Origin of the sequence: Buttiauxella sp. 3AFRM03 (assembly GCF_003675305.1) — a bacterium.
Classification (GTDB): Bacteria; Pseudomonadota; Gammaproteobacteria; order Enterobacterales; family Enterobacteriaceae; genus Buttiauxella; species Buttiauxella ferragutiae.
On record NZ_CP033076.1, the window covers coordinates 227,235 to 284,905 of the forward strand.

The window sequence follows — 57,671 nt, forward strand, 5'->3', positions numbered from 1 at the left end:
GCGCGCTTTTTTCTGGTTCAGGACAGCCTGCACTTCTTGCGGCAGGCGATGCCACACTTCGTCCGCGCCATACGGTGTGTTGAGCAGGAAAATACCACCCGGTTTCAGGCGCTCGGTCATCTGATATTTGTCGATAAACTGCAACTGGTGGCAGCCAACAAAATCTGCTTTATCAATCAGGTAGGTCGAGTTAATCGGCTGCTCGCTGACGCGCAGGTGAGAAACGGTCAGGCCGCCTGCTTTTTTCGAGTCATAGACGAAATAACCCTGGGTGAAGAACGGCGTCGAGTTACCGATGATTTTGATATTGTTTTTGGTAGCTGACACGCTGCCGTCGCTGCCCAGCCCGTAAAACAGCGCTTCAAGTTTGGCACGGTTCGGCAGGGTGTTTTCCGGCAACGGTAACGACAAATTGGTGACATCGTCGTAAATACCGACCGTAAAGCGTGGGCGCGGTTTGGCTTGGGTCAGTTCGTTAAATACCGCTAGCACGCAATCCGGGCCAAACTCTTTGGACGAAAGGCCGTAACGCCCGCCAATCACGCGAGGCAGCGTTTCACGCTCGCCACGGTTAAAGGCTTCGGCAAGGGAAGTCATCACGTCAAGATACAGCGGTTCGGCCAGTGCGCCGGGTTCTTTGGTGCGGTCGAGCACTGCAATCTGGCGTGCGCTTTCTGGCAATACTTCCAGCAAATGGTCGGCGGAGAAGGGGCGGAACAGGCGAACTTTCAGCACACCCACTTTTTCGCCGCGCGTCAGCAGTTCATCAACCACTTCCTCGCAGGTGCCAATAGCTGAACCCATCAGGATAATGACGCGTTCGGCTTGCGGGTGGCCGTAATATTCAAACGGGCGATACTGGCGACCCGTGGCGGCGGCAAAGCTGTCCATCGCTTGTTCGACGTGTTGGTAAACCGCGTCGTACCACAAATTACTGGCTTCGCGGGACTGGAAATAAGTGTCCGGGTTGGCGGAGGTCCCACGGATAACCGGATGTTCAGGATTGAGCGCACGGGCGCGGTGTTCATCAATCTCTTTTTGCGGCAGCAGTTCCAGGATGGTGCTGTCAGCCAGCGGGACGATTTTGTTGATTTCATGCGAGGTGCGGAAACCATCGAAGAAATGAATAAAAGGCACCCGGCTTTTCAGTGTGGCGATATGCGAAATCAATGCGAAGTCTTGCGCTTCTTGCACGCTGCTGGCACATAACATCGCGCAACCGGTCTGGCGAATCGCCATCACATCCGAGTGATCGCCAAAGATAGACAGCGCATGGGTTGCAATGGTGCGGGCCGCCACATGCAGTACAAACGGCGTTAATTGTCCGGCCAGTTTGTAGAGTGTCGGGATCATCAGCAGTAAACCCTGCGATGAAGTAAATGAGGTGGAAAGGGCACCTGTTTGCAGCGCGCCGTGAACCGCGGCAATCGCTCCCGCTTCGGACTGCATTTCTACCACGCGAGGGATATCTCCCCAGATGTTTTTCCTGCCATCTCCAGACCAGGCATCAGCAAGTTCCGCCATAGTTGAGCTGGGAGTTATCGGGTAGATGGCAATTACTTCACTGGCGCGAAACGCCACAGAAGCGACTGCACCATTGCCGTCAATTGTGATCATGGGACACCCTTACATTGCGCAACAAAATAAACATGAATAGACCCGCATGCCTGCGCGAGTCGAAGAATAATCATTTAATTCTAGCAAACCCCACAGAAGGTGATTTTCGCTTTTGTGTCCTGTGTTGAGCTTTGATTGAGGTCGTGAAAAGGATAGATGGCGGTGTTTTGCGCAATTAAGTGATCTACTTTGCAAAATCACACACTTTTTATGGCTTTGTGGCCTCGACGGAACACAGCGGCAGCCTTATGCTTCTTAGGTTTTGCAACATTCAGGAGAGAAGAGTCATGCGAGCTGCGTTTTTAGCCGGTTGTGCCGCGCTGTTATTATCAACCTCATTGTTGTCGGCATGCAGTAGTGAACCACCTCAACAAGCCACCGCGGCTCACGTACCGCCGGGTATGCGCGCAGCGATGTCCAGCCAGGGGCAAGCAAGTTGTGCAATGATTGGTGGTTCGCTGAGCGTTGCTCGTCAGCTAGATGGAACGGCAATCGGGATGTGCGCAATGCCGAACGGCAAACGCTGTAGTGAAAACGCGCTTGCCGCCGGAACGTGTGGGGCTTATTAGTCGAATCAGTTGACCAGATCGGCCAGTTTATAAACTAAAGTATGCTGGCTGGTTTTGAGCGTGAGCTGTTGTGGCGCTAAAGCGACTTTTGCGCCGCTGGTCAGCATGTCGTTAATCATGTGATCAAGCTCGTTTAGCTGTGGCTCAGCACACATCATCATGGTCATTCCCAGACCTTTCGCTTTCAGCGTATTGTCTTCAAGTGTGGCCTGGCCCATAAAGCGGTTACACATCGCACCCGAGATATGCATCTTTTCACCGAAACTCAGTTCTGGCATGCGTTGCACGCCGGTCAGCGGTTTGCCGTCTACGGTTTGTAGCACATAACGGTGATGTTGCAGGTCTTGCGCCGTCACAGTGGATTTATCGCCAGATTGCGCACAACCTGCCAATACCATCGCAGCCAGAGCTAATGAAGCTAGTTTTTTCATTTCTTGTCCTTAAGTTATTCTGTTCATCAATGAGTTGGATGCGACTATATCAAAATCACATCTTATTTTTATAAGGATATTCTTAAAGCCACCCTCATTCCGGCCTCCTCCCTGAGGGAGAAGGGGTAAACGGTTTTATTCCCTCTCCTGAGGGAGCTGTCTCTTATACACATCTTTGAGAGACGGTTCCTGCCGATTCGGAGACGGTTCCGTTCACCAGGCGAAAGTGTATTGATGTCGCCACGGAACCGGTGAACGGAAAACCTGCGAGGCTAACAGATCTTACCCTGACAAAATTGCCAGGGTGAGGGCATTAATACTAAAACTTAGTTCACCTGATTAACACAAGGCTCGCCGTTTTCTAACTGACGCAGGTTTTCCAGAGTTGTTTCGGAAATACTGGTTAATGCTTCTGCCGTCAGGAATGCCTGGTGGCCGGTAAACAGCACGTTATGGCAGGCTGACAGGCGACGGAACAAATCGTCCTGAATCACATCGTTAGATTTGTCTTCAAAGAACAAATCGCGCTCGTTCTCATACACATCCATCCCTAACGCACCAATTTTCTGATTTTTAAGGGCATCGATAGCCGCCTGCGAATCAATCAAACCACCACGACTGGTGTTGATCACCATTACGCCGTTTTTCATCTGTTCAAACGATGCACGGTTTAGCAAATGGTAGTTTTCTGGTGTCATTGGGCAGTGCAGAGAGATAACGTCAGACTGCGCAAACAGGGTTGGCAAATCGACATATTCCACGCCCAACTCAAGAGCTGCCGCACTTGGATACGGATCAAACGCCAGCAGGCGCATACCAAAGCCTTTCAATATTTTCAGCGCGGCAAGGCCAATCTTACCGGTACCAATCACCCCCGCCGTTTTGCCGAACATAGTGAAGCCGGTCAGTCCTTCTAGAGAAAAGTTCGCATCACGGGTACGTTGATAAGCGCGGTGGATACGGCGGTTCAGGCACATCATCATACCGACCGCATGTTCAGCGACCGCTTCTGGAGAGTAGGCTGGCACGCGTACCACAGGCAAACCGAGTTCTTTAGCCGCGTCGAGATCGACGTTGTTAAAACCGGCACAACGCAGCGCGATAAATTTCACACCCTGCTTTTTGAGCTCTTCCAGCACCGGGCGGCTGGCATCGTCGTTCACGAAGATACAGACACCGTCACAACCAAGAGCAGTTTTGGCTGTCTTTTCGGTTAGTAGGAAGTCATAAAATTCAAGTTCAAAGCCATATTCAGTGTTAACCTGCTCCAGATACTTTTTATCGTACTGTTTTGTGCTATAAACTGCCAGTTTCATGAGACTTATCTCCAGAATGATATTGCTGTAAAATTACCATGCTTAAAATAATCATACAAATTTTAAACTATATTTTTAGGCACGAAATTCTGCTGCTAACTCAAGGTTAGCTACGCTTAAACCAGGCTTGACCTTCACGCCCGGGCTGAATCATGTAAGAATCATCGTATTTACCGAATCGCCGGGTACAAAATTGTCGCTTAATCAGGATCTTAATCGCCCATGAAGGGTAAATATAAAGCCATTATTGCGTTGCTGCTGGTTATCATCTTACTGTTGCTAACGCTCACGATGACTATCGCTAATTGGCTGCCCACGCTTGCCGGAATCTGGCTGCCGCAAGGGACTCGCATCGCCCTGGAGGCCAGCCCAAAATTTAAACGTGGCGCAATTATTGTTCCTGATTTGCGTTACCTTGCCGGGGACTGCGTACTGGCGACAATTAAAGACGCCTCCTTGAGCCATCCGCAGCGCTGGCGCATCCACCTTGATACGCTCAATCTTAATGTCGATTGCCTGAGTAAAATACCACTCGACCAGTCGGGACCGGCAGCACCGCGTTCGCTTGCCGAATGGCAATCATTGCTTCCCGAAAGCCTTATCACTATAGATAAGGTCAACATTACCCCGTTTCAACAGTTCTCTGGCGCCTTACGCCTGACTCTCTCACCGCAGCAGCAATCTATTCATTATGCTGGCGCTTCCTTAAGTGTAGATGCGCAACTGAACGGCCCGCTATTAGAGTTACAAAAGTTAAAGGTTCAGGCGATAGCGGGGATGGAGCCGCTTGAATTGGCTGGCCAAATAACGTTACCACCGCTTACCGACAGCTTGCCGGAAGAAGGTCATCTCGAGACAAAACTGCGTATTCCACAAGAACCTGAGCTGGTTGATGTCGCGCTGGGCTGGAAGGCCGAAGAAGGGGCTTTAACCGTGACAAAACCAGGTGCGACTGAACCTTTGGTTACACTGCCCTGGACTGTCAGCGATAAAATTTTTGAAGTAAACGGCGGACAGTGGTTCTGGCCATATACCGGTGTTCCATTGCGCGGAGGCATTGCGCTACGGGTGGATAACTGGAAACAAGGGTTCGAAAACGCTGTCGTCAGTGGCCGGATGAATGTCGTTACCCAGGGGCTGGCGGGTAAAGCCAACGCGGTGCTCAATATTGGCCCAGGTAAACTGAGTCTGGAAGACAGTGCATTGCCGGTGCAGTTAACCGGTGAAGCCAAACAGAATGGAATGGTGTTTTATGCGGTGTTGCCGGGGGAAATTAGCGGGGCGATTGCTGACCCTAAACTCCTGTTCCGGCCTGGCGCGCTGTTGCGTTCACGCGGGCGAGTTATCGACTCTATTGATGTCGATGAAATTCGCTGGCCTTTGGCGGGCGTTAGCGTCTCGCAACAAGGTGTTGACGGGCGTTTGCAGGCGATCGTACGTGCGCATGAGAATGAGACGGGTAACTTCGTGCTACATCTTGATGGCAAAGCCGACAACTTTTTACCGGATGCAGGTTTGTGGCGCTGGAAATATTGGGGTAATGGCGAATTCACACCGATGCAGGCGCGCTGGGATGTGCGTGGCTATGGGGAATGGCGCGATAGTGTGATTGAGTTAACGTCGCTATCGACCGGTTTTGACAAACTTGAGTATGGCTCAATGCTTGTTAGCGAGCCGCGCCTGAAACTCGACAAACCGTTGCACTGGCAACGAGATGAAACCGCACCCTCATTTGATGGTGCGTTCACGTTAAATGCCGGGAAAACTACCTTCAGTGGTGGAAGCACGTTGCCTCCGTCGGCATTAACCTTCAGCGTCAGCGGCGTTGACCCATCATCGTTCCAATATAAAGGAGACCTGCATGCCGGAGATATAGGTCCGGTACGGGTCAATGGTCGTTGGGATGGGGAACGCCTGCGCGGAAATGCCTGGTGGCCGCAACAAGTCCTGACCGTATTCCAGCCGCTGATCCCAGATGACTGGAAAATGGTCTTAAAGGACGGCACGTTGTATTCACAGATCGCTTTTTCCGCGGCACCGGGTCAGGGATTTGAAGCAGGTGGGCATGGCGTAGTTAAAAATGGCAGCGTCTGGATGCCGGATAACCAGATTAATGGCGTTGATTTTGTGCTGCCATTCCGTTTTGGTGACAGTACCTGGCAGTTGGGAACGGACGGGCCGGTCACTCTGCGCATTGCCGAAATCAAAAACCAGTTCACTACCACCAATATTACTGCGGATCTTGAAGGCTGGTATCCGTGGAGTGACGCACAACCGCTGATACTCAGTAACGTAAATGTTGATATTTTGGGTGGAAAAATGCGTGTGCAGCAGTTGCGTTTACCACAACGGGACGCCGCCTTGCTACGCTTAGAAAATATCTCTTCAAGTGAATTGATTACTGCGGTCAATCCCAAACAATTCACCATGTCTGGCCGGGTAAACGGCGCTCTGCCGCTGTGGCTTAATCATCCACAATGGATAATTAAAGATGGCTGGCTGATGAACCCAGGGCCGCTGACATTACGACTGGATAAAGACATGGCGGATGCCATTGTTGAGAATAATATTGCCGCAGGTGTTGCTGTTAACTGGTTGCGATATATGGAAATTTCTCATTCCTGGACCCATATTAATTTAGATAACCTTGGGGTATTAACTTTGCAGGCGAATGTGCAAGGCATTAGCCAGGTTGAAGGGAAAAGGAACGCAGTACGGCTGAATTACAGCCATCAGGAAAACCTCTTTACGCTTTGGCGCAGCCTGCGTTTTGGGGATAATTTGCAAACCTGGCTTGAGCAACATACCGCGCTACCGGATGTGCGTTGTCAGACACGCGATAAAGCTTGTGAGGAAACACAATGAAAATCGTCATCGCTTCACTCCTGGCGACAGGGATTGCCACATTAACGGGTTGCACTCCGCGCATAGAAGTGGCGGCGCCCAAAGAACCTATCACCATTAATATGAACGTTAAAATTGAGCATGAAATTCATATTAAAGTGGATAAAGACGTGGAAACGTTGCTTAAAAACCGCAGCGATTTGTTCGGCACGGAGTGAGCGTCATGAAAAATATCGTTAAAGGCGTTTTGTTGGCGAGCATGATGTTTAGCAGCCAGGTGTTGGCGTTAACCTTGTCCGAAGCTCGCCAGCAAGGGCGTGTAGGGGAGACACTCAGCGGCTTTATTGCACCAATCAAACAGGACAAAGAGACGCTGGAGTTAGTGAAAACCATTAACGAAGCGCGTTCAGAAAATTATCAGAAACTGGCGGATAGCAATAATATTTCGGCCAATCAGGTTGCGGAACTGGCCGGGCAAAAGCTGGTGGCGCGGGCACAGCCGGGTGAGTATGTGCGCGGTATTAACGGGCAGTGGATGAAAAAGTAGCGCTCCACTACACTCAATTGGCAGCAATTCTGTATGCGTGAAATAGCCAGGGACGATTCATCCACTCAACTATTCCATACTGCCGGTATCGAATGGGGAACAATTGATGAAAAAGATTATTTTGGCAGTCGCGTTGTCTCTGGTTAGCACGGCGGTGTTTGCTCAATTAACGTCAACCTCTGGCATCAATGCTAGTTCAGGTAGTTCATCCAACACATCCAGCCAGCAAACGTCGACAGTTCAGGGCACCATCGATTTACTGGGGAGTGATACTGTCGCCGGTATTGGCACCAGCGATACGCTGGCAGGGCCAGGTAGCAGTGACTCGCAGACTTCCAATCCGGTATCTTCGCCAATGCCCGCCTTTGGGCATACGGGCAATCTCAGACAACCGGGTTCCATCCGTCACTAATACCCTTCAAACTTTAAGCTACATGTGCATTAGCAATACCCGGCGGAGCCTCGCTCCGTTGGGGTGAGGTAGAAGCGCTTAAATATAAATGCGTTAACAACCGATTAAACTCATTGATGTACTTTCTTTTTATTCTGTTTACTCCTTTCTCTAATCTTCTTTTAAAGCTGATATCACGTCAGAACAAACTTAGACCATGAAAAGTGTAACTTTGCCTGTCAAACCGCCTGAAAAATCCCATTAATACCCGTCAAAATTTGTGTACGAAGTGATATAAACTGCTGAAAATCTATTTTTAATCCAATTTAACACCTGAATATTGTTTTTTTTCAGCATGAGAATCCGGTCGACGTTCGTTGCATCGTTTTTCATCACAATGACAAACCAGAAACATTCGGAAATTGGAAAAATAAATTATTGAGCACAGAGCAAAAAGAACCTATATTGGCCGCGATTTTTATAGGGTCCTTAGTTTTTCTAATTCATTTAATCAGCTGCGAAATTAATGATTTAGCAGTTGTAGGAGAGATATGATGACGGATAAAGTCCGTATTGACAGTTTAGGTACGAATTCATTAAACGGAAACAATGAAACCTATTTAGCCAGACAGGCTGAATTTGAATCGAATGTTAGGAGTTATCCACGTAAATTGCCTTTTGCAATTGCGAAGGCCAACGGTGTTTGGATCACTGATGTTGAGAATAATCAATATCTTGATTGCCTTGCAGGGGCAGGTACGCTTGCTCTTGGACATAACCACCCTGACGTGCTGCAAAGCATCCAAAATGTCATTACTAGCGGCTTGCCGTTACATACACTGGATCTGACAACGCCGTTGAAAGACCAGTTCTCTGAATATCTTCTCTCTTTATTGCCTGGACAGGGTAAAGAGTATTGCCTGCAATTCACCGGCCCATCCGGTGCGGACGCGGTTGAAGCAGCGCTGAAACTGGCTAAGAAAGTGACCGGTCGTGCAGGCATCATCAGCTTCTCCGGCGGCTATCACGGCATGACCCACGGCGCACTTTCCGTGACAGGTAATCTGTCTCCGAAAGAAGCCGTCGACGGCATGATGCCTGAAGTTCAGTTTATGCCTTATCCGCATCAGTACCGCTGCCCATTGGGTATTGGCGGTGAAGCTGGCGTTAAAGCATTAACCTATTACTTCGAAAACCTGATCAACGACGTTGAGAGTGGCGTGCGCAAACCTGCGGCAGTCATTCTGGAAGCGGTTCAGGGGGAAGGCGGCGTGAACCCGGCTCCTGCTGAGTGGTTGCAGCGCATTCGCAAAGTCACCAAAGAACACGGCATTCTGCTGATCATCGATGAAGTGCAGGCTGGTTTCTGCCGTACCGGCAAACTGTTTGCCTACGAACATGCTGGCATTGAGCCAGACATCATCGTGATGTCTAAAGCAGTCGGTGGTGGTTTGCCATTGGCAGTGCTGGGCATTAAGAAAGAGTTTGACGCATGGTCACCTGGCCACCACACCGGTACTTTCCGTGGTAACCAACTGGCGATGGCTACCGGCCTGACAACGCTTAAGCATCTGACTGAAAACAAGATTGCTGACAAAGTGGCCGCACAGGGCGAGTGGCTGAAAGGCCATCTGGCAAGCATGCAAAAACGTTACCCGGTCATTGGCCAGGTGCGTGGTCTGGGTCTGATGATCGGTATTGAGATCGTTAAACCAAACGAAGCTAAAGACCATATGGGTTGCTACCCGTCTGACCCAGAATTGTCCGCATTGCTGCAGAAAAACTGCTTCAAAGCTGGGTTGATTCTGGAGCGCGGTGGCCGTAACGGTTGCGTGCTGCGTCTGCTGCCATCCCTGCTTATTACTAACGATGAGCTGGCTATTTTCCTCGATAAGTTTGAGCAGGCGCTGTTAGCGTCCGGCATCAAACCTGTCTGAGTGGAGCGAATGACCACGATGTCTGATTTAAACCCGATTCTGGCAGGCTCAGCGCAAAGCACTGAAGCCTACCAGCAGGCGATTGCACAGAGCAGCGCGGCTGTTGTGCAGTGGCTGCAGCAACCTGAGATGTATCAGGGCAAAAGCGTTACTGAACTGCGTGAGCGCATTCAACTGGATTTTAATCCGCAGGGCCTGGGCAACCAGGCTGCGATTGAACGTGCTATCGAGTTCTTTTTAAAAGACAGCCTGTCGGTGCATCACCCACAGTGTGTTGCGCATCTGCACTGCCCAAGTCTGGTTATCAGCCAGGCGGCTGAAGTGCTGATCAACGCCACCAACCAGAGTATGGATTCCTGGGACCAAAGCCCGTCAGCGACCATCATCGAGATGAAGCTGATTGAGTGGCTGCGTGCTCAAGTCGGTTATCAGGCAGGCGACGCGGGTGTGTTCACCAGCGGCGGCACCCAAAGTAACCTGATGGGCCTGATGCTGGCGCGTGATGCGTTCTTTGCTCGCCAGGGTCACTCTATTCAGCAGGATGGGCTGGTCGGTGATCTGAGAAAGATTAAAGTCATGTGTTCTGAAAATGCCCATTTCTCAGTGCAAAAGAACATGGCTTTGATGGGCCTCGGTTACCAGTCTGTAACGTTAGTTAAAACTGACGAATTCGCGCGTATGGATCTCAACGATCTGCGTGAAAAAGTGGCGCAAGCTCAGGCTAACGGTGAGCAGATTCTGGCGATTGTTGCTACTGCAGGTACCACCGATGCAGGCGCAATCGACCCGCTACGTGAGATTGCCGCACTGGCTGCACAGCACCAGATTTGGGTGCACGTTGATGCAGCGTGGGGCGGGGCATTGCTGATGTCCGAGCAGTATCGTGACTATCTGGACGGTATTGAATTAGTGGACTCCATTACCCTGGACTTCCATAAACAATTCTTCCAGACCATCAGTTGCGGTGCGTTCTTGCTCAAAGAAGCCCGTCACTATGAACTGATGCGCTACCAGGCGGCTTATTTGAACTCTGAGTTTGATGAAGCGGCTGGCGTACCAAATCTGGTGTCTAAATCTTTGCAGACCACACGTCGTTTCGATGCACTGAAACTTTGGATGGGCCTGGAAGCGTTGGGTCAGAAGCAATATGCTGCGATCATTGATCATGGCGTTACGCTTGCTCAGCAAGTTGCGCAGTACGTGACTGAACAACCTTCGCTGGAGTTGGTGATGAAACCACAACTGGCGAGCGTCTTGTTCCGTTTCCGTCCTGAACAAATGGCCAACAGCAGCGATGCAGCTATCGCGCTGCTGAACCAGCAGATTGGTGATGCGTTGTTAGAATCTGGTCGCGCCAACGTGGGTGTGACTGAGCATAACGGTGTTACCTGTCTGAAAATGACGTTGCTGAACCCAACTGTTACGCTGGAGGATATTAAACTCCTGCTGGCGTTAGTCGAAAAGACAGCACATCAGTTGCTGGAAAAATAAGTCATTTTGAATGGGCGGCTTAATACCGCCCATTTAATATTTACCCCACCTAATACCAATCTTTCTGTATATATAACTCTTTTTATATTCATTTAAATTATCATTTCTTTTTTCATTAATACTAACATCTTGATTAAATTCAATTATTTTTATTAAATAACACTAATTGCAAAAGAAAATCCAGGCAGTTAGTATTACTTAAAATTAATTGAAGGCATGTTAAGCATTGCTCCACTCTTAGTGGCCTACGCTTGTCTACGTTTCATGGATGAAAACGTTATGATTATTCTGACGACAATTACGATATATATTTTACGCTTATGCTATCCACAATATGACTGGAATGGTCTGCGAAGCCGTATTTTCTTTTGGTGGATAATGAACTGTCTTTTCGCATTTGCGTTTCTTTATACGCAATGGTTTGGATTAACATTTCTCATCTCCTCTTTCTTATTAATATTTATGTTCTTGTAAGTTTCGTCATATCGTTCAGCGATATTGCTCATATTCAATTGTTTCACGCACCGTAATGAGTGCCTGACGAAGATTAACTTCGCTGACTGAACCCAATGCTAACCGAATGGCATGGGGGATATTTTGTGAAGTGCTAAAAGGTTCTGCAGTGGAAATTGAAATATTTTTGTCCATCAACCTGCGTACCACGCTTTCTGCGCGTACTTCTTCTGGCAGCGGGAGCCAAATAAAGTAAGATACCGGATGGCTGATATACGGGAGTGGGGCAAGCAATTCACGAGCCAGGCTCTGGCGCTTTTGGGCATCCGCTCGCTTCAGCGATTCCAGCCTGCTGACCGTTCCTTCCTTAATCCAGCCGCAAACAATACTTGTCATCAGCGATGGCGTGTTCCAGGTGGTTGCACGTATTGCGCGCTCCAGGCTGGCACGATAGCGGGAAGGGCAAACAACAACGCCTACACGCAGACCCGTTGCCACATTTTTGGAAAAACCGGTGATATAAATTGTCCGCTCTGGCGCGAAACAGGCCAATGGTCGCGGTGGATGGCTGACCAGATAAGCGTAGGCGGCATCTTCTAGCATCAGAAGATCATACTCTCTGGCAATGGTTGCTAACTGCTGGCGCTGAACATCATTGAGAACCCACCCCAACGGATTATGCAGCGTGGGCATGGTATAAATCGCGCGCACACGTCTGCGTTGACACAATTTCTTTAGCACATTCAGGTCAGGCCCATTTGCAGATACGGGAATCGCTTCCAGCTCAAGGTGAAAGGTTGCCGCCAGTGTTTTAAAGCCTGGATATGTCAGCGCATCGACAGCAACAACATCTCCGGGTTTGAAACACCCCATGACGCTGACCGCCAGGCCATGCTGGGCCCCATTAACAATCAGAACATCAGCGGCGTCAGGAGTCATTCCACTCTCTGCAAGATGTGTTGCTATTGCTTCGCGATCGCTGAGTCGGCCCGCATGTGGCTGGTAACGTAGCATAGCTTCGAGATCACCAGAACTCGTGAGCTTGCGCAGCGCATCGCGCAGCAGTTCAGTCTGTTCGGGCAGAGCGGGATAGTTAAAATTGAGATCTAGCATATCCGTGGCGATGGCTTGCTGATCAATGCCATGTCCCGTTGGCAGAGAGATCTCCCTGACAAAAGTCCCACGCCCTGTCTCGCCGCTCACCAGCCCGATGGATTCCAGTTCTGCATAAACCCGTGTCGCCGTAGCGAGTGATATGTGCTTTTCAGCTGATAACCCCCGATGTGTAGGCAGCCGCGTTCCTGCCGGTAATGTGCCGGAACGAATCGCGGCTGCGTATTCATCAACCAATGTTTTATACCGAGCTTTCATTGAATGTATTCATGACAATATTTTGATTGTCATGGATTGTGGCGATTATCATTCACTCTGTCTATGAAACAAGAAGCATTGTTTCTCTATTCTTCTGACAAAATGAGGATAATCGTGGGTCATTCAGCAGTAAGTAAATCGGGGTCAGAATCATTTTCAGGGTGGCTACACGGTCTGATTGGCGTGATTATTTTTAGCGGTTCTCTCCCGGCCACGCGCCTGGCCGTGATGGATATCAATCCTTTTTTCCTGACCTTTCTCAGAGCTTCTATCGCTGGCATGCTGGCGCTAATCTTGATTTTGATCTGCCGGGAAAAGCGTCCTCATTCATCGCAGATTTTCTCGTTAATGGTTGTCGCATTTGGCGTGGTTATCGGCTTTCCACTGCTGACAGCCATGGCGCTTCAGTATGTGACATCCGCTCACTCCATCGTATTTCTCGGGCTTTTGCCGCTGTCTACGGCCATCTTTGGGGTTATTCGTGGTCATGAACGGCCATCACTGGCATTTTGGGTGTTTTCCATATTGGGAAGCCTGATGGTGGTAGGCTTTGCCCTTTATCAGAATTTGTCCGTGTCGATAGCGGGTAATTTATTAATGCTGGCGTCAGTGCTGGTCTGCGGTCTGGGTTATGCAGAAGGGGCGACGCTTTCAAGGGCGCTAGGCGGTTGGCAAGTGATTAGCTGGGCCTTAGTTATCTCGCTTCCCTTCATGTTAGTAGCTTCGTTCATGACGATGCCAGACACGTTCAGCGATATTGGTGTTCAGGCCTGGATGGGGCTCGGTTACGTGTCACTTTTTAGTATGTTGATTGGTTTTATCTTTTGGTACAAAGGACTCGCCATCGGCGGTATTGCGGCAGTCGGACAGCTACAATTGCTACAACCCTTCTTTGGCCTGGCGCTTTCGGCGACACTGCTCCATGAAACAGTGAGTTTGCAAATGGTGGCGGTGACTTTCGGAGTAATTTGTTGCGTCATCGGCTCGCGTAAGTTCGCACGATAATCGGCGCAACTGTGTAAAAGGAATAAAGATGTTTAAGGGGCTTTGTGCTTTCCCGCTTACGCCGCTGATAGCTGGCGAAATAGACGAAAGAACTTTCGTTTCATTGATATCGAACCTGGCTGAAGCCAGGGTGGATTCGATTGGCGCACTGGGTTCTACCGGAAGTTATGCCTATTTGACTCGCGCGCAGCGTTTACGGGGCACGCAACTTGCCGTTACTGCGGCAAATGGTATTCCGGTAATGACCAGTATTGGTGCTGTACGTGTAGAAGAAGTACTGAATCTTGCCGATGACGCACAACAAGCGGGCGTGAGTGGTGTTCTTCTGGCTCCGTTATCTTATCAGCCACTTGGTGGCGATGAAGTTTACGAATTGTATAGCCGCGTAGTCCGCGAATTGTCGGTTCCACTGTGTGTGTATGACAACCCGGCGACGACCGGTTTTTCGTTTAGTGATGAACTACTTTCAGCTATTGCGGGCCTGCCAGGGGTAAACTCGGTGAAACTCGGCAGTTTGCCGGCTGAACGTGAAGAAGCCCGCGTGCGAATCGCGGCACTGCGCAGCAAAATTCCTGCCCACGTGACGATTGGGATTAGCGGGGATGCTCAGTCTGCTCGTGGTTTGCTTGCGGGATGTGACGTCTGGTATTCCGTTCTGGCGGGTTTATTTCCACAGTATTCGCGCATACTTACCCGAGCCGCTCAAGCCGGGGATGAGGAAAAAGTGAATCAGCTTGATGGTGCACTTGAAGCGTTATGGGTATTTTATCGACGTTATGGAAGCCTGCGGGTTATTGCTACGGTTGCCGAACTACTGGGTAGAGTTCAAACGCCATGTCTGCCTTTCCCGTTACGAACAATACAGGGTGGAGAACGGGAACTGTTGCAGCAGAAATTGAATCTGTTGAATTTGTATTAATAAAAACGGCAAACATTATGTTTGCCGTTTTTTCACGTAGGGTGGGTAAGCGTTAGCGCCACCCACCATTTGCATCAAAAACTATGCAGTTACGATGCTATCAATTGCCGCTTTTGCGTCAGATTGCGCTTTGCTCGCCACTTCCGGACCGTAAGCAATCCCTTCAGCGAACACATAGTTCACATCGGTAATCCCGATGAAGCCGAGGAAGATGTTCAGATACGGTACCAGCAGATCGGTTGGGGTATCTTTATGAATACCGCCACGGCTGGTCAGAATCACAGCACGCTTACCGGTAACCAAGCCTTCTGGGCCTTTTTCGGTGTAACGGAAAGTCACGCCAGCACGCGCCACCAGGTCGAAATAGTTCTTCAACTGTGTTGGAATGTTGAAGTTGTACATTGGCGCGTTGATAACAATCACATCGTGAGCTTTCAGCTCAGCAATCAGTTCGTCAGACAGCGCCAGCGCTTCTTGCTGACGTGGAGACAGTGGGGCGTCGCTTGGACGCAGTGCGCCAACCAGCTCGCCATCCAGTACAGGGATTGGGTTTGCAGCCAAATCACGCACGGTGATCTCATCTGCGCTATGCTCTTCACTCCATTGTTCAACAAAATAGTCGGACAGTTGATTTGACTGAGAGTAACCTGCCAGGATACTGGACTTCAGGACTAATACTTTGCTCATGGGTGATTCCTTTATTGTGTTCATTCGGACAGATTGCCCGTTCGCTGAGGGTTACTTTATTCACAATCCGATTGCAGTGATAGCGCAATATATCGAACTCTATGTTCGATTTTATTGAACAAGGCGTCAAAAGGCGTGATGTGCTAATCTAGCGCCAATTAACGATAAAGACTTACCAGGCAGTGCGCTGCCCAGATGACTACGCAATGGAAAACATAAAACCCTCACTGTCCTCATTATTCTCTCGCCTCGACGGCTTAATGCTTCGCGACAGACAACGCTTCTCTCGCCGAATACATGGCGCGAAGAAGGTGAAAAATCCTGAATCGCAGCAGGCGGTGTTAGAGGCACTGGCCCAGGAAATCGAAGCGGCAGCCGGTAAGGTTCTGCTGCGCGCAGCCTCGCGACCGAAAATCACCTACCCAGAAAACCTGCCTGTCAGCCAAAAGAAACAGGACATTTACGATGCCATTCGTGACCATCAGGTGGTTATCGTGGCGGGTGAAACTGGCTCAGGTAAAACCACGCAGTTGCCAAAAATCTGCATGGAACTGGGGCGCGGGTTAACAGGGCTGATTGGTCACACGCAGCCGCGCCGTCTGGCGGCACGAACCGTTGCCAACCGTATTGCCGAAGAGCTGCAAACCGAGCCCGGTGGTTGTGTAGGCTATAAGGTGCGTTTCACCGATCACGTCAGTGAAAACACCATGGTCAAACTGATGACCGACGGCATCTTGCTGGCGGAAATTCAGCAAGACCGACTGCTGATGCAGTACGACACCATCATCATTGATGAAGCGCACGAACGCAGTCTGAACATTGATTTCCTGTTGGGTTATTTGCGTGAACTACTGCCGCGTCGCCCCGATCTGAAAATCATTATTACCTCGGCGACCATCGATCCTGAACGCTTCTCGCGCCATTTCAATAATGCGCCAATCATCGAAGTGTCTGGCCGCACCTATCCGGTTGAAGTGCGCTATCGCCCGATTGTTGAAGAAGCTGACGATACCGATCGCGACCAGCTACAAGCCATTTTTGACGCGGTGGACGAACTCGGTCATGAAAGTGCCGGCGATATACTGATCTTCATGAGTGGTGAGCGCGAAATTCGTGACACCGCTGATGCATTAAACAAGCTGAACTTACCGCATACCGAAGTGCTGCCGCTGTATGCACGCCTGTCGAACAGCGAACAAAACCGTGTGTTCCAGTCGCACGTCGGGCGGCGCATTGTGCTGGCGACCAACGTGGCTGAAACCTCGCTGACCGTGCCGGGAATCAAATACGTTATCGACCCCGGTACCGCGCGAATCAGCCGCTACAGCTACCGCACCAAAGTGCAGCGTTTGCCGATTGAGCCGGTTTCGCAGGCGTCAGCCAACCAGCGTAAAGGCCGTTGCGGGCGTGTATCCGATGGGATTTGTATTCGCCTCTATTCTGAGGATGACTTCCTGTCACGCCCGGAATTTACCGACCCGGAAATTCTGCGTACCAACCTGGCATCCGTTATCTTGCAGATGACGGCACTCGGCCTGGGCGATATTGCCGCATTCCCGTTCGTTGAAGCACCGGATAAACGCAATATTCAGGATGGCGTGCGCCTGCTTGAAGAGCTGGGTGCGATTACCAGCGACGAAGAACATAGCGTCTATAAATTAACGCCTTCGGGCCGCCAGCTTGCTCAGCTCCCTGTTGACCCACGCCTGGCGCGTATGGTGCTTGAAGCGCAGAAATTTGGTTGTGTGCGCGAAGTGATGATTATCACCGCCGGGCTGTCCATTCAGGACCCGCGTGAACGCCCGATGGACAAACAGCAAGCGTCCGATGAAAAACATCGTCGCTTCCATGACAAAGAGTCTGACTTCCTCGCGTATGTCAATTTGTGGAACTACCTTGGCGAGCAGCAAAAAGAGCTATCGTCGAACCAGTTCCGCCGCCAGTGCAAACTTGACTACCTCAACTATTTGCGTGTGCGTGAATGGCAAGATATCTACACCCAATTGCGCCAGGTGGTGAAAGAACTTGGCTTACCGATTAACAGCGAACCCGCTGATTTCCGTTCGGTTCACTGCGCATTGCTGACCGGTTTGCTTTCCCATATCGGCCAGAAAGACGCCGATAAACAGGAATACACCGGGGCGCGTAACGCCCGTTTCTCCATCTTCCCTGGCTCCGGTTTATTTAAGAAACCGCCAAAATGGACGATGGTCGCTGAACTGGTGGAAACCAGCCGCCTGTGGGGGCGCATTGCCGCCCGCATCGACCCGGAATGGGTGGAACCGTTGGCGCAGCACTTATTAAAACGCTCATACAGCGAACCGCACTGGGAGAAATCGCAGGGCGCGGTAATGGCGACAGAAAAAGTCACGCTGTACGGTTTGCCGATTGTTGCTGCGCGCGGCGTCAATTACAGCCAGATTGACCCAGCGTTATGCCGCGAGTTGTTTATTCGCCATGCGCTGGTGGAGGGCGACTGGCAAACTCGCCATGCCTTCTTCCGCGACAACCTCAAATTGCGCAATGAAATTGAAGAGCTGGAACATAAATCCCGCCGCCGCGACATTCTGGTAGACGACGACACACTGTTCGAGTTTTACGACCAACGGATTGCCCATGATGTGATCTCTGCGCGTCACTTTGATAACTGGTGGAAACAGGCCAGCAAAGAGACGCCGGATCTGCTCAATTTCGAAAAGAGCATGTTGATCAAAGAGGGCGCGGAACAAGTCAGCAAGCTCGACTATCCGAACTTCTGGCATCAGGGCAATCTCAAGCTGCGCCTGACTTACCAGTTTGAACCAGGTGCTGACGCCGATGGCGTGACGGTGCATATCCCGCTGCCGTTGTTAAATCAGGTGGAAGAGGCCGGGTTTGAATGGCAAATTCCTGGTGTGCGCCGTGAACTGGTGATTGCGCTGATTAAGTCACTGCCAAAACCAGTACGTCGCAACTTTGTGCCTGCGCCTAACTATGCCGAAGCATTTTTAGGCCGTGCCACGCCGCTGGAATTACCGCTGCTGGAAAGTTTAGAGCGCGAATTCCGCCGCATGTCGGGCATCACCATCGACCGCGAAGACTGGCATTGGGATCAGGTGCCCGATCACCTGAAGATGACTTTCCGTATCGTCGATGAAAACAACAAGAAACTCAAAGAGGGTAAAGACCTCACCGAGTTGAAGGGCGGGTTGAAGGATAAAGTCCAGCAAACGCTCTCTGCGGTTGCCGATGACGGCATCGAGCAGAGCGGGTTGCATATCTGGAGCTTCGGTTCATTGCCGGAAAGCTACGAGCAAAAACGCGGTAACTACCGCATGAAGGCATTCCCGGCGCTGGTGGATGAAAAAGACAGTGTGGCGATCAAACTGTTTGATAACCCGCTCGAACAGCAGCAGGCGATGTGGCGGGGCTTGCGCCGTTTACTGCTGCTGAACATTCCATCGCCGATTAAATACCTGCATGAAAAATTGCCGAACAAAGCCAAGCTCGGCCTGTACTTTAACCCGTACGGCAAAGTGATGGATTTGATTGACGACTGCATCTCTTGTGGCGTGGATAAGCTGATTGCGCAGGCGGGCGGCCCGGTCTGGAGCGAAGAAGGTTTTGCGGCTCTGCATGAGAAAGTTCGCGCAGAACTCAACGAAACCGTGGTGGAAATTGCCAAACAGGTCGAACAAATCCTGACGGCCGTTTTCAACATCAACAAACGCCTGAAAGGGCGCGTGGACATGACCATGGCGCTCGGTTTGTCAGATGTGAAAGCGCAAATGAACGGCCTGGTGTATCGCGGTTTTGTCACCGGAAATGGTTACAAGCGCCTTGGCGACACGCTGCGTTATCTGAATGCCATTGAGAAGCGTCTCGAGAAAATGGCGGTTGACCCACATCGCGATCGGGTGCAAATGCTGAAAGTTGAGCATGTGCAGCAAACCTGGCAGCAGTGGCTAAACAAACTGCCACCGACTCGTCGGGTTGACGATGACGTGCTGGAAATCCGCTGGATGATTGAAGAGCTGCGCGTCAGCTTCTTTGCGCAGCAATTAGGTACGCCATATCCGATTTCCGATAAGCGTATTTTGCAGGCGATGGAAGCGATTAATGTTTAAAACAACCCTCATCCTAACCTTCTCCCTGAGGGAGAAGGGACTGTCTGGTGTTCTCGCTGTCCTGAGGGCTGTCTCTTAGTCACATCTGCGTGAGTCGGGAGACAGTTCCGTTCACCCGATGTTCAGTGTTTCACATAGCCACTGAACCGGTGAACGTCTTAGGGGGTTGGCGTTAACCCCTTGATACGTTCACCGTTTGCGGGAATTAAAGAGATAACTGAACGCACGGGTGAACGGAAAACCTGCGAGGCTAACAGATCTGACCCTGACAAAATTGCCAGAGTGAGTTGTGTATAAGAGACAGCTCCTGAGGGAGAGGGTCGGGGTGAGGGCATCCCTATAGCCAATAATGCAATAATCCCCTTCCGGAACCATACTCCATGAGCGGTCAAATTCTGACCGCTCCACTGGGGTACTTTCATGAAACGATTAGCCGATAAAGTTGCCATTGTTACCGGAGCCAGTTCTGGCATCGGATATGTCACCGCCAAACTGTTCGCCGCTGAAGGCGCAAAAGTGGTCGTCGGTGCCAGGCGTGAAGCCGAACTTGCTCAACTGGTTGATGAAATCAAAGCTGCGGGAGGCGAGGCCGTCGCCGTAACGGGCGATGTGCGCGAAGAAGCCTACGCTAAAGCGCTGGTGGAAAAAGCGGTGCAAACCTGGGGCCGCCTGGATATCGCCTTCAACAATGCGGGGACGTTAGGTGAAAATGGCCCGAGTACTGAAGTCTCAGCGGAAGGGTTTGCCAATGCGGTTGCCATCAATCTGACCGGATCTTTCCTCGGAGCTAAACATCAAATTGCCGAAATGCTCAAACACGGCGGTGGTTCAGTCATCTTCACCTCAACTTTTGTAGGCTACAGTTTTGCATTCCCACAAGTCGCCTCGTACGCGGCAAGCAAAGCCGGTTTGATTGGTTTGACTCAGGCATTAGCATCGGAATTTGGCCCGCAGAATATTCGCGTCAATTCTGTTTTGCCGGGCGCGGTGGATACCGATATGTATCGCGATATGAATGATACGGCGGAATCGCAGGCATTTATTACCGGGTTACATGCACTCAAACGGGTAGGGAAACCGGAAGAAATAGCGCGAGCGGTATTATGGCTGGCGTCTGATGAATCGTCGTTTGTCACGGGCACCGCGTCTTTAGTAGACGGAGGGGCATCAATTAACGGAGTTTAAGTTTAGTGATACCCCCGAACCACAACATTGTGTCTGTCGTTCGGGGGTATTTTTTTGCTGCCTTTAAAAACAACCGGGCAAAATAATCCTTATCCTGCACAAGCATTGGTAGCCTGTTTTAAATTCCCTCATGCTAGCTTAAAACCCTCTTTTTCGGTTGGTGTTTATAGGTATTTAAGCGATGGCGAATTATTTTTTCTCCTGCCCAAAAATTTATTTTGGTGAAGAGGCGATAAGCTCATTAAGTGCGTTAAATAATAAACGCGTCGCCATCGTTACCGATGAGTTTATGGTGTCATCCGGTAAGACTCGTTATCTGATTGATGTGATGCCACATGCGGCAATATCCATATTCAGTGAAGTAAAACCTGATCCTAATATCGACATTTTAAAAGCAGGTGCGGAAAAATTTAAAGCATTCAAACCGGATGCCATTATTGCATTGGGCGGTGGTTCGGCACTGGATGCGGCGAAAGGCATTAAAGTCACACTTGAAGAACACTATCGCTCACAGGCAATCGAACTGATTGCGATTCCTACCACCAGTGGTTCGGGTTCTGAAGTCACCTCTTACGCGATTATTTCTGACCCGAAAAATGGCCGTAAATATCCCTTAGTGGCGCAAGAATTGGTTCCCGACATGGCCATTCTTGACCCTAATCTGGTGCTAAGCGTACCGCGACATATTACCGTTGACACAGGAATGGATGTGCTGACGCATGCGATTGAAGCACTCGTCTCAACGGGTGCTAACGATTTCAGTGACGCACTGGCGGAAAAGGCGATTGCGCTGGTCTGGCAATATTTACCGCAAGTTTGTAACGATGAGAGCAACCTGGCGTTTCGTTCGCATATCCATAATGCTTCCTGCATGGCTGGCATGGCCTTTAATTCTTCCGGCCTTGGACTGGTTCACGGCATGGCGCATGCTATTGGCGGCATGCTGCATATTCCCCACGGCAAAATTAATGCCATGCTGTTGCCGCTGATTATTGAATTTAATGCCGCTGGGGCGACGCCGCTCACGCTCGAACGTTATATCAAATGTGCTCGTATTATCGGTGTTGATCATGAAAATCCGCAGATCGATATTTCCCATCTGGTCAAAAACATCCGCCTTATTAATCGCCAGTTTGGTATTCCGGCCACTTTAAAAGAGTTGGGTACCGAGAAGGCGTTATTTGAGTCGTTGCGCCAGCCGCTAATTGATGCGGCGCTTGCCGATGGTTGCACAATAACCAATCCACGTCAGCCCACGGCGCAGGATATTGACCGCTTACTTTCACTTATTTATCAGGCCGCTTAGTTATGAATGATATTCAGCAACAAGCCGAATGGATTACCCGGCAAATTATGCAGGAATTAGCTGCCGGTAAAAATCATGCGCCGTTGATGATTCCGGTCGGGGTTTCTAACCGCCATATTCACCTGTGCCGCGAAGATATGGACGTGCTGTTCGGTTACGGTTCCACCTTGACGCGCATGAAAGCGGTTAAGCAACCGGGGCAATTTTCCGCTGAAGAGACAGTGACATTGCGCACTCAAAAAGGCGATATCCCGAACGTCAGAGTTTTGGGGCCGTTACGCAACTCAACGCAAATAGAGATCTCGGTAGCAGACAGTTTCGTGCTGGGCGTGAAAGCGCCGGTGCGCATGTCCGGCGATCTCCATGATTCGCCAGGCATCGAAATCATCGGCCCGAAAGGGCACGTCGCGAAACCGCACGGCACGATTGTCGCCTGGCGTCATATTCATATTTCCCCGCAGGAAGCCCAATTGCATGGCCTGCGCGATGGCATGGAAATCGACGTGCAGGCCGAGGGTTTGCGAGCCGGTGTTTTAGGGCATGTGGTAGTGCGCGTCAGTGCTGATGCGGTGTTGGAACTGCACATCGATGTCGAAGAAGCCAATGGTTTCGGGCTGCGTAACGGTGACCTGGTTTATCGAATCAACCCAACCGTTTGATGTGAGGGGCGCTATGGAACACCTGGCTTTATCCCAACGGTTGGACACTCTGATTGCTGCGTTGCTGGAACAAAAACGCCGCGAGTTAAACGCCGGACGCAAAAAAGTTCGCGTGGTGGTAACGGGGGACAATTTCAGTAGCTTGCCTGCGGCATTGCTCAGCCTTGCGGCGCTGGATCGCGCGGGATATCAATTGCTGGTGACATTCTCCCATAGCGCCAGCGTATCCGGACTGAAAGCCGCTTTCATCAGCGAGGTCGACTCGACTTGTGTTGGGGCATTGTTTGGCGAACAAGAACCCGCCGCTGGTGACGATGATTACAGCAGCCTGTTTTTACCAGCACTTTCTACCAATAGCCTGAGCAAGATTGCGCTGGGAATCAGAGACAACATCGCCAGTTCATGGGTGTTTCATGCACTCAATCGGCGCATAAAAGTGATCGCCACCTTAAATCATGAATGCCTGAATCACGAGGCCACGGGGCTTCCGCTTTCGCTGCTTTCACGCCTGGCAGAGTACGTCACCACGCTTGAGCAATATGGCATTGTCATTGCTGGAAAAAAAATACCGACGGCAGGCCAAACGCTACTCACGTTGAGCGACATCCGCACATTTTCAGGGGATGCGGGTTTGCGTGTTGCATGCCACACCCTGATTACCCCTGCCGCGCGGGATGAAATTCGCCGTCAGAACATCACGATTATTCAGGAGCCATAGGAGGAAATATGTACCTGGCAAAAGTTACGTGTGCGCTAGTTTCCACCACCAAACATGCCTCATTAAACGGCTGCAAATTACTGGTCGTTGCACGGCTCGATGAACACTACCAACCGACCGGCAGCGCCCAGGTAGCGGTGGATTGCGTGGGGGCGGGGAACGGTGAAATCGTCATTATTACCACCGGCAGCTCTGCACGTATGAGCAACAGCAAAGAACATTCGGTGATTGATGCGGCGGTGGTTGGCATCGTCGATGCGCTGGAATCTAACGTTTAACGAGGTGCGGATATGTCACAGCCATCAGCCATAGTGTCATCAACCATGGATGGTTGGATAGCCTCAGCGATTACGCGCCAGTTACCTGAACGGCGGCTCTCGCTCAGCCTGGAAGATGCCGCAGCACTTGGGCGTTATGCCTGTCTTGAAGCGCAAGTTTTCGACCTGCCAATCGTCTTCAGCCTGGTAGATGCCAGCGGTCAGCAACGCTACTTTTTCAGCCAGGATAACGCGCTGTTGGTAAGCCAGCGCCTCGCTTTCCAGAAAGCCTGGACGGCCATCGCACTCAAAATGGCGACTCACGAATTAGCGCCTCTGGTGCAGCCCGGTGCCAGCCTGTATGGCCTCCAGCACGAAAAAGACATCTGCTGTTTTGGTGGCGGTGTGCCGTGCTGGGCAAATGGCGCGTTAGTGGGTGCTATCGGCATTAGCGGCGGCAGTGTTGAACAAGATATGGCTATTGCCAGCAACACGTTGCGCCGTTTTAGCCGCGAACATTTCGTATTAACGAGCAGCAAATAAAACATGTTGTCGGATGACGCTTCGCTTATCCGACCTACGGTAGGGGGATAAGCGAAGCGTCATCCACCATTTTCTTTGGGATTACCACTATGTCCAACGCTTCACTGGTTTTAGTTATTAATTGCGGGTCGTCCTCGCTGAAATTTTCGCTGATCCCTTTTAACGATGGTGCTCCCGTGCTTTCCGGGCTTGCTGAAAAGCTCGGGCTTGAAGAAGCCTGCATCACGTTTAAAGACCTGGCGGGGAATAAATCAAGCCAGCCACTGCCGGAAGCCAGCCATCTCAGCGCATTGACAGCCTTGTTTGCTGAACTGAAGCAGCGCCAATTGCTGCCTGCGGTGAAGGCGATAGGGCATCGGGTCGCCCACGGCGGCAATGAATTTAAACAGTCTGTGGCGATCAATAGCGAAGTCATTGAAAAGATCCGCACACTGTCCGCGTTAGCGCCGTTACATAATCCGGCCAATCTGATTGGCATTGAAGCGACGATGGCCTTGCTGCCAGCGGTGACACAAGTTGCAGTATTCGATACCGCTTTTCACCAGACGTTAGCGCCGGAAGCCTACACCTACGCCATTCCGCTGGAATATCAGGAGCGTTATCAAGTGCGGCGCTACGGTTTCCATGGCACATCACATCGTTACATTGCCGCCGAAGCTATCAATGCATTTGGTCTTGATCCTGCCAATCACGGCATTCTGATTGCTCATTTGGGTAACGGTTCGTCAGTTTGCGCAGTGAAAAATGGCAAAAGCGTGGACACCTCAATGGGGATGACGCCGCTGGAAGGGTTGGTGATGGGCACGCGTTGTGGCGATCTGGATTTTGGCGCCGCGGTGTATATCGCCTCCTGTACCGGGCAATCCATTGAATCGCTATACAAAATGGTGAATAACGAGTCCGGGCTGTATGGGGTGTCCGGGCTTTCCAGTGACTGCCGTACTTTGCAGGAGGCACGCCGCCAGGGCAATAAGCGTGCGGCATTAGCGATTGATGTGATGGTGCACCGCCTGGCTCGTCATTTAGGCGCGCATCTCACTTCGCTTCACCGTTTTGATGCATTAATTTTCACTGGTGGCATTGGGGAAAACTCGGCGTTAGTCAGGGAATTGACGGTTAAACGATTCGGCGTGCTCGGTTTACAGCTCGATGAAAAGAAAAACCAACAAATGTGTGGTGGCTTGAGTGGGGTTATTTCAACAGCCAATAGCGCGTGGGTGGCGGTATTACCCACGAATGAAGAAAAAATGATCGCGATGGATGCAGTCGCTATTTTTTCATTGTGATAACAAAACAGGATTTTATTGTCTGGAAGCGTTCCTGAAAACAAAATAATCAAGCTAACGGGCAAAACATTTTGTCCTGACATCTCTAGTATCGTAATACGAAAATATATTACGCGCAGAAGAAAAACCTTATTGGTTATTCCTCTGCGTGTATTCAATTACCAATGAAATACATGAGGTCATTATGCAACAAGAAGCGCTGGGTATGGTTGAAACAAAAGGTTTGGTTTCTGCAATTGAAGCGGCAGACACCATGGTTAAATCGGCGAACGTCACTTTAGTCGGTTACGAAAAAATTGGTTCTGGCTTGGTGACAGTGATTGTGCGTGGTGACGTGGGTGCAGTGAAAGCCGCGACTGACGCGGGTTCTGCCGCAGCCATTAAAGTGGGTGAGCTGGTTTCTGTCCACGTTATTCCTCGTCCTCATATGGAAGTAGAAAAAATTCTGCCTAAAGCCGTCGGTTAATAACGCCAGAGGATACTGACCATGAGAGATAATCTTGTTGAGCAGATTATATCTGAAGTAATGAATAAACAGACTGATGTCAGTGCAACGGGTAAAAATACCGCCAGTATTGCCGCATGTGGTTTAACAGAATTTGTTGGCACTGCAATGGGGCACACAATTGGTTTGGTGATTGCCAATGTCGATAATCAATTACATGAAGTGATGAAAATCGACAAGAAATATCGCTCCATCGGTATTCTTGGCGCGCGTACTGGGGCAGGGCCACATATATTTGCGGCTGATGAAGCCATTAAAGCGACCAACAGCGAAATATTATCCATTGAGCTGGCTCGCGATACAGAAGGCGGTGGTGGACACGGTTGCCTGATTATTTTCGGTGCAACCGATGTTTCTGACGTGCGTCGTGCCATTGAAGTGGCGCTGGCAGAAATCGACCGCACCATGGGCGATGTTTACGGTTCTCCCGCAGGCCATCTGGAATTTCAATACACCGCACGCGCCAGCCACGCGTTGAACAAAGCATTTGGTGCACCGGTGGGCAAATCCTTCGGCATGACCTGTGCTTGCCCGGCGGCAATCGGCGTATTGATAGCTGACGCCGCAGCAAAATCAGCCATTATCGAGCCGATTGGTTACGCCAGCCCGGCAAACGGCACCAGCTTTAGCAACGAAGTGATCTTCACCTTTGCCGGTGATTCCGGAGCGGTTCGTCAGGCAGTGATTGCGGCACGAGAAGTCGGGTTGCAACTGCTCGCCACCCTGGACCCCGCACCGATTCAGTCTGCTACCAAACCTTATATCTAAGCCGCGGGCGCAAAATGCTTGTGAAGCGATGTGCAGCAAGGAAATTAACAGCATGAATGATAATGACATTGCTCAGGCGGTTTCGAACGTGCTGAGTAAGTACACCAAAACCACGCCGGATGTCGCTCCACAGGCCAAACCTGCTGCTACGACCGGGCAGGAAAGCGACCCACTGGATGCGATTATCGCTAAAGCGTTGGCACAGCAACCTGCAATTTCTGTGGTTCGCGAGCCAATGACCGCGGGCAGCGGCACTTTCGCCACAATGGATGAAGCCATTGCGGCGGCAGTGGTTGCCCAGGTTCAGTATCGCCACTGCTCGATGCACGACCGCGCCAACTTTATTCAGGGTATCCGCGAGGTTTTCCTGCAAGATGATATCTTGCGTGCCATCTCGCGTATGGCGGTGGAAGAGACGGGGATGGGGAACATAGAAGATAAGTTCACCAAAAACCGCCTTGCAGCGCTTAAAACACCGGGGCTGGAAGACCTCACCACCGGCGCGTTAAGCGGTGATAACGGCCTGACTCTGACCGAATACTCAGCGTATGGCGTGATTGGTTCGATTACGCCCACCACCAACCCAACCGAAACCATCATCAATAACAGCATCGGGATGCTGGCAGCGGGAAATACCGTGGTATTCAGTCCGCATCCCCGTTCACGTAACGTTTCATTGTATGTGGTTGAATTAATTAACCACAAGCTGGCAAGCCTTGGGGCGCCCGCCAATATGGTCGTCACGGTAACGCAACCTTCTATTGATAACACCAACGCGTTAATCAACGACTCGCGTATCAATATGCTGGTGGCGACAGGCGGCCCGGCGATAGTGAAAACTGTGATGTCATCGGGGAAAAAAGCCATTGGTGCTGGTGCAGGTAACCCGCCGGTGGTGGTTGATGAAACGGCAGATCTTGAACAAGCGGCCCGTGACATCGTTAAAGGTTGCAGCTTCGATAACAACCTACCGTGCATTGCGGAAAAAGAAGTGATTGTGGTCAACCAGGTCGCGGATTATCTGATTCATTGCATGAAAAAAAGCGGAGCGTATTTGCTGTGTGACCCGAAACTGATTCAGCAACTGCAAACCCTGGTGTTAAACGAAAAAGGCACGGGCCCGAATACTGCTTTTGTCGGCAAAGATGCACGCTACATTCTGCAACAACTGGGCGTAAACGCACCGATTGAGACAAAAGTCATCTTAATTGAAACTGAGAAACATCATCCATTTGTGGTGCATGAACTGATGATGCCGGTGCTGCCGGTGGTGCGGGTCGACAACGTCGATGAAGCGATTGAATTAGCAGTACAAGTCGAACATGGCAACCGCCACACCGCCATCATGCACTCTACCAATGTCGACAAACTCACCAAAATGGCACGTCAGATCCAGACCACTATTTTTGTCAAAAATGGGCCGTCGTATGCGGGACTGGGTGTTGGCGGAGAAGGGTACACCACCTTTACCATTGCCGGGCCGACCGGTGAAGGTTTGACGTCGGCGCGGGCTTTCGCCAGACATCGCCGTTGTGTGATGGTTGAAGCGCTGAACGTGCGCTGAGGTGCCAGAAGATGAAAAAACGCATCATTAATGCACCCACACCTGAAACCCTGGCGATGCTGAAACGGCGGATGCCCAGTGAGTTCCGCTCACGTCTGGACTCGATTCGCATTGATGCGATTGGCCTGGCGATGTTGCCAATACCCGATCTCTATTTCTTTGCCGATGTCGCCAGTAAAAGTGCGCATGTTGTGGTTTCGGAAATTCATGGCAGTTGCCCACAACACGTAACCACTCTCGCCATATTTGGTGAAGTGTCAGCAGTCAATGAAGCCATGCGATTAATCGCAGACGACGTTAATAACTTTTAATCCTATAAAGCGTACCCTGCGCTGCCGCAAGGTCACATAATTAATTTCGGGAGTAATTTATGTTAGAGAAAGGCTTTTCTAATCCAACTGACCGCGTTGTCAGACTTAAAAATATGATTCTCCAGGCTAAACCTTATGTAGAATCTGAGCGAGCAGTGCTGGCAACCGAAGCATATAAAGAGAGTGAACAATTGCCTGCTATTATGCGCCGGGCAAAAGTGGTTGAGAAAATATTTAATGAATTACCGGTCACGATACGTCAGGACGAATTAATTGTTGGCGCAGTGACTATTAACCCGCGCTCTACAGAGATCTGCCCGGAATTTTCTTACGACTGGGTAGAAAAAGAATTCGACACCATGGAGCATCGTGTTGCCGATCCTTTCATTATTCCGAAAAAAACCGCCCAAGACCTGCATGAAGCTTTTAAATATTGGCCGGGTAAAACCACCAGCTCGCTGGCGGCATCGTATATGTCAGAAAGTACCAAAGAGAGTATGGCGGGCGGCGTGTTCACCGTAGGGAACTACTTCTACGGCGGCGTAGGTCACGTGAGTGTGGATTACGGCAAAGTGCTGAAAATCGGTTTTCGCGGCATCATCAATGAAGTGACGCGTGCGCTGGAAGCGCTCGACCGCAGCGAACCGGGGTACATCAAAAAAGAGCAGTTTTATCGCGCGGTAATCATCAGCTATAACGCCGCGATTAACTTTGCTCATCGTTATGCGCAAGAAGCGACTCACCTTGCTCAACAGGAAAGCAACCCGACGCGTAAACACGAACTTGAGCAAATTGCCCAGAACTGTAAGCGGGTACCTGAATTCGGCGCGACTACCTTCTGGGAAGCGTGCCAGACATTCTGGTTCATCCAGAGCATGTTGCAGATTGAATCCAGCGGCCACTCTATTTCCCCAGGGCGTTTCGACCAGTACATGTACCCGTATCTGGTGGCAGACCAAGCTATCTCCAAAGAGTTTGCTCAGGAACTGGTGGACTGCTGCTGGATCAAACTTAACGACATCAACAAAACGCGTGATGAAGTCTCCGCGCAGGCCTTTGCCGGTTATGCGGTGTTCCAGAATTTATGCGTCGGCGGCCAGACCGAAGATGGGCTGGATGCCACCAACGACCTGAGCTACATGTGTATGGAAGCGACGGCCCACGTTCGCTTGCCGCAACCGTCGTTCTCGATTCGCGTCTGGCAAGGTTCGCCTGATACCTTCCTGTATCGTGCTTGTGAACTGGTGCGTTTGGGGCTGGGTGTACCAGCGATGTACAACGATGAAGTGATCATTCCGGCGCTACAAAACCGTGGCGTATCGCTACGTGATGCGCGTGATTACTGCATTATCGGCTGCGTTGAACCACAAGCCCCACATCGCACCGAAGGCTGGCATGATGCGGCGTTCTTTAACGTGGCAAAAGTCCTCGAAATCACCCTTAACAACGGGCGTGCCGGTAGCAAACAACTCGGCCCTGTGACCGGGGAAATGACCCAGTACACCAACATTGACGATTTCTATACCGCGTTCAGCAAACAGATGGCGCACTTTGTTCATCAACTGGTTGAAGCGTGTAACAGCGTCGATATTGCGCATGGCGAACGTTGCCCGTTGCCGTTCTTGTCGGCATTGGTGGATGACTGTATCGGGCGCGGTAAATCTTTGCAGGAAGGTGGGGCAATCTATAACTTCACCGGCCCGCAGGCATTTGGTATCGCTGATACCGGCGACTCGGTTTATGCCATCCAGAAACAGGTATTTGAAGATCGCAAACTGACGCTCAGTGAACTGAAAGGGGCGCTGGACGCCAACTTTGGCCATCAGGTTGGCAGTGTGGCAGCGAAATCGTCATTGGGTGAACAAGACGTCTACGAGGTGGTAAAACGCATTATTGATAGCCACGGCTCGCTTGATGCGGCGGCGATTAAAAATGAAGTTTACCGCCAGCTTGCCAGCGTATCTGCGGCTCCAGCAGCCAGCGGCAACAACTCTCGTTTTGAAGAAATTCGCCATATTCTGGAAAACACACCGTGCTTTGGTAACGACATTGACGATGTTGATTTCGTGGCGCGTCGCTGTGCGCTGATTTACTGCAAGGAAGTGGAGAAATATACCAATCCACGTGGTGGCCAGTTCCAGGCAGGTATCTATCCAGTTTCGGCTAACGTGCTGTTTGGTAAAGATGTGAGTGCGCTGCCGGACGGACGCCTGGCGAAAGAACCATTGGCCGATGGCGTTTCTCCGCGCCAGGGTAAAGACACCTTTGGCCCTACGGCTGCGGCAAATTCGGTGGCAAAACTCGACCACTTTATTGCTTCTAACGGAACGCTCTACAACCAGAAATTCCTGCCATCCTCTTTGGCGGGGGAAAACGGTTTGCGTCACTTCAGTGGCCTGGTGAGAAACTACTTCGACAAAAAAGGGATGCACGTTCAATTTAACGTTATTGACCGTAACACCCTGGTGGAAGCGCAAAAAAATCCTCAGCAGCATCAGGATTTGGTGGTGCGCGTCGCCGGATACAGTGCGCAGTTTGTGGTGCTGGCGAAGGAAGTTCAGGACGATATTATTAGCCGTACCGAGCAACAGCTTTAATTAATATTTATACCCGTCATCCTTCAAGCTGCAGGGGTGTTGGCTGCACTCACTAACCCCAGTCACTTACTCAAGTAAGCTCCTGGGGATTATGAGCCTAGTCCATGAGGCTCACCCTTCGGGCCAGCGCAAGCGCTGTTCAAATCTGTTCCAGACAGATTTGTAGCTCCCTTGCCGCCTACCTGCAACTCGATTGCTAACGGGTATCGAACCTGTGGGTCACATGACCCTTTTATTAATTGCTGCTTAGGGCGTGAGCAATATGCTAAATAATAAAGTCGATGACCAAATGGAAGGCGTGTTATTTAATATTCAGCGCTATTCTTTGCATGATGGCCCCGGCATTCGCACCATTCCTTTTTTAAAAGGATGCCCATTATCATGTAAGTGGTGCAGTAATCCAGAATCACAACGGCCACAACCGGAATTAATCTTTAAAAAGAATGACTGTATTCGTTGTGGCAAATGTGTGGATATTTGCCCGCAGCGAGCATTATCAGTCACCCATCCTTATTTCATTGACCGTTCAGCTTGTATTCAGTGCGGGAAATGCTGCGAAGTTTGCCCAACTCAGGCTCTGGAAATGAAAGGTAAACGCATGACGGTGGCTGACGTAATGCGTGAATTACAAAAAGAGGAAAATCTCTACCGGCGTTCAGGTGGCGGTATTACGCTATCTGGCGGCGAACCGCTGGCACAACCGGAGTTCGCTCGTGAATTACTGAAAGCGTGCAAGGCAAAGGGTTGGCACACCGCCATTGAAACAACTGGTTTTACTCAACCTGAAGTGATTGATGAAGTATTCCCGTATGTTGACCTCGCACTGGCTGATATCAAGGCGATTAATCCCACAGTGCATCTCAGTAACACCGGTGTGGATAACCGCCGCATTCTTGAAAACCTGATCAGAATGTCGTTTATCACTAAGGTCATTGTGCGTATTCCGGTAATTCAGGGTGTTAACGACAATGTTGAAGAAATCCGCAGTATCGGTGAGTTCGCCCGCTTAATGTCGAATGTCGACACCATTCATTTATTGCCTTATCACTCTTACGGCGAAAATAAATATCAGCTTTTAGGCCGTATTTATCCGCTGGGTGATGTTCAAAAAATAAGTGAAGAAAAAATGACACTATTAAAGAATGAAATAGAGTCATTAGGGTTTCAATGTCATATCGGCGGTTAGTCGATATATGAATAATCAATCACAAACAGGGTAACCTATGAACGATTCACTCAGAGCCCAATGCACCGCGGAATTTCTCGGCACCGGATTGTTTATGTTTTTTGGTATCAGTTGCCTGGCGGCAGTAAAAGTCGCTGGCGCGAGTTTTGGTTTGTGGGAAATATGTATTGTCTGGGGGTTGGCCATCTCGCTGGCGGTCTATTTAACTGCTGGGATCTCCGGTGCGCATCTTAACCCGGCGATTACCATTGCATTATGGTTATTCGCCTGCTTCCCGGCGCGCAAAGTACTCCCATACAGCATTGCCCAAATTGCCGGTGCTTTTGGCGGCGCAATGCTGGCTTATCTGATGTATCACAACCTTTTCACGGACTATGAGACCGCGCACAACATGGTGCGGGGTAGCGTAGATAGCCTGCAATTAGCCAGCATTTTCAGTACCTTCCCGTCGCCAGCTATTAGCGTCTGGCAAGCTGCGTTTGTAGAAATCGTCATCACTTCTATGCTGATGGGTTTGATTATGGCGCTGACAGATGATGGAAACGGCGTACCGCGCGGCCCATTAGGCCCATTGTTAATTGGTATTCTGGTGGCAGTTATTGGAGCGGCGACCGCACCATTGACCGGGTTTGCGATGAATCCTGCTCGTGATTTTGGTCCTAAATTATTTACGTTCTTCGCCGGTTGGGGAGAGGTATCAATGACCGGTGGCCGTGATATTCCTTATTTCATTGTGCCGATATTTGCGCCCATTATTGGTGCCTGTCTTGGAGCGGCAATCTATCGCTTCGGTATCGCGAGGAATTTGCCGTGTAATACGTGCAAGGTGGAGGATAGCCAATTGTAGTTTACGAGATGCAGCGTCGGATGGCGCTGCGCTTATCCGACCTACGCGGTTTCATAAGACTTTGTTTTCATAGGGTGGATAAGCGCGAGCGCGCCATCCACCATTACCAGTCGACTCACGGCTTAGCGCTTTTTATGTTTCCCTGAACCCGGCTTTTTCTTGCTTTCGTCTTCTAACATCACTATCGGTATTTCAAGACTGACCACCGGCGGTGCTTGTTGCGTTATTACCGGCGCAAGCCCCACGGTATCGGCGGAGTGAATAAAGTTATCAATACCCTCGGCGGTGCGCGCGATAACCCGATGAGCGTAAACCGTGCTCACTTTGTTCGCCGCCGCTACACCTGCGGCAACCGCCGCATTAATCGAGCCTACATCGCCTTCAAATTTGACGGTGACCATGCCGCCACCTTTAGTCAGTTCATAACCTACCAACTGGACATTGGCGGATTTCATCGCGGCATCAGCGGCTTCGATTGCCGCCGCCAGCCCAATGGTTTCAATCAAACCTAAACTTTGTCCGGACATAACTTTCTCCTGTGAAAAACTTTGGGGTTAGCGCGCATCAGCGCGCAGAGCCGCTGCTTTATCCGTTTTTTCCCATGGGAAAATATCCCGACCAAAATGGCCGTAGCAGGCGGTTTGACGATAACGTGGCACCAGCAAATCCAGCGATTTTATGATGCCGTAAACGCTGAGATCAAAATGACGAGCGACCCGCTCCTGAAGGGTACTGGCGGCAAGTTTCCCGCTGCCAAAGGTATTGATACGAATCGACACGGGGCGAGGCAGACCGATAGCCCACGCCAGCTGGACTTCACAACGTGCCGCAAGACCTGCCGCGACAATATTCTTCGCCACATAACGCGCCGCATAGGCAGCTGAACGGTCAACTTTTGAGGGATCTTTTCCTGAAAAAGCGCCACCGCCGTGGCAAGCGGCTCCGCCGTAGGTATCGACAATAATTTTTCTCCCCGTCAGGCCGCAATCACCCACCGGGCCACCAATCACAAAGCGCCCGGCGGGGTTAATCAGAAAACGGGTTTGCGGGGTAAGCCACTGAGCAGGAATCACCGGTTTTACAATCTCTTCAATAACCGCTTCGCGCAGTTGCTCCAGTGAAATATCCGGGTGGTGCTGCGTGGAAACCACAATCGTATCCGCAGCCTGGATCTGGCCGTTATGATAACGCAGCGTTACCTGGCTTTTAGCGTCCGGTAGCAGGAAGGGCAGTCGTCTGGACTTGCGCAACATCGCTTGTCGCGCCATTAAACGATGAGCGTAAACCAGCGTTGCGGGCATCGCTTCGGGGGTTTCGTTACAGGCAAAACCAAAGGTGATCCCTTGATCGCCTGCGCCGAGTAATTCGCGAGTGGAGCCCGCAATACCGCTGGCAATATCAGAAGATTGTTTACCGAGAATATTCAGCACGCCGCAGGTATTACCGTCAAAACCGAGATCGGAATGGTCATAACCAATGGCTTTAATCGTGTTGCGCACGATGGTTTCAACATCCACCACCGCAGAGGATGCGATTTCCCCGGCCACGATGGCGATACCGGTTTTCACCATGCACTCGCAGGCGACTTTTGACCACGGATCCTGGAGCAGATACGCGTCCAGAATGGCATCGGCAATCTGGTCGGCCATTTTGTCCGGGTGCCCTTCGGCCACGGATTCGGAGGTAAATAGATAATCGTCCAAAGGGGATCCACTCTGAAAAACAGGATTTCTCCATCTTAGAGGGCAAGGCTGGCTACAGAGGTAAACTATCTTGTTGGCATGGTGGACTTTTTTGCTTTACCCACAACGCCTTGCGCAATATTGCCAAGGCGAGTGGGGGGCGATTAATGCAGTTCGGGAGAGACAATTTTGCGGTAGTCAGATGGAGCCATACTGGTCTCTTTTTTAAAGATGCGGCAGAAATAATTCGCATCCTGGTAAGATAATTCAAGGGCAATGGTATTGACCTTAAGGTTACTGAATTGCAACAGAGATTTCGCAATGCTTATTTTTCGACTGGCAATATAATTTGAAAAACCGGTGCCAATATTTTTCTTAAATGCACGGCTTAAATAGCAGGTGCTCACGAAAGACTTCGCGGCGATATCGTCAAGCGTGAGATTGTTTAACACATTCTTTTCGATGTGGAATTTTGCCCGCTCGGTGAAGTCCATATTGCCGTTGAAATGCTTCAGAGCATGGTCAAACACTTCTTCACTGATGGTCAGCAGGCCGATCATTATCCGGTAATAGGCCGTGCTGGTTAAACCGTGCTGGGTTATATCCTGAATGAGTGCGGCGATTTTTTTCCCGGTAGGCACCATTTTGTCGCCCTGCGTCGTAATATATTGATGCAGTATTTCCAGCACATCCGTCACGGTTTTACGTTGATCGGCCGTCAGCGATTTGCTGGTGCAGGCATCATCGAGTTTTTTAAAGATAAAACTGTGCCATTGGGCGTAATCGCAACTTTCGATCAGGCAAATAATGGTCTGTTTTAGCTCTTTGAGCGCGGCAATATCGGCTTCATTAACATCCAGCGTCTTTTTAATGGTTTCGGTCAGAATGCTTTGTTTCACCGGTTTAAGCAGGTAGTCGTCAACTTTCAGGTTCAACATGCTGCGGACCAGATCAAAATCGTCATTGGCTGTCGTGACGATCACTTTGGTGTCATTGTTTTTGCTTTTTAAATACTCAATAACCTGATTGCCGTTAGGCAACGGGATATTAATATCGACAAACATCATATCGATCTGTTCCAGCGTATCAATGAGATGAATGGCTCTTTTCCCAGTGGCGGCTTCATGGATCACCGCATTATCCACGCAACGTGAAATAATGCGCCGTAATGACTCAGTTTCAATCGGCTCATCTTCCACAATAACAATGTTGTACATGTTAACTCTCCGTCGTTATCAGGCTTGCAGCATAGGGAAACGCAGTTTGATAGTGGTGCCCATTGCGGGTTGATGAGCACTGATAATTTCCAGCCCATAACTTTCACCAAATAACAAGCGCAGGCGGTCTTGAATGTTATTAATACCGATACTGCCTTTCAGGCGATTTTGATCGCCTGATAAAATATTGGCAATGTTCTCTTGTGAAATGCCATCGCCATTATCGGTGACTTCAAGAATAACATCACGTCCATCGTCGACTGCACGTATCAGGAGGAAACTGCTGGTATCCCGTGGCTCTACTACATAATTGAAAAAGTTTTCGACCAGCGGTTGTAGTATTAAGAACGGGCAGACAATATCAAGATATTTATCGGGGGCGTCACACTGGTAATCAAAACGGTCGCTCATTCTGACTTTTTGGATCGACATATAACTCTTAACATAGTTTATTTCATGATTCATGGTAATTAACCCATGGTTACTTTTGCGTAATAAATAACGCATCATGTCAGAGAAGTCATGAACCATTGTTTCGGTACGCGTGGCATCTTCCAGGTAAGCCAGTCGTCCGATAGTATTTAAAACATTAAACAAAAAATGGGGGTTAATTTGATAAGACAAGGCTTTAAATTCAGCCTCATGTAATGAACGTTCAATCTCAACACGTTTTCTGAGTTCATCAGTAAGTTCCAGATCTTTTTTATGCAACTCACGTTGAATATTATTAGCATGAGCTTGTTCGACTAAATAAGAAGAAACATGCAGCAGTGTGGAGGCGGTGGACTCAAAACGTTCATAAGGCATTCTTTGGGTGTTGTCATGTAAATTAATTAACCACGGGTTTTTCTGCCAGACCTCATTATTATCCAGAATATATGGAATGGTTTGCTCCATTTCCTCTTCAACTTTTACCTGGCCAGAAATAAAGGCTCCCAGATAATGGTCATTAATCATGATTGGCACGGCAAACTCGACAAACCCGCAGTAACAGCGATACACCACAGGTTTAAGGGTTTCCATTGCTGCCCGGCCACCGGCGTTGTCGCTTTCATGGCAATGTTGGGCAAGTGCTGAGTTAAGGCGGGAACGCGCACAAAAATTGGAAAACCCACTCGGAGTCGTCACCGGAATGCCATCGTTATCAACCACCACGAGGGCAATCATCATCGACTTGCTAAAATTATCCTGTAACGTCTGAAGCCGTTTGACATCAAGAAATTCGTGTAATTTATATTTATTATTCATTCCAATTTCCGACCAATTTAATTATTGACAGACATTGAAAATATATCCTAAAGGCTCCAGTAAAAAATTGAATCGGGTCACATGCAGCGTCAGAAGGGAAGACGGGTTCACGCTAACACCAGAACCCGGAATAGATCTATTTTGCGGCCAGCAGGCAAAGTTTTAATGCCACGTTATACGAAGCTTCAAATGCCCGTAGTGGTAAAAACTCAAACTTAGAGTGGAAGTTATGTGCACCAGTAAAGAAATTAGGTGTTAATAACCCTTTGGCGGAAAGTGCCGCGCCGTCAGTGCCGCCGCGCATCGGAATAACTTTCGGCTTGATATTCAACTCTTTCATAGCATCAAAAATAAGATCAATGGCCCGGCGATCTTCTTTAATGGCGTTGCTGATATTACTGTAAGTATCACTGATGGAAACGTCGACTTTAGCTGTTGGGTGCTGTGCAGCAATTATCGCGGCGACATCACGAATCTGTTGTTTACGTGCTTCAAACGATTGGCCATCAAAATCACGAATATTCGCCTTCAATATCGCGTCATTTTGGGTGGTGTTCAAGCCGTTAAACCAGATATAACCTTCGCGTCCTTCGGTATTCTCTGGCGTTTGATTACGGTCGAAATGGCTAATAAAATCGTGCGCCATTAATAATGGGTTCACTAATACGCCTTTGGCTGACATCGGGTGGGCGGTTACGCCAGTAAAACGAATCTCAGCATGGGCGGCGTTAAAGTTTTCATACACCACTTCGCCTAATTCACAGCAGTCGATAGTCCAGGCAAAATCGACATCAAAGCGCGCAAGATCCAGCGCTTTTGCGCCGCATAAACCAATTTCTTCATCGGGTACAAAGGCGACAACAATATCGCCATGCGACATGTCAGGTGTCAGGTTTTCCAGCAGCGTCATCACCACCGTAACGGCAGCTTTATTGTCGGCGCCCAGCACGCTGGTGCCATCGCTAAAAATAATTTCTTCACCTGGATAGGCGAGGATTTCCGGGTGTTCAGATGTGCGCAGCCAGACATCTTGTTGTGGGTTAAGGCACAAATCTTCACCGTTAAAACGCAACACCTGCGGGTGAATATCCGGTGACAGACCGACATCGACGGTATCAATGTGGGTGATAAACCCCACGCGTGGCGCTCCTTCAACGTTGCCTTTTTTGACTGCCGTGACGGTGGCATGTTCGTCAATCACTACATCATCAAGACCGAACTCACGCAGTTCGCGGGCGAGTAACTGCGCCATTTCATGCTGGCCGGGTGAGCTTGGCAAAGTGGTTGCACCGGCCTGGCTTTGGCTGGTGATCGCGAGGTAGCGGAAGAAGCGTTGCGTTAATTGGTTTGCGAGCGGCGATGACATTGTTAATCCTTCTTTTGGAATCTGCTGGATATATTCAATTGTTTGCAATCTACTTTTAATGTTATTTATTAAGCTGCTTTGCACAAGCGTTAATTCTTTCTGGGTCAGGAAAATATAAAATTATAAGGGCAGGCATGAAAACTTCCATCACAACACTCTCAACAACAACCACAAAACTTGCATTGATAATAGCCGCGTTGACAGTCAGTTCCACTGTTGCGGCCAAAACATTAGTGTATTGTTCCGAAGGCTCACCGGAAAACTTTAACCCGCAGTTATATACTTCCGGGACCAGCGTTGATGCCAGCGCGGTACCGGTTTATAACCGTCTGGTGGATTTTAAAGTAGGTACCACTGAATTGCAGCCAAGCCTTGCTGAAAGCTGGGATGTCAGCGAAGACGGCAGGGTCTATACCTTCCATTTGCGCAAAGGGGTGAAATTCCAGAGCAACAAATACTTTAAACCAAGCCGTGATTTTAACGCTGACGATGTCATTTTTTCGTTTATGCGTCAGAAGGACCCAAAACATCCTTACCATAATGTTTCCAATGGAAACTATTCTAATTTCGAAAGTTTAGAATTCGGAAAATTAATCACCGCTATTGATAAAGTCGATGATAATACCGTGCGCTTTACCCTGACTCATCCTGAAGCGCCATTTATTGCCGATCTCGGCTGGTATTTTGCCTCTATTCTTTCCGCTGAATACGCCGACAACATGTTAAAAGCGGGCACGCCAGAACGCGTGGATATGGACCCAATCGGCACAGGAGCATTCCGTCTTGCACAATATCAAAAGGATTCGCGCATTCTGTTTACCGCATTTCCTGAATACTGGCAGGGTAAAGCCAATATCGACAAACTGGTGTTCTCGATAACTCCGGATGCCTCGGTGCGTGTGGCAAAACTTGAGAAGAACGAATGCCAGGTGATGCCATTCCCTAATCCAGCGGATTTGCCACGCCTGAAAGAAAACGCCGATATTAACCTGATGCAAAAAGCGGGACTGAATACCGGTTTCCTGTCCTTTAACACTCAAAAAGCGCCAACGGATAATGTGAAAGTTCGCCAGGCATTAGCCATGGCCATCAATAAACCGGCGATTATTGACGCGGTATTCCGTGGCACCGGAACAGCGGCAAAAAACCTGCTACCACCGGGCGTGTGGAGTGCTGACGACACGCTCAAAGATTACGAATATGACCCGGAAAAAGCCAAAGCTTTACTGAAAGAAGCAGGTTTCACCAACGGTATGACCATCGATCTGTGGGCGATGCCGGTGCAGCGTCCGTATAACCCGAATGCTAAACGCATGGCCGAGATGATTCAGGCCGACTGGGCGAAAATTGGCGTGACGGCGAAAGTGGTGACTTACGAGTGGGGCGAGTATTTAAAACGCGTGAAAGACGGTGAGCATCAGGCGGCGCTGATGGGCTGGACCACGGCAACCGGCGACCCGGATAACTTCTTCGGCCCGCTGTTTACCTGTCGTGCAGCCGATGGCGGTTCTAACTCGGCGAAATGGTGTTATCAGCCGTTTGATAAGCTGATTCTTGAAGCTCGGGCTTCAGGCGACCACGAAAAACGCGTCGAGTTGTATAAAGAAGCGCAGCAGATGATGCATGACCAAATGCCTGCGGTGATGATTGCGCACTCGACGATTTTCGAGCCGGTTCGCAAAGAAGTGACGGGCTATGAAGTTGATCCGTTTGGTAAACACATTTTCTACCAGGTGGATGTGAAGTAATTGGTTGTCGGATGACGCAAGCTTACCTGACCTACGAAAAGCGAACAGTTGTTGTAGGGGGGATAAGCGTTAGCGTCATCCACCATTTACGTCAATGCAGGCAACAAATGATGAAAAGCAAAACGGGTGCCAAATGCACCCGTTTTTTTGGCTTATTTCGCGTCTGGCAACGCGTAAGCAATAATGTAATCACCACGGTCTGGAGACTGACGTGCTCCGCCTGCGTTAATCACAATATATTGCTTGCCGGTCTTCGGTGACACATAGGTCATCGGGCCAGACTGGCTGCCTACTGGTAGGCGAGATTTCCAGATTTCCTTGCCGTTTGCGGTATCAAACGCACGCAGATAGAAATCTTGCGTACCCGCAAAGAACAGCAGGCCAGACTGGGTTGAAAGCGATGCGCCCAGCGTTGGCATCCCGATTGGGATCGGCAGGTGCATACGAATGCCCAGCGGGCCGGTGTCCTGCACGGTACCCACCGGAACCTGCCAGACCACTTTCCCGGATTTCAGATCGATGGCTGACATCGTCCCAAATGGCGGTTTCTGGCATGGAATACCCAGCGGCGAGAGGAAACGCTCGCGCATTGCGCCGAACGGCGTGCCGTCCATTGGTACAATACCCATCTCGATACCGCTGGCGTTTTTCGCCACATTGGCACGCGGCACCATATAGTTTGCCAGTCCCAAACGCATATCGTTGACGAACATCAGGCTGTTGTTCGGGTCAACAGAAACGCTTCCCCAGTTCATGCCACCCAGTGAACCTGGGAATTGCAGCGAACGATCCAGACCCGGCGGGGTGTAAACACCTTCGTGGCGCATCTCTTTAAATTCGATACGGCAAATCAACAGGTCGATTGGCGTAGCACCCCACATGTCCGACTCGTTCAGGGTTTGGTTGCCAATCATTGGCATCCCGACAGAGTACGGCTGGGTTTTTGAGTAGCGTTCACCTTCAACATTACCTTGTGGAACGGGACGTTCTTCCACTTTCGCCACCGGTTCACCTGTGGCGCGGTTAAGCATGAAAATCATGCCCTGTTTGGAGGTCTGCACAATCACCGGCGTGGTACTACCTTTGCCGTTTGGCAAGTCATACAACAGCGGTTGCGATGGCAGGTCGAAATCCCACAAATCGTGGTGAGTGGTTTGATAATGCCAGCGCACCTGGCCCGTTGCGACGTCGACCGCCACAATAGAGGAGCTGTATTTGTCGTCTTGCGCAGTACGTGTGCCGCCGAAGAAATCCGGTGTTGCGTTACCGGTTGGCAGGTAAACCAGGCCGAGTTTTTCATCAAAAGACATGGCAGACCAGACGTTTGGCGTACCGCGTGTATAGGTCTGGCCTTCAGGCGGGACACCGGTAATCGCCGGATTCCCCGGGTCCCATGCCCATGCCAGTTTACCGCTGTGCACGTCATAAGCGCGCACCACACCAGGAGGTTCGCCAGTGGAGAAGTTATCTGCCACTCGGCCACCGACGATCACCACATTCCCTGCTACCAACGGTGTAGAGGTTTGCTGGTAATAGCCCGCTTTGACTTCACCCATGCCGGTTTTCAGGTCAACGGTGCCGTGGTCACCAAAGTCTTCGCACAGTTTGCCGTTGTCGGCATTAATCGCAATCAGGCGTGCATCGGTGGTTGGCAAGAACAGGCGACGAGGGCAGGCCGCAGGTTGCGCAGGTTCTGCAACAGGGGTTAAGGCTTGTTGAGTGGTTTCCTCGAAATAGCCTAATCCACGGCAGCGTTGCCAGTTTGGCGCGGTTGCTTTGCTATCAAAGCGCCATTTTTCTTTACCGGAATCGACATCCAGCGCCAGCACTTTGCTGTACGGCGTGCAGACAAACAGCGTGTCGCCAACCTGCAATGGCGTGTTCTGATCTTCCGCGCCGGAACCGTTACTTTGTGGGATGTCGCCAGTGTGGGCAATCCACGCCACTTTCAGGTCGTTGACGTTGCCTTTGTTAATTTGATCAAGGGCAGCAAAACGGTCGCCGTGAGTGGTATTACCCCAATGCTTCCAGTCTTTTTGCGCATCCGCCGCAGTAACCGGTTTGACCGGCACGTCTTCATTGGCGGCAACTTGTACCTGTGGCACAAACATCCAGCCAGCACTCACCAGCATACACACGGCTAGTAGGGCGGCGATGCCATAAGCAGGCGCTTTTTTTACCGGAGCACGACTGTGTGCAGCACGTAAAATCGGCCACGCGATGGCGGCGAGGAATGCCAGCACCGCGAAGGTAAACAGGCGCGAGAATAACGGCCAAAAATCCATTCCCGCATCGCTAATTGCCCAAAAGATAGAGCAGATGAATGCCAGACCATAAAGCAGCAGGCCAGCAGTTTTCTTTTTCAAAATCAAAACAGCGGAGATAAGCATCACGATGCCCATCAGCAGGAAATAAAAAGTCCCGCCGAGTGCGACGAGATAAGCGCCGCCGATACCAATAGCGAGGCCAATCAAAGCCATCAGCCCGCCGAGAACCCACAGCAGCCCTAATGCCAGGCCGCGCGGGGGAGTGTAACTTGCCATAATGTTCTCCTGTCGAAGTGTGTTCCATTCACTTCTTTATGATAAAAACCACATAACGAACCAAATGGTTAATTGTGCGGATATCATAATCTCACGTTATGATATTGCAAAGTTGTTAATGAGAAATCGCGCATTTATTGCGAATAGGTAATGAAGTGCGTTGAGGTATCGGGTAACAGGGCGCTACCCGACAAGTGCTGAGAGGAAGGGAGAGTTAGGCGATACGCTGGCTTTCAACGGAAACGGTACGGCTGATTTTTACCGGTACAGATTTTGAAGTTGGCGTCCCAGTGCCGTCACCGACGCTGGTCAGTGGAACCAATGGGTTCGTTTCCGGGTAATACGCCGCCAGATTGCCACGCGGAATATTGTACGGCACGATTTTGAAGCCGCTGACTTTGCGCGTTATTCCATCGTTCCAGATAGTCTCAATATCCACTAAATCGCCGTCATGCAATTCCAGTTCGGCAAGATCTTCAGGATTAATAAATAAAACTTCGCGTTGGCCGTAAACGCCACGGTAGCGGTCGTCCAGCCCATAAATGGTGGTGTTGTACTGGTCATGCGAGCGCAAAGTCTGTAGCACAAACGGTGCGGTTAATTCGCCGAACAGGGACTCTGGCAGCGCGGCGGCACTAAATTCCGCTTTGCGCGATGGCGTATTGAAACGCAACTGTGCCGCCGCATTGCCAAGATAGAAACCACCAGGGTTTTCGCACTGCTGGTTGAAGTCTTTAAAACCGGGAAGGGTGGCGGCGATGTGGTCGCGAATCAGATTGTAATCGTCTGACATGGCCAGCCAGTCGAGTTTTTCACATCCCAGAACGGCTGCGGCAATTCCGGCGACAATCGCCGTTTCTGAACGCTGAGTGTTGGCAATCGGTTTACCGATCCCTTCGGAGGCATGCACCATGCTGAACGAGTCTTCGACGGTGATAAACTGCCGTCCGCTGGCCTGCATATCTTCTTCGGTGCGCCCAAGCGTTGGCAGGATTAATGCCGCTTTACCTGGCACCAAATGGCTGCGGTTGAGTTTGGTGCTGATATGCACCGTCAGGCCGCAGCGCTGTAACGCTTCTTCAGTGCGCGGGCTGTCTGGTGCCGCAGCCGCGAGATTCCCGCCCAGCGCAATCAGCACTTTAACTTCATCGCGCAGCATAGCGGCAAGCGCTTCTACGGTATTGTGGCCGCGAGCGCGTGGCGGTTCAAAATCAAAATGCGCCGCCAGGCTGTCGAGTAACGCCGCCGAGGGTTTTTCATCGATGCCCATCGTGCGGTTACCTTGCACATTACTGTGGCCGCGCACCGGGCAAAGTCCGGCACCAGGTTTACCTAAGTGACCACCCAACAATTGCAGGTTAACGATTTCACGAACGGTATTCAGTGAATGTTTGTGCTGCGTAATACCCATCGCCCAGGTGCAAATCACACGCTCAGCCTGCTGCCAGACGGCAGCGGCATCGCGAATTTGTTGTTCGCTCAAACCGGACTGTTGGGTAATGTGCGCCCAGCTGGTGTTGTCGATTTCGGCAAACCAGCCATCCACACCGTGAGTGTGTTCAGCAATAAATGCCTGATCAAAAATCCCCGCTTCGCCTTGTGCCAGTTGCCCACGATGCACTTCCAGCAACGCTTTCGCCATACCGCGAATCGCCGCCATATCACCGCCCAAATTTGGCTGGTAATAATACGTGCTGATATTACCTGCCAGCGGCGTTACCACTTCTAACGGTTTTTGCGGATCGGCAAAACGCTCAAGTCCGCGTTCGCGCAGGGTATTAAAGGTGACGATTTGCGCGCCGTTCTCTGCAGCGTGGCGCAAACTGTGCAGCATGCGTGGGTGGTTGGTGCCAGGGTTTTGGCCAAACACGAAAATCGCATTGGCTTTATCAAAATCATTAAGATGAATGGTGCCTTTGCCGACGCCGATACTGCGCTTCAGGCCGCTGCCGCTGGCCTCGTGGCACATATTGGAGCAATCCGGAAAATTGTTGGTTCCGACCATGCGGCCAAAAAGTTGATACAGATAAGAGGCTTCATTGCTGGCGCGCCCCGAGGTATACAGCTCCATCTGGTCAGGATTATCCAGCGCCTTGATATGCTGAGCGATCAACGCCAGCGCGTCGTCCCAACTGATGGCTTCGTAATGGTCGGTCTGCGGGTTGTAGCGTAGCGGTTCAGTCAGTCGACCTTGATATTCAAGGAAATAATCGCTTTGTTGATACAGTTTGCTGACGCTATGTTGGGCGAAAAACTCATGGTCGATAAAACGACGAGTCGCTTCCCATGTCACGGCTTTTGCGCCGTTTTCGCAGAAGCTAAAGGTACTTTTATTGTCATCACCCCATGCGCATCCCGGGCAATCAAAGCCTTTGGCTTTGTTCATGCGCATTAAATTACGCAGATTTTTTAAGGCATGTTTGCTGTCGATAACAAAGCGAGTGGTGGCTTCAAGCGAGCCCCAACCACCGGCTGCCGCATGATAGGGTTTTATTGCAGATTTAAATTTCATAATGCTTATTCGTGTCCTGAGGGCGACCGCACGCGGTGACGCCATTTACTGTTACATTGAGTTTACTCCTGTTTAACTTTTATGTAAGGCACACTTATTGCGGGAAAATACTGTGATTTGGTTAGCTTTTCGTCATTAAAGTGTTAACCACAGCACAAAACAACAACGCGATATTCAACCTTTTGTCTCTGCTGGCCGATGAACTTCCTGGAACAACAACCATTAACCAGAAGAGACACCCAGGAAATGGCAAAAACAAAAATCTCCCCGCAAGGGGCCGTTCGTTTCTGGCATCACATTCGTCTGGTGCCGTTATTTACTTCCATATTGGTTGGCATCTTAGTTCTGTTCGCGTTGTGCGTTGGGTTGGCGAGTTACTTTTTAGTGCAGAGTGACAAAGCACTGCAAGACGTGACTAACGAAATTCAGGTGCGCATCGGTCTGTCTGATAGCTCCACTGATTTACGCAGTGCACGTTTAAATTTCATTCACGCGGGAGCGGCAGGGCGCGTGGCTGACATGGACGATATGAAGTCTAATATTGCTGAGGCCGACAGGTTGATTAAACAGGCGCAGGCGAGTTTTGATATTTATATGGCGCGTGCTGACAAAGTTGAGGAAGGTGCTGCGCTGGATAGCCAACTGCGCGACCGCTTCAACGAGTACCTGAGCAAAGGCATGGCACCGATGATGAAATACGCCAAAAACGGCATGTTTGAAGCCATTATCAACCATGAAAATGACCAAGCCCGTCAGCTTGATGCCGACTACAACAAGGTCCTGATGCAAGCGGCGCAAATCCGTACCGAACGCGCGATGGCGCTTAAAGAACAAGCTCAGGCCCGTTCTCATTTTAGTGTGATGCTGATGGCAGGAGCATTTGCGCTGGCTATCTTCATGACCGTTTTCACTTTCGTGGTGCTGCGTCGTGTGGTTGTCCAACCGCTGCAACAGGCGGCAACGCGCATCGAACATATCGCTCAGGGGGATTTAACCCTGGCGTCGGCCGCCTATGGTCGCAGTGAAATCGGCAAGCTCAATCAGAACTTACAGGAAATGCAGGCCTCACTGGTGAAAACTGTCGGTGAGGTGCGTTCTGGAGCGGAGGCGATTTATCAAGGTACCAGTGAGATTTCTGCCGGAAACACTGATTTATCGGCCCGTACTGAACAGCAAGTGGCGGCGCTGGAAGAGACAGCGGCTAGCATGGAGCAGTTAACGGCGACCGTGAAACAGAACGCGGATAACGCCCATCACGCCACCAAACTGGCTGAAGAAGCGTCGCACAAAGCCAGCGATGGCGGGCGCATTGTCTCGGGTGTGGTCAGCACCATGAACAACATCTCTACCAGTTCGAAGAAAATTTCCGAGATAACGGCGGTGATTAACAGCATTGCATTCCAGACCAATATTCTGGCGCTCAATGCGGCGGTAGAGGCGGCGCGTGCCGGTGAACAAGGGCGCGGTTTTGCGGTGGTCGCAACCGAAGTACGCACGCTGGCCCAACGCAGTGCACAAGCAGCCAAAGAAATTGAAGGGTTGATCAGTGAATCAGTGTCGTTGATTGATAGCGGTTCAAATCAGGTCGCACATGCCGGAGAAACCATGACCGGAATTGTCAGCGCAGTGCGTCGTGTCACCGATATCATGCAGGAGATCGCCGCGGCGTCTGACGAACAAAGCCGTGGCATCCAGCAAGTGGGTCTGGCGATCAACGAAATGGATAACGTCACGCAACAAAATGCTTCGTTGGTTGAAGAAGCATCGGCAGCGGCGGTGTCGCTGGAAGAACAAGCGGCGCGGTTAACCGCGGCGGTGGGGATTTTCCGTTTAAGCCATCAGCCAAATGGGGTGACAGCGAAGGCAGAAAAACCAAAAAAAGCCGCGCCAATATCGCGCACCAGCGTGGTGACTGATGACGATAATTGGGCGACCTTTTAGTTTGTGAACCCGTGGATGACGCTAACTACCCATGCCGCTTGTAGGTCGGATAAGCTTCGCGTCATCCTGCACTTACTCCATATCCAGCCGCACGCTAAGTGCGGCTATCTCGTGGCGCCATTGCTGTTGCAACGCGGGTTTCTGGTGGCCGGGCTTGCGCGCTAAATCCTGTGCAAGCTTCTCCTCCAGTTCCACTAAACGCTCCAGCCAGCCGTCGGCCTCTGTATGGCTAATCACTGGCTGAACAGATTTGGATGGTGACAACGTCACGTCAAGGCTTTCACTGGTCAGTTGCGCATACAACCCCTCCAAAGAGTGCCACTCGCTCAGCTCGCCATTATCAATCAGCCAGAAGCGGTTACAGCTCTTAGCGATTAACGTGCGGTCATGCGTCACCAGTAACACGCCGCCTTCGTAACTTTGCAGTGTTTCTGCCAGCGCCTCTTTGCCTTCCATATCCAGGTGGTTGGTCGGTTCATCAAGCAACAGCAGCGAATAACGTGCCAGAGTCAGCCCGACAAATAACAGCCTGGAACGCTCGCCACCGCTTAACGTGCTGACCGTTTGCCCGTGGCGCAACCACGCAAAACCGGCACTGATCAACGCCATTTTGCGATCGCGCTCGGTTAACGGCGCAAACGGTTCGAGTGCTTCAAGCAACGTGTCGTCATCACGCAACTGGTGCAGCGTCTGGTCGTAATAGCCCATTTCAACGCGCGGGTGCAGACGAATCGCCTCGTCATTCAGCGGTTGCTGATATTGCTGCCACAGCAGGCGCAATAGCGACGATTTGCCACAACCATTACGGCCAATTATTGCCACCCGATCACCACTTTTCAGGCGCTGCATTTGCAGGGTGAACAGTGGCGGGCAATCGGCTGCCGGGCTGACGGACAGGTTTTCCATCTCCAGCAAACGGTCAGCGGGTAACGCTTCACCTTTGAGTATCAGTTGCCACAAATTCGCGGCACTCAGTTCGGTCTGGCTGTCTTTTAACTTGTCGACGCGCTTTTCCATTTGCTTAGCTTTGCGGGCGAGGTCTTCGTTATCGTAAACCTTTCCCCAAATAGCGAGGCGTTTGGCACTGGCGGCAATGCGGTCGATCTCCTTTTGCTCAGCCTGGTGACGGTGGGCATCGGTTTTATCGCGCTCATCCAGCGCCTGGCGCGCCGCCGAACAGGGCAACTGGAAGAAACTGAGCGTGTGGTCACGCAAGATCCACGTGCCGTTGGTGACGCTATCCAACAGATGTTGATCGTGGGAAACCAGCACAAAGCTGCCGTTCCAGCTGCGCAAGAACTGCTCCAGCCACAGCAAGGTCGGCAAATCAAGGTGGTTACTCGGTTCATCGAGCAGCAGCAGGTCGGGTTCGGTGATCAACGCCCGCGCCAGCAATAAACGCGTATGTTGCCCACCACTCAGTGTTCCGGCGGTGAGTTGCCACGCCGTTTCATCAAAGCCCATGCTGGCGAGAAGCGCTTGTACCCGCCAGCCATCGGTATGGCGTTGTGCATTACTTAAACGCGCCATTACTGCATCAAGCAACGTAAGAGGGTGCAATTCCGCCGGTAAATGTTGTTCGACTCGCGCCAGCAGGCAGTGATGCGCACGCGTCACGCAGCCAGAATTGGGCAAAATCGTGCCATCGAGTAATTTCAGAAGGGTACTTTTACCGCAGCCGTTATGGCCGATTAAGCCCAGGCGGTCGCCTTTTTTCAGCGTAAAAGTGATGTCAGCCAGCAGCGGGCCGAAAGCGGTATCAAGGCTAAGAGATTGTGCGGTTAATAATGTGCTCATTGTTGCTTACTCAAGAGTCAGGCGATAAAACGCCTCGTCAGAATGACGATAACCCGGTAAGCCCGAGGGAAGATTTAGTGTTGGGTTGCTTCGCTCAAGCCGGATTATCGCAGTGCGATATCGATAACGCTTGAGCTATGACGATCGCCAAAAGTCTGCGAAATAAACAACATTTCACAAAACAGCATGGGATCCTCCTTATATTCAGTTAGTTGATGAGTGGTGAAATCCTGGCAGAAATAATCAATAAATGCCAGCGGGCCAGGCGCTGGCATACACTATTTGTGACTCAAAACGGTAGTGAGCGCGGCTGCATTTGCATCGTTATCCAGCGTAACTCAGTAAACTCTCTGACGCCCGCAAGCCCACCAAAGCGCCCGTAGCCTGAATCTTTGACGCCACCAAAGGGCATCTGCGCTTCATCGTGTACCGTTGGGCTATTGATATGGCAAATGCCACTCTGAATGCGGCAGGCAATATTCCATGCCCGCGCGGTATCACGGCTGAACACGGCGGCTGAAAGCCCAAGCTCATTATCATTGGCGATAGCCACCGCTTCCTCTTCGCTTTCAGCGCGGATCACCCCTTTAACTGGCCCGAAGGATTCTTCGTGGTAAATACGCATCTCCGGGGTGACAAAATCCAGCACTGTGGCGGGCATCAATGTTGAACTGGCTTTCCCGCCGACCACAATTTTGGCCCCTTTAGCCAGCGCGTCATCAATTAAATCATTGCAGCGCAAAACGGTCTGCACATCAACAACTGAACCCAAAACCGTCGGGCCAAGGCGAGGGTCGCTACACGGTAAACTGGCGGCTTTGGCCGCAAATTTCGCGACAAATTCATCGGCAACGCGCTCATCGACAATGATCCGCTCGGTCGACATACAAATTTGCCCGGAGTTGGCAAACGCGCCGAATGCTGCACAGTTCACCGCAAGCTCGATATCGGCGTCGTGTAACACCAGTAACGGTGCTTTGCCGCCCAGTTCTAACACCACCGGTTTGAGATAGCGCGCGCAGGTTTGTGCAATGATCCGCCCGACATGCGTCGAACCGGTGAAATTCACTCTGCGCACCGCCGGATGGGCAATCATTGCCTCGACAATGCTGGCGGCATCCTGCGGCGCGTTAGTCACAAAGTTAACCACACCGGCAGGGAAACCCGCTTCACTGAGCGCTTCGATGATTAAACCGTGGGTAGCCGGGGAAATTTCAGAGCCTTTTAGCACCACGCAGTTGCCACATGCCAGCGGAGTCGCAATCGCACGGACACCAAGGATGACAGGCGCATTCCACGGCGCGATCCCCAGCACGACGCCTGCGGGTTGGCGGATGGCCATAGCTAAATTGCCTGGCACATCAGAGGGGATGACTTCGCCGTTAATTTGTGACGTGAGGGCGGCGGCTTCACGCAAAATCCCGGCACCTAAATGTACGTTAAATTCTGCCCATTGCGCCGTGGCACCGGTTTCTGCCGCCATGGCGGCGACAAACGCGGCTTGCTTTGCTTCCAGCGCATCAGCGGCTTTCAGAAGCAAAGCGCGGCGCTGATTCGGGCCAGTTTGTGACCAACTGACAAACGCCAGGCTTGCGGCTTCGACGGCGGCACGTGCATCGTGGGTTGTGGCGGCGGGTGCGATAGTGGCGACGTGTTCATCAAGCGGGTTACGGCGTTCAAACGTGGCCTGGTTTTGTGCTTCAACCGCTAATCCATTGATGAACATAGAAATAGATACAGGGGATGTTGGTTGCATAGGACACCTCTTTTGTTATTGAAATGTTAAGGTGTCATCGAGTGTAGACAGGTTCAGGCGGTTTTCCCAGTGGTTTACCCGGCTTATGAGTGGGAGAGCAATTCAGCAATTAACTCACGAACCCAGCGATGCCCGGCATGCCCGTGGCTGCGTTCGTGCCACACCAAATTGACATCAAATTGTTCCGCAAGCCACGGAAGTTCAATCACTGAGAGTAGTTCTGATTTCACCTGCAATAAGCGTCGCGGAACCAGCGCGACAAGGTCGCTGACGGAAACAATCTGAGGCACGAACAAAAATGTGGCCGCCGACATCACGACATTACGTTTGTGGCCGAATGTCGCCAGTGCGTCATCGATGGGCGTGGTAAAGCTGCCACCGCTGGGCGAAACAATCACATGCTCCAGTTGCACAAACTCTTCGATAGAGAGATTTTCTTGAAGAGCAGGGTGATCGCGTCGGCCAATTAGCACATACGTTTCGTCAAACAAATGGCAGCTTCTTAAATGCGATTTCGCTGCATCATGCGAGGCAATAGCGATATCAAGTTCACCGCTGGCCAGCTGTTGTTCAAACTGGGCAGGATTGTAGTGACAGGCCGCGATGCGCACGCCAGGGGCCTGTTGCCGCAAAGCCAGCACCAGCGGCATCACAATCGCCGCCTGCGTGTAGTCGGTGCAGGCGATATTAACGGTCAGCTCTGCTCGTTGCGGGTAAAAATCTTTGTGGGATTGCAGCGTTTGCCGCAATTTTTCAAGAGACTCGCGTACCGGAATAATTAATTCCAGCGCCTTGGCTGTTGGCGTCATTCCGCGTCTTGCTGGGATCAGTAGTGGATCATCAAACATATCCCGCAGGCGGTTGAGTTGGGTGCTCACGGCGGGCTGGCTGAGATGAAGCCTTGCTGCTGCTTTCGTTACATTCTGTTCCGCAAGCAAGGCTTCGAGCGTCAGCAGCAGGTTTAAATCAAGACGTGTGGTATCCATTTGGTGGATTCCTTAACAAAAAACAATCGATTTCTTTTATCCCTGAAATCTCCTGATAATTCAAGCCACACACATATGCATCATCAGGAGAAAGACCATGTCATCGAATCAAAAACCCGTTATCACTGTAGTTGGCGCACTGAGCAAACAAGGGCGCAGCGTAGTACGCACACTACTGGAAAGTCAGCGTTACCAGGTGCGAGCATTAACCCGCCGCATGGATTCCCCGCAAGCACAGGAGTTGGCAAAACTGGGTGTGGAGTTTATCAATGTGCCGCTGGAGCCAGGTCATAAACAGGATTTTATTCAGGCTTTTAAAGGCGCACACGGCGTATTTATGATGACACCGGGTATTACACCAGAAGCGGTTAACGCATCGACACATGAAACGGAATTAGGCAAAGAAATTGCCGATGCTGCCGTGGAAGCGGGCGTACAGCATCTTGTCTTCACCAGCCTGGAAAATGTCGACCGTATTACCGACGGGGCGAAATGGGTGCCACACTTTACCGACAAGGGGCGCATTGAGGACTATATCCGCACGCTGCCCATTTCCAGCTCTTTTATTATGATGGCGTTTTTCTATACCAATTTGCTTGAGTATTACCAGCCGCGCTTTGAGGGCGATACTTTAGTTTTCCCCATCTATTTACCCGAAGATTTTCACGCCCCGTTTGTGGACCCTTTAACTGCCACTGGCCCAGCGGTGCTGGAGATTTTTGATAATCAGAATAAATACACAGGCTGCGCTTTACCGGTTGTTGGCGAATTTCTTTCACCAAAACAGATTGTTGAAACCTTTAGCCGTGTGACCGGGATAAAAGCCGCTTATCGCCCGGCGATGACGCGTGACGAAATGCTGCAATATTTCCCATCATTTGCTGATATGGGCGGGTTAGTTGATGAGCTGGTCGGGATGTCTGACTACGCCGTTGAATATGGTTACTACAGTAAAGAGCGTGATGTGCAATGGAGTCGCCAGGTTAATCCAAACGCATTAACCTGGGAGCAATTTTTGCAAACCACGGGTTGGCAGGGGCAAGGGCATTCTTTCGGGCTTTGAGTCGCCAGTCACTGCGCCATTCAGAATAATCCCGCAAACTAAGAGGAAATGGATTTCCTCTCAGGCAAGAGCAAACATGGCATTAACGATCAGGGTATTACTGGAAAACCGGCGTGCTGACGGCGCAGATGAATTGTTGTGGGCTAAGGCAGGATTGAGTTTGTTGGTGGCGGATGAAACCACCAGCGTTTTATTCGATACCGGCCCTGATAGTAGCTTCGTGCATAACGCAGAAATTCTGGGTGTCGATCTGACAAGCTTAACCGCGACGGTACTTTCCCATGGTCATTATGATCATTGTGGCGGTGTGCCCTGGCTACCAGACAACAGCCGCATAATTTGCCATCCACAGATAGTCAATGAGCGTTACGCGGTAGTGACGCTGGCGGGTTTTAGCCGAAAAATTAAAAAGTTATCGCTGGATATTGATTACTCCCGTCACCGCATGGAGTACAGCCGCACGCCTGTACAGATTAGCGATCGTTTCTTATGGTCGGGAGAGATCCCTGTTGATGAACCCCGAGCATACGGGATGATTAGTGGTAACCCTGCGGCTGCGGATTACGTTATTGACGAGGGCGTTCTGATATATAAATCCGAGCATGGATTGGTGATTATCACCGGTTGCGGGCACCGGGGGATTATCAATATCGTGCGCCATTGCCAGGATATTACGGGCATCAGGAAGGTCTATGCGCTGATTGGCGGGTTCCATTTGCGCAGTGCACCACCGTGGGAATTGTTGCGGGTCAGACGTTTTCTCCATCAACAACAAATAAACAAAGTCCTGGGGTGCCATTGTACCGGTGCATGGGGGCGATGGTGGTTGCCGGAGGTTATTGCTCCGGCGACGGGAGATATTTTTACTTTGTAACGTCAATGCCGGATGTCACGAGTGCTAATCCGGCCTACGAACGGCATTTGTGGGGAAGATAATTAATAACGACTATATCTAATTAAATAATGATAGTTATGCATGATGGTATTGGCTGTTCTGATGAACATAATCAGGATGAGTGATTTATGAATAAACGGTATTTTGCTGTCTGCATAAAGGTAATGTATTCGCCGTGACAGGAATAATTTAAAGAGCATATTTATGTCGCGCAACTCTTGTCGAAATAATATCCGCGCTTGCGGACAATATTGGAGACGAATGTATGTTGCTTATCAAAAAATTCTCGTTGGTATTCTCAACCGCTATTTGCTGTTTCTCAACAGTAGTACAGGCCCAGGCACCCCAACCTACTTGGGTTCCACATCCACCCTCAGAGGTATTTCTCTACCTGATTCCAGGGGTAGTTATCTTTGGGTCGTTGATAGCGATACTCGCTATTCGCGGCTCACTTCCTAAGGAGTGGTCTTTAGCCGACGCACTTTCTGAGGATGTGTTGCTGCCAGCCTTCATCGAAGTTACGACGAAGGACCAGGATGGCGTACCAGTGGTCACAAGACAGCCAATCTATGACAAGAACGGCACACCTGTGCTTGTACCTGTCATGAAGGCAAGTTCGAGTCGCTTAATCGCGCTTATAGGGATGCTGGCCATTCTCTTTATGTACATCGGGTTCGGTTCGTTTGTGTTGTATGACTTTGGGGCAACGAGTACGGTTCCCGACTCGATCACCCAAATAGTCAAATTCCTTCTGGCCGGAATGACACTATTTGCTCCCTACGTAGTGAACAAATTTTCTTCATTATTTAGCGGCCTCACTGCGGGCAAATAATGATTGACGTTTATTCCTTCGCTCGCTAATTGAATAGTCTTTTACGTCGAACGCTCTATAGAGGAGATCGCTATGTTTGCTCAAAATAAGATAGAGTCACTTCAATTATCACTTAAGTCATTAGAGTTATATGAGGATAAAATAGATGGAATCATTGGGCCTAATACAATAGCTGCGATAAAAAAACTCGAAGCACTGGTTCACGAACAACCCAGCATCGAAAAACCAATATCTGGCGATTCAGCAGAAAAACCCGATGTGATCAATACTCTCACTGACGGGCAGGGCGCAGATATCGAAGATGCGCTGATATTCACCTTGAAAAATGAAGGGGGATATTCAGAACATCCAGATGACAAAGGAGGGGCGACGAATAAAGGAATTACGATTGGCACACTCTCCACATATCTTGGAAGAAAAGATGTCTCTAAAGATGAAGTAAAAAATTTAAGCTATGAAACAATAAAGATGATTTATAAAAGATATTATTGGGACGCATTAAACCTTGATGCTGTACAAGATCAAAGTATCGCAACTGCGTTGTTCGATATCGGGATAGTGTGCGGTACCGGTACCGCCATTGGTTTTTGCCAGGAGATATTAGGGTTACCCCAAACCAGGAAAATGGATACCGCTACACTAAATAAAATTAATAGCACGACAGATGAAGAATTGATCCCTCCCTTTGCCGAGAGAACGATTAGCTATTTCGACGCTATCGTTGCAAAAAAACTATCCCAGGCCGTTTTTTTAAAAGGCTGGAAAAACAGAGCCAATCGGCTGTTATCACTTATTGATAAGGATGATTTTGAAGCCGTCGTTCCTGTATCGGTGGACGGTATTATTGGCGAAGGGCTTCAGCAACTTGCGAAGCAAGCTGGTGTTCCACAGGCAGATATTGACAAAATGATCGACTGGCAGACCCAAAACAAACCATTATCCAACCCTCGATATTGGGTTGTTTTTAAGATCCATGAGCATTCAAAAAATAAAAGAATGCATATTTTTGACCGTGTAGCGAATACCGTCCAAAGTATTCACGCGGTTCATGGTACCGGTAGTGATCCGAATAATGATGGGTTAGCCACTGAATTTTCAAATATCCCAGAGTCGCACCAGAGTTCATTAGGGCTTTATAAAACCCTGGGAACTTACACTATGGCTAAACATGGCAGGGCGCTAAGGCTCGATGGACTTGAAGACACTAACAACAATGCTTTGAAACGCGGAATCGTGTTTCATGGTGTCCCTTATGCGGGAGATGAGTACGTTAAACAACATGGTCGGTGTGGGCGCTCTTTTGGTTGTCCGGCAGTAGAGTATGCACTTGTTCAGGATCTCATCGACAAGATTAAAGGCGGTTCGCTGTTGTTAATTTCATGAATTATCTGGTTTGTTGTTAAACACCATAATCTCTATCTAAATCACAGGTGACTAATATGGCCTTTGACCCTAAGAAAGATAATATTGCAATTACACTCAGCTATATGAAGTTATTGAAAAGCTCAGACATATTTTTTGATGGTTATAGTGAACCCTATGTCCTTTCGCTTGCCATTGATGCTGAGAATGCGAAAAACCCAACTCTGTATTACCAAACTATTCCCTTTCCAAAGGTGAAGGAGGGTGGCTCCGTATCCATAATGGGTGATGGCCTTCTTTTATATGGCCCAAAAAATCCGGGGGCATTTGTTACGTTATCTGCTCTGTTTATGGAATCAGATCGTGATGTCAGAAAAATGGGTGGGATAATAAATGGTATTATATCCAGCCAGGCAGCTGAATTGGGCCTCAAGGCTGCCATTGCGGCGAATCCTGGTTCAGCGATAGCGATTGCCATCATAAAAGAATTAGCACTTTATGTTTCCGGTGCCTTAGCAAAAAATGGAGACGATGAACTATTCAAAATAGAAGGATCATTTTTACGGGATCAATATTCTCCTTACCATGTTAATCATGTTTATGAATATAGAAATGAATATATTGGTGCAAATATTAATATATTGCCACTTAAGTCTGGTGACGACAGTACAGGAGAGGTCAATAAGATAGATCTATGACCCAATAATATGCACCCAACACGTCCGAAAGATTTGTTGGGTGCATCAGTGCAAGTGTCATCCACCATTTTCAGATCAAACCAATAACTCCCGCAACTGCTGGCGTTGTTGCTCGCTCACATCCAGCGGATGGCGATAACCGATGTTTTCCAGCGCGCGGGTGTACAGCGCCACCAGCCAGTCGTAAACATACAGCGTATTGCCGCGAGCAGGTTGGTCGCCCAAACGCACCAGGCGGGTGCTGGCGGTTGCCTGGGCTTGCGGGGTAAACACGGGTGAACCTTTGTTGACGCGGCTTGCCGGGCGTAATGCTGGTTCAATCTGCGCGTAGCCTAACCAACTGACAAAATCCCCCAACACCGCGCTTACACAGGTGATTTCCTGCGCCATGCTGCCATCGCCATGGCGCAACGCCGTGTCGAGTTGTTCCGATAGTTTCAGGCGATAACTGGCGATGATCAGCAACTGGCACAAGGCCTGAAGCTGCGTGTTGTCTAGCCCGCAAAGCTCGGCAATTTCCTGGCGCGCTGCCAACTGGCGCAGATGGTTAATCCACAACAGATGCACCACGCTTGCGAAGCTGTCGATGCCCGCTGTTTGTGGGTTAGG

At 50.3% G+C, this 57,671-nt stretch carries 47 protein-coding genes (2 of these 47 cut by a window edge); 31 read left to right on the top strand and 16 right to left on the bottom strand.

All coding sequences use genetic code 11. From position 1 onward, the window contains the following. Positions 1–1,617, bottom strand: partial view of a pyruvate:ferredoxin (flavodoxin) oxidoreductase gene (gene nifJ, locus D8682_RS02310; protein WP_121813403.1) — the start only. Its footprint begins 1,914 nt before the window's first position; the window shows 1,617 of its 3,531 coding nt (coding positions 1–1,617); the start codon lies at positions 1,615–1,617; its stop codon lies off the left edge, out of view. Between the two features lie 287 nt (positions 1,618–1,904). Here nifJ and D8682_RS02315 point away from each other — a divergent pair, with 287 nt between their 5' ends. Then, positions 1,905–2,186 (top strand): DUF333 domain-containing protein, encoded by a 282-nt coding sequence (locus D8682_RS02315; RefSeq protein WP_064546958.1) that lies wholly within the window; start codon positions 1,905–1,907, stop codon positions 2,184–2,186. A 5-nt stretch (positions 2,187–2,191) separates the two neighbouring features. Here the strand turns inward: D8682_RS02315 and hslJ are convergent, their stop codons facing one another. After that, positions 2,192–2,617 carry a heat shock protein HslJ gene (hslJ, locus tag D8682_RS02320; RefSeq protein ID WP_121813404.1) on the bottom strand — a complete coding sequence of 142 codons (426 nt, stop codon included), beginning with the start codon at positions 2,615–2,617 and terminating at the stop codon, positions 2,192–2,194. A gap of 326 nt (positions 2,618–2,943) precedes the next feature. Further along, positions 2,944–3,933 carry a 2-hydroxyacid dehydrogenase gene (locus D8682_RS02325; RefSeq protein WP_121813405.1) on the bottom strand — a complete coding sequence of 330 codons (990 nt, stop codon included), beginning with the start codon at positions 3,931–3,933 and terminating at the stop codon, positions 2,944–2,946. A 222-nt stretch (positions 3,934–4,155) separates the two neighbouring features. On the opposite strand from D8682_RS02325, the gene D8682_RS02330 reads away from it, so the two are divergent. The 6 genes from D8682_RS02330 (at position 4,156) to D8682_RS02355 (ending at position 11,143) form a co-directional block, all read left to right on the top strand. Beyond that, positions 4,156–6,798, top strand: a complete 2,643-nt coding sequence (locus tag D8682_RS02330) for a YdbH family protein (RefSeq protein WP_121813406.1) — start codon at positions 4,156–4,158, stop codon at positions 6,796–6,798. Further along, positions 6,795–6,995: a YnbE family lipoprotein gene (locus tag D8682_RS02335; RefSeq protein WP_064546921.1), complete on the top strand. Its 201-nt coding sequence runs from the start codon at positions 6,795–6,797 to the stop codon at positions 6,993–6,995. The genes D8682_RS02330 and D8682_RS02335 overlap by 4 nt, the downstream gene beginning before the upstream one ends. Positions 6,996–7,000: 5 nt before the next feature. Further along, positions 7,001–7,324 carry a YdbL family protein gene (locus tag D8682_RS02340; RefSeq protein WP_064546919.1) on the top strand — a complete coding sequence of 108 codons (324 nt, stop codon included), beginning with the start codon at positions 7,001–7,003 and terminating at the stop codon, positions 7,322–7,324. Between the two features lie 106 nt (positions 7,325–7,430). Continuing rightward, positions 7,431–7,736, top strand: coding sequence for a hypothetical protein (locus D8682_RS02345; RefSeq protein WP_121813407.1), 306 nt, complete (start codon positions 7,431–7,433; stop codon positions 7,734–7,736). A gap of 530 nt (positions 7,737–8,266) precedes the next feature. Further along, on the top strand, positions 8,267–9,652 hold the full coding sequence (locus D8682_RS02350; protein ID WP_121813408.1) for a diaminobutyrate--2-oxoglutarate transaminase: 1,386 nt from the start codon (positions 8,267–8,269) through the stop codon (positions 9,650–9,652). Positions 9,653–9,670: 18 nt separating this feature from the next. Next, the gene (locus tag D8682_RS02355) at positions 9,671–11,143 is read left to right on the top strand and encodes an aspartate aminotransferase family protein (protein WP_121815614.1); all 1,473 of its coding nucleotides are present in this window, start codon (positions 9,671–9,673) and stop codon (positions 11,141–11,143) included. Positions 11,144–11,632: 489 nt separating this feature from the next. Here D8682_RS02355 and D8682_RS02360 read toward each other — a convergent pair whose 3' ends face one another. Further along, entirely contained in the window at positions 11,633–12,967 is a 1,335-nt protein-coding gene (locus tag D8682_RS02360; protein ID WP_121813409.1) for a PLP-dependent aminotransferase family protein, read from the bottom strand. Positions 12,968–13,081: 114 nt separating this feature from the next. On the opposite strand from D8682_RS02360, the gene D8682_RS02365 reads away from it, so the two are divergent. Both D8682_RS02365 and D8682_RS02370 read left to right on the top strand, forming a co-directional pair. Next, on the top strand, positions 13,082–13,972 hold the full coding sequence (locus D8682_RS02365; protein WP_241938847.1) for a DMT family transporter: 891 nt from the start codon (positions 13,082–13,084) through the stop codon (positions 13,970–13,972). Positions 13,973–14,000: 28 nt separating this feature from the next. Next, positions 14,001–14,891 (top strand): dihydrodipicolinate synthase family protein, encoded by an 891-nt coding sequence (locus D8682_RS02370; protein WP_121813410.1) that lies wholly within the window; start codon positions 14,001–14,003, stop codon positions 14,889–14,891. Between the two features lie 81 nt (positions 14,892–14,972). Here D8682_RS02370 and azoR read toward each other — a convergent pair whose 3' ends face one another. After that, positions 14,973–15,578: an FMN-dependent NADH-azoreductase gene (gene azoR, locus D8682_RS02375; protein ID WP_121813411.1), complete on the bottom strand. Its 606-nt coding sequence runs from the start codon at positions 15,576–15,578 to the stop codon at positions 14,973–14,975. A gap of 206 nt (positions 15,579–15,784) precedes the next feature. On the opposite strand from azoR, the gene hrpA reads away from it, so the two are divergent. From hrpA to D8682_RS02450, 15 genes are all read left to right on the top strand, one after another. Beyond that, positions 15,785–19,684 carry an ATP-dependent RNA helicase HrpA gene (gene hrpA / locus D8682_RS02380; protein WP_121813412.1) on the top strand — a complete coding sequence of 1,300 codons (3,900 nt, stop codon included), beginning with the start codon at positions 15,785–15,787 and terminating at the stop codon, positions 19,682–19,684. 420 nt (positions 19,685–20,104) lie between these two features. Next, positions 20,105–20,869: an SDR family oxidoreductase gene (locus tag D8682_RS02385; protein ID WP_121813413.1), complete on the top strand. Its 765-nt coding sequence runs from the start codon at positions 20,105–20,107 to the stop codon at positions 20,867–20,869. 181 nt (positions 20,870–21,050) lie between these two features. Next, a complete protein-coding gene (locus tag D8682_RS02390; protein WP_121813414.1) occupies positions 21,051–22,175 on the top strand; it encodes a 1-propanol dehydrogenase PduQ in 1,125 nt (374 codons plus the stop codon). 2 nt (positions 22,176–22,177) lie between these two features. Beyond that, positions 22,178–22,834, top strand: a complete 657-nt coding sequence (gene pduL / locus D8682_RS02395) for a phosphate propanoyltransferase (RefSeq protein WP_121813415.1) — start codon at positions 22,178–22,180, stop codon at positions 22,832–22,834. Beyond that, positions 22,764–23,552 carry a hypothetical protein gene (locus D8682_RS02400; RefSeq protein WP_238392810.1) on the top strand — a complete coding sequence of 263 codons (789 nt, stop codon included), beginning with the start codon at positions 22,764–22,766 and terminating at the stop codon, positions 23,550–23,552. The genes pduL and D8682_RS02400 overlap by 71 nt, the downstream gene beginning before the upstream one ends. Positions 23,553–23,560: 8 nt before the next feature. Continuing rightward, positions 23,561–23,830, top strand: a complete 270-nt coding sequence (locus D8682_RS02405) for a EutN/CcmL family microcompartment protein (protein ID WP_121813417.1) — start codon at positions 23,561–23,563, stop codon at positions 23,828–23,830. 12 nt (positions 23,831–23,842) lie between these two features. Further along, positions 23,843–24,352: a heme-binding protein gene (locus tag D8682_RS02410; RefSeq protein ID WP_121813418.1), complete on the top strand. Its 510-nt coding sequence runs from the start codon at positions 23,843–23,845 to the stop codon at positions 24,350–24,352. Positions 24,353–24,441: 89 nt separating this feature from the next. Beyond that, positions 24,442–25,638 carry a propionate kinase gene (gene tdcD, locus D8682_RS02415; protein ID WP_121813419.1) on the top strand — a complete coding sequence of 399 codons (1,197 nt, stop codon included), beginning with the start codon at positions 24,442–24,444 and terminating at the stop codon, positions 25,636–25,638. A 184-nt stretch (positions 25,639–25,822) separates the two neighbouring features. Continuing rightward, positions 25,823–26,104, top strand: a complete 282-nt coding sequence (grpH, locus tag D8682_RS02420; RefSeq protein ID WP_064546893.1) for a propanediol utilization system shell hexameric protein GrpH — start codon at positions 25,823–25,825, stop codon at positions 26,102–26,104. A 21-nt stretch (positions 26,105–26,125) separates the two neighbouring features. After that, positions 26,126–26,911, top strand: coding sequence for a propanediol utilization microcompartment protein PduB (gene pduB / locus D8682_RS02425; RefSeq protein WP_121813420.1), 786 nt, complete (start codon positions 26,126–26,128; stop codon positions 26,909–26,911). 52 nt (positions 26,912–26,963) lie between these two features. Next, positions 26,964–28,475, top strand: a complete 1,512-nt coding sequence (locus tag D8682_RS02430) for an aldehyde dehydrogenase family protein (RefSeq protein ID WP_121813421.1) — start codon at positions 26,964–26,966, stop codon at positions 28,473–28,475. 11 nt (positions 28,476–28,486) lie between these two features. Further along, positions 28,487–28,786 (top strand): BMC domain-containing protein, encoded by a 300-nt coding sequence (locus D8682_RS02435; RefSeq protein ID WP_121813422.1) that lies wholly within the window; start codon positions 28,487–28,489, stop codon positions 28,784–28,786. Positions 28,787–28,845: 59 nt separating this feature from the next. After that, positions 28,846–31,383, top strand: a complete 2,538-nt coding sequence (gene grpM, locus D8682_RS02440; protein ID WP_121813423.1) for a glycyl radical diol dehydratase GrpM — start codon at positions 28,846–28,848, stop codon at positions 31,381–31,383. Positions 31,384–31,645: 262 nt separating this feature from the next. Next, on the top strand, positions 31,646–32,569 hold the full coding sequence (locus D8682_RS02445) for a glycyl-radical enzyme activating protein (RefSeq protein ID WP_121813424.1): 924 nt from the start codon (positions 31,646–31,648) through the stop codon (positions 32,567–32,569). Positions 32,570–32,606: 37 nt separating this feature from the next. Next, the gene (locus D8682_RS02450; RefSeq protein WP_121813425.1) at positions 32,607–33,416 is read left to right on the top strand and encodes an MIP/aquaporin family protein; all 810 of its coding nucleotides are present in this window, start codon (positions 32,607–32,609) and stop codon (positions 33,414–33,416) included. A gap of 122 nt (positions 33,417–33,538) precedes the next feature. On the opposite strand, the gene D8682_RS27380 is transcribed toward D8682_RS02450, so the two are convergent. The 5 genes from D8682_RS27380 to pepT form a co-directional block, all read right to left on the bottom strand. Beyond that, positions 33,539–33,943, bottom strand: coding sequence for a BMC domain-containing protein (locus tag D8682_RS27380; RefSeq protein ID WP_121813426.1), 405 nt, complete (start codon positions 33,941–33,943; stop codon positions 33,539–33,541). Between the two features lie 27 nt (positions 33,944–33,970). Then, the gene (gene metK / locus D8682_RS02460; RefSeq protein ID WP_121813427.1) at positions 33,971–35,119 is read right to left on the bottom strand and encodes a methionine adenosyltransferase; all 1,149 of its coding nucleotides are present in this window, start codon (positions 35,117–35,119) and stop codon (positions 33,971–33,973) included. 143 nt (positions 35,120–35,262) lie between these two features. Further along, positions 35,263–36,315 carry a response regulator gene (locus tag D8682_RS02465; protein ID WP_121813428.1) on the bottom strand — a complete coding sequence of 351 codons (1,053 nt, stop codon included), beginning with the start codon at positions 36,313–36,315 and terminating at the stop codon, positions 35,263–35,265. A gap of 18 nt (positions 36,316–36,333) precedes the next feature. Next, positions 36,334–37,563, bottom strand: a complete 1,230-nt coding sequence (locus tag D8682_RS02470) for a PocR ligand-binding domain-containing protein (protein WP_121813429.1) — start codon at positions 37,561–37,563, stop codon at positions 36,334–36,336. Positions 37,564–37,699: 136 nt separating this feature from the next. Continuing rightward, positions 37,700–38,929, bottom strand: a complete 1,230-nt coding sequence (gene pepT, locus D8682_RS02475) for a peptidase T (RefSeq protein WP_121813430.1) — start codon at positions 38,927–38,929, stop codon at positions 37,700–37,702. 134 nt (positions 38,930–39,063) lie between these two features. Here pepT and D8682_RS02480 point away from each other — a divergent pair, with 134 nt between their 5' ends. Continuing rightward, the gene (locus D8682_RS02480) at positions 39,064–40,677 is read left to right on the top strand and encodes an ABC transporter substrate-binding protein (protein ID WP_121813431.1); all 1,614 of its coding nucleotides are present in this window, start codon (positions 39,064–39,066) and stop codon (positions 40,675–40,677) included. Between the two features lie 152 nt (positions 40,678–40,829). Here the strand turns inward: D8682_RS02480 and D8682_RS02485 are convergent, their stop codons facing one another. After that, positions 40,830–43,220 (bottom strand): glucose/quinate/shikimate family membrane-bound PQQ-dependent dehydrogenase, encoded by a 2,391-nt coding sequence (locus D8682_RS02485; protein WP_121813432.1) that lies wholly within the window; start codon positions 43,218–43,220, stop codon positions 40,830–40,832. Positions 43,221–43,434: 214 nt separating this feature from the next. Next, positions 43,435–45,732: an FdhF/YdeP family oxidoreductase gene (locus tag D8682_RS02490; RefSeq protein WP_121813433.1), complete on the bottom strand. Its 2,298-nt coding sequence runs from the start codon at positions 45,730–45,732 to the stop codon at positions 43,435–43,437. A 246-nt stretch (positions 45,733–45,978) separates the two neighbouring features. On the opposite strand from D8682_RS02490, the gene D8682_RS02495 reads away from it, so the two are divergent. Beyond that, positions 45,979–47,673, top strand: a complete 1,695-nt coding sequence (locus D8682_RS02495; RefSeq protein WP_121813434.1) for a methyl-accepting chemotaxis protein — start codon at positions 45,979–45,981, stop codon at positions 47,671–47,673. A 72-nt stretch (positions 47,674–47,745) separates the two neighbouring features. Here the strand turns inward: D8682_RS02495 and D8682_RS02500 are convergent, their stop codons facing one another. The 3 genes from D8682_RS02500 to D8682_RS02510 all read right to left on the bottom strand — a co-directional run bounded on the left by D8682_RS02500 (position 47,746) and on the right by D8682_RS02510 (position 52,212). Beyond that, positions 47,746–49,470, bottom strand: a complete 1,725-nt coding sequence (locus tag D8682_RS02500) for an ABC-F family ATP-binding cassette domain-containing protein (RefSeq protein ID WP_121813435.1) — start codon at positions 49,468–49,470, stop codon at positions 47,746–47,748. 289 nt (positions 49,471–49,759) lie between these two features. Then, positions 49,760–51,226 (bottom strand): aldehyde dehydrogenase, encoded by a 1,467-nt coding sequence (locus D8682_RS02505; protein ID WP_121813436.1) that lies wholly within the window; start codon positions 51,224–51,226, stop codon positions 49,760–49,762. Between the two features lie 83 nt (positions 51,227–51,309). Beyond that, positions 51,310–52,212 (bottom strand): LysR family transcriptional regulator, encoded by a 903-nt coding sequence (locus tag D8682_RS02510; RefSeq protein WP_121813437.1) that lies wholly within the window; start codon positions 52,210–52,212, stop codon positions 51,310–51,312. Positions 52,213–52,309: 97 nt separating this feature from the next. Between D8682_RS02510 and D8682_RS02515 the strand changes: the two genes are divergently transcribed. The 5 genes from D8682_RS02515 (at position 52,310) to D8682_RS02535 (ending at position 57,062) form a co-directional block, all read left to right on the top strand. Further along, positions 52,310–53,275: an NmrA/HSCARG family protein gene (locus D8682_RS02515; protein WP_121813438.1), complete on the top strand. Its 966-nt coding sequence runs from the start codon at positions 52,310–52,312 to the stop codon at positions 53,273–53,275. Positions 53,276–53,351: 76 nt separating this feature from the next. Then, entirely contained in the window at positions 53,352–54,149 is a 798-nt protein-coding gene (locus tag D8682_RS02520; RefSeq protein ID WP_121813439.1) for an MBL fold metallo-hydrolase, read from the top strand. Positions 54,150–54,435: 286 nt separating this feature from the next. Next, positions 54,436–55,002, top strand: a complete 567-nt coding sequence (locus D8682_RS02525; protein WP_064546852.1) for a hypothetical protein — start codon at positions 54,436–54,438, stop codon at positions 55,000–55,002. A 72-nt stretch (positions 55,003–55,074) separates the two neighbouring features. After that, entirely contained in the window at positions 55,075–56,385 is a 1,311-nt protein-coding gene (locus D8682_RS02530; protein ID WP_121813440.1) for a murein L,D-transpeptidase catalytic domain-containing protein, read from the top strand. Positions 56,386–56,441: 56 nt separating this feature from the next. Next, positions 56,442–57,062, top strand: coding sequence for a hypothetical protein (locus D8682_RS02535; protein WP_121813441.1), 621 nt, complete (start codon positions 56,442–56,444; stop codon positions 57,060–57,062). 75 nt (positions 57,063–57,137) lie between these two features. On the opposite strand, the gene D8682_RS02540 is transcribed toward D8682_RS02535, so the two are convergent. Then, positions 57,138–57,671 carry the 3' end of a virulence factor SrfC family protein gene (locus tag D8682_RS02540; protein WP_121813442.1) on the bottom strand. Its footprint extends 1,599 nt past the window's final position, so only the last 534 of its 2,133 coding nucleotides appear in the window; its start codon lies beyond the right edge, outside the window; it ends in the stop codon at positions 57,138–57,140.

Excerpts from the sequence above, each read along its gene's own strand:
- D8682_RS02315 (WP_064546958.1), top strand. The coding sequence starts at position 1,905 with ATGCGAGCTGCGTTTTTAGCCGGTTGTGCCGCGCTGTTATTATCAACC.
- hslJ (WP_121813404.1), bottom strand. The coding sequence starts at position 2,617 with ATGAAAAAACTAGCTTCATTAGCTCTGGCTGCGATGGTATTGGCAGGT.
- D8682_RS02325 (WP_121813405.1), bottom strand. The coding sequence starts at position 3,933 with ATGAAACTGGCAGTTTATAGCACAAAACAGTACGATAAAAAGTATCTG.
- D8682_RS02330 (WP_121813406.1), top strand. The coding sequence starts at position 4,156 with ATGAAGGGTAAATATAAAGCCATTATTGCGTTGCTGCTGGTTATCATC.
- D8682_RS02335 (WP_064546921.1), top strand. The coding sequence starts at position 6,795 with ATGAAAATCGTCATCGCTTCACTCCTGGCGACAGGGATTGCCACATTA.
- D8682_RS02340 (WP_064546919.1), top strand. The coding sequence starts at position 7,001 with ATGAAAAATATCGTTAAAGGCGTTTTGTTGGCGAGCATGATGTTTAGC.
- D8682_RS02345 (WP_121813407.1), top strand. The coding sequence starts at position 7,431 with ATGAAAAAGATTATTTTGGCAGTCGCGTTGTCTCTGGTTAGCACGGCG.
- D8682_RS02350 (WP_121813408.1), top strand. The coding sequence starts at position 8,267 with ATGATGACGGATAAAGTCCGTATTGACAGTTTAGGTACGAATTCATTA.
- D8682_RS02355 (WP_121815614.1), top strand. The coding sequence starts at position 9,671 with ATGTCTGATTTAAACCCGATTCTGGCAGGCTCAGCGCAAAGCACTGAA.
- D8682_RS02360 (WP_121813409.1), bottom strand. The coding sequence starts at position 12,967 with ATGAAAGCTCGGTATAAAACATTGGTTGATGAATACGCAGCCGCGATT.
- D8682_RS02370 (WP_121813410.1), top strand. The coding sequence starts at position 14,001 with ATGTTTAAGGGGCTTTGTGCTTTCCCGCTTACGCCGCTGATAGCTGGC.
- azoR (WP_121813411.1), bottom strand. The coding sequence starts at position 15,578 with ATGAGCAAAGTATTAGTCCTGAAGTCCAGTATCCTGGCAGGTTACTCT.
- hrpA (WP_121813412.1), top strand. The coding sequence starts at position 15,785 with ATGGAAAACATAAAACCCTCACTGTCCTCATTATTCTCTCGCCTCGAC.
- D8682_RS02385 (WP_121813413.1), top strand. The coding sequence starts at position 20,105 with ATGAAACGATTAGCCGATAAAGTTGCCATTGTTACCGGAGCCAGTTCT.
- D8682_RS02390 (WP_121813414.1), top strand. The coding sequence starts at position 21,051 with ATGGCGAATTATTTTTTCTCCTGCCCAAAAATTTATTTTGGTGAAGAG.
- pduL (WP_121813415.1), top strand. The coding sequence starts at position 22,178 with ATGAATGATATTCAGCAACAAGCCGAATGGATTACCCGGCAAATTATG.
- D8682_RS02400 (WP_238392810.1), top strand. The coding sequence starts at position 22,764 with ATGTCGAAGAAGCCAATGGTTTCGGGCTGCGTAACGGTGACCTGGTTT.
- D8682_RS02405 (WP_121813417.1), top strand. The coding sequence starts at position 23,561 with ATGTACCTGGCAAAAGTTACGTGTGCGCTAGTTTCCACCACCAAACAT.
- D8682_RS02410 (WP_121813418.1), top strand. The coding sequence starts at position 23,843 with ATGTCACAGCCATCAGCCATAGTGTCATCAACCATGGATGGTTGGATA.
- tdcD (WP_121813419.1), top strand. The coding sequence starts at position 24,442 with ATGTCCAACGCTTCACTGGTTTTAGTTATTAATTGCGGGTCGTCCTCG.
- grpH (WP_064546893.1), top strand. The coding sequence starts at position 25,823 with ATGCAACAAGAAGCGCTGGGTATGGTTGAAACAAAAGGTTTGGTTTCT.
- pduB (WP_121813420.1), top strand. The coding sequence starts at position 26,126 with ATGAGAGATAATCTTGTTGAGCAGATTATATCTGAAGTAATGAATAAA.
- D8682_RS02430 (WP_121813421.1), top strand. The coding sequence starts at position 26,964 with ATGAATGATAATGACATTGCTCAGGCGGTTTCGAACGTGCTGAGTAAG.
- D8682_RS02435 (WP_121813422.1), top strand. The coding sequence starts at position 28,487 with ATGAAAAAACGCATCATTAATGCACCCACACCTGAAACCCTGGCGATG.
- grpM (WP_121813423.1), top strand. The coding sequence starts at position 28,846 with ATGTTAGAGAAAGGCTTTTCTAATCCAACTGACCGCGTTGTCAGACTT.
- D8682_RS02445 (WP_121813424.1), top strand. The coding sequence starts at position 31,646 with ATGCTAAATAATAAAGTCGATGACCAAATGGAAGGCGTGTTATTTAAT.
- D8682_RS02450 (WP_121813425.1), top strand. The coding sequence starts at position 32,607 with ATGAACGATTCACTCAGAGCCCAATGCACCGCGGAATTTCTCGGCACC.
- D8682_RS27380 (WP_121813426.1), bottom strand. The coding sequence starts at position 33,943 with ATGTCCGGACAAAGTTTAGGTTTGATTGAAACCATTGGGCTGGCGGCG.
- D8682_RS02465 (WP_121813428.1), bottom strand. The coding sequence starts at position 36,315 with ATGTACAACATTGTTATTGTGGAAGATGAGCCGATTGAAACTGAGTCA.
- D8682_RS02470 (WP_121813429.1), bottom strand. The coding sequence starts at position 37,563 with ATGAATAATAAATATAAATTACACGAATTTCTTGATGTCAAACGGCTT.
- pepT (WP_121813430.1), bottom strand. The coding sequence starts at position 38,929 with ATGTCATCGCCGCTCGCAAACCAATTAACGCAACGCTTCTTCCGCTAC.
- D8682_RS02480 (WP_121813431.1), top strand. The coding sequence starts at position 39,064 with ATGAAAACTTCCATCACAACACTCTCAACAACAACCACAAAACTTGCA.
- D8682_RS02485 (WP_121813432.1), bottom strand. The coding sequence starts at position 43,220 with ATGGCAAGTTACACTCCCCCGCGCGGCCTGGCATTAGGGCTGCTGTGG.
- D8682_RS02490 (WP_121813433.1), bottom strand. The coding sequence starts at position 45,732 with ATGAAATTTAAATCTGCAATAAAACCCTATCATGCGGCAGCCGGTGGT.
- D8682_RS02495 (WP_121813434.1), top strand. The coding sequence starts at position 45,979 with ATGGCAAAAACAAAAATCTCCCCGCAAGGGGCCGTTCGTTTCTGGCAT.
- D8682_RS02500 (WP_121813435.1), bottom strand. The coding sequence starts at position 49,470 with ATGAGCACATTATTAACCGCACAATCTCTTAGCCTTGATACCGCTTTC.
- D8682_RS02505 (WP_121813436.1), bottom strand. The coding sequence starts at position 51,226 with ATGCAACCAACATCCCCTGTATCTATTTCTATGTTCATCAATGGATTA.
- D8682_RS02510 (WP_121813437.1), bottom strand. The coding sequence starts at position 52,212 with ATGGATACCACACGTCTTGATTTAAACCTGCTGCTGACGCTCGAAGCC.
- D8682_RS02515 (WP_121813438.1), top strand. The coding sequence starts at position 52,310 with ATGTCATCGAATCAAAAACCCGTTATCACTGTAGTTGGCGCACTGAGC.
- D8682_RS02520 (WP_121813439.1), top strand. The coding sequence starts at position 53,352 with ATGGCATTAACGATCAGGGTATTACTGGAAAACCGGCGTGCTGACGGC.
- D8682_RS02525 (WP_064546852.1), top strand. The coding sequence starts at position 54,436 with ATGTTGCTTATCAAAAAATTCTCGTTGGTATTCTCAACCGCTATTTGC.
- D8682_RS02530 (WP_121813440.1), top strand. The coding sequence starts at position 55,075 with ATGTTTGCTCAAAATAAGATAGAGTCACTTCAATTATCACTTAAGTCA.
- D8682_RS02535 (WP_121813441.1), top strand. The coding sequence starts at position 56,442 with ATGGCCTTTGACCCTAAGAAAGATAATATTGCAATTACACTCAGCTAT.